This is a genomic window from Hyphomicrobium sp. 01T421 (assembly GCF_056398805.1).
Genome location: NZ_JBFTQC010000001.1, coordinates 1,380,030 through 1,437,700, shown reverse-complemented (window position 1 = coordinate 1,437,700; position 57,671 = coordinate 1,380,030). Strand labels below are relative to the sequence as shown.

Below are 57,671 nucleotides of genomic sequence, written 5' to 3'. Positions count from 1 at the left end.
GACGAATAGCGCTTCACGGGCGTATCGAGAAATTTTTCGATTTCCGCGAACGCGACGATCTCATCGAACTTGCGGCGGATCTCTGCGCGGGTCATTCCGAGTATGGCGCCGTTCAAATAGATGTTTTCGCGACCCGTTAACTCAGGATGAAAGCCGGTACCGACTTCGAGTAGGCTAGCAACTCGACCCTTGATCGCGACGTGGCCTGCACTCGGCTCTGTAATGCGCGACAAAATCTTAAGGAGCGTGGATTTTCCGGCCCCGTTTCGACCGATGATGCCGACGACGTCTCCGCGTTCGACCTCAAAGTTGATGCCTTTGAGCGCCCAGAATTCTTCAGTCGAATCTCCAGCCACGATGGCGCCGCCGCGAGCCATCTCCACTGTGGTGCGCGCCAGGTTTTTTGCTGCTCTCTCGATGACGTCGCGGAACGTCATTTGGCGTTCGCGCTCACTCTCATGGCCGATTACATACTTCTTGCCGAGTCCTACGGCGCTGATGACGACATCGCTATTCAATGGTGAACTGACTTCAGATGAGATCTGCGAAGGTCTTTTCCGTATGCCGGAAATACACGACACCGAGCCAAAGGAAGAAGGCTACAACAACCAGGCTCAAAAGAAAGCTTGGCAGATAGAGCATGCTCTCGCCGCCGAGAAGGCTCCAGCGGAAGCCATCAATCACACCGACGACCGGATTGAGGCCGTAGAGAAAGCGCCAGGACTCCGGCACCACCGCGCTCGAGAAGCCAACGGGCGAGACGTAAAGTCCGAATTGCGCGATGAATGGAATGATAAACCGGAAATCGCGATATTTCACGTTGAGAGACGCAATCAGAAGCGACGGTCCGAGGCTCGCAAGAACTGCGAGCACCACGAAGACGGGGAGAAACACGATCTGCCAACCGGGCAAGAAGCCGAACCAGACCATGATAGCGAGCAGAAGAACCAAGTTGACAGCAAAGTCGATCAAAGCCACCACCACCGACGCCGATGGGATAATGATGCGCGGAAAATAGACCTTACCGATAAGGCTGGCGTTGCCGACGAGGCTGTTGGAGGCGTCGTTCAGGATACTTGAAAAGAGAAACCACGGCAGCATGCCCGCAAAGACGAGTATGGGATATGGTGCCGTGCCGTCGCTCGGCAGCTTGGCGAGCTTTCCAAATATAACTGTGAAGACAACCATGGTCAGGAACGGGCGGACGACCGCCCAGGCAATGCCGATGACGGTCTGCTTATAGCGCACAGCGACGTCACGCCAGGCGAGGATGGCGAAGAGTTCACGATAGTGCCAGAGATCCGACCAGTAGTTACGCTCGGCGCGCCCGGCTTCGATAATGAGCACACGTTCGGGATCAGTTGACGAAAGTGCCAACAGCGGAATCTGCTCCACACAAGCTTTTTCAGAAACTTTGGAGAAGTTCATCGACGTGTCTTCTGAAATTTGAGACAGCGAAACGCTCATGTGAGGTTGCGCACGTTTTTGGGCCGAGATCTTCAAGCGAACTGCAGACGGCATCTATGAGTTGTGACGCATTTTCTGGATCGACCAATGCGCCGATGGCTCCATCCGCTAAAGCATCTATGCTTCCGTCACGGTTGCCAGCGATTACGGGGAGGCCACAGGCTGCTGCTTCGAGATATACGATGCCGAACCCCTCTCCTGTGCCCGGCATAACGAAACAGTCTGCCAGACGGAAATAATCTGGGAGGCTCTCAGCAGAAACGCGTCCCGCAAAATGCACGGCATCTGCGACTCCAGCGTTATGTGCAAGTGCTTCGAGGCGCTGCCGTTCGTCGCCGTCTCCCACCACGACGTACACGATTTCTGGAATCCGCTCTCTTATCTTTGGAAGTGCTGCAATTACGCGGTCATGTCCTTTCCGGTACGCCGATGCTTCGAGGCGCGATACCGTAAGAATAACCTTTCGCCCTCGAAGGTCGAGGCGATCTATTAGCCGGTACGGTTTCGCACCGGCCGCGAAAGCCGGCGCAAAAGTATTAGGCAGTACTCGCACACGTTCAGGGAGAACGTCGGCCCATTCAAGAAACCTATGCCGGGTATAGCGGCTAACCACCGTAATCAATCGAGCACTCTCAGAAGCTCCGCGCACCAAAGGCCCGAGAGGGTCCCAAGCATCGATACCATGCAGTTGCAGCCACATCGGTCTTTTAAGAATTTTAGAAGCCACCTCAGCGAGTGGACTCATGTAGATGTGGCCGCAGAACACAATATCGAACGGCCCTCGAGAAATTGCCTGAAATAGTGCGTTACTCGCGAACGCAAGCCGGCCAGCTTTCGGGCGCGTCTGGCTCACTTTTTTGGGAAGTTCATTGCTAGAGCATCCGCCGTGCCGGGGAAGCACCACAATATCGCTTACCTCGGATGACGCCGCCAACGCACCGAGCAGATCTTGGTTGTACCGAGCTATTCCACCGTAACCGCCGAACGCATCGGTGACGAGTGCAAGTATTCGAAGTCCCTCGCGGCGGCCCTTACTCATGCAGCGGCAAGCCCGTAAGCCCAACGGCGCGACCAATGGCAATGCGGCGTCGCCAGTGAAGGCACATTCCTATACTTGCCTGCACCAGGTCCTTGCTGCAACCAGGTCGCAATGGGTGTCGTGAACCCTGTATTAGGTCGCGCCGTGATCTCAGACGGCATTGGCGTGCTGGGGCTTCGCGCAAGACTTATTTTCGACCAGAGTTTGGGGCGCGCGAGAAAAAATGGCCCCACCGCCGCTAAGAGCGAGACGTCGACGAGAGGAACGCGCACTTCAAGTCCGTGCGCCATGCTCGCCCAATCGGTATCGCGCAGGAGCTGGTTTCGCATGTAAAGCGAGGCCTCGAGAGCCGCGACTTTCGCGAACGACGATTTCGGTCGTGGTGTCAGTTCCGTCTCGACCATCATCAATGGTCTAAGCCGCCTCAGCCCGCTGCGCACTGTCTCCGGATCGAGCACCTCTTCGAGTTCCCAAGGCATGAAGACCCCCCGGCGTAGAAGATAGGCTCCCGAATATGTTCCGGCATACTCCGCGAATCCCGCCGCCTTCGGACTATTGAAATACTTGTCGAGACCACTGGCGAAAAGCGCCTTTCGGATAGCACGCCCGAGCAACGGAATCCGCGAGGGGATCGCCATCCGACCGGCCCACACCGGAATTTCGCGAAACGATGGGTAGCCGCCGAACAGCTCATCGCCTCCGAGGCCGGACACCGCTACTTTCAGTCCAAGTTCTTTGGCGGCCTTCGAGACAAACCAAGTATTTATGCCATCGATGGACGGCTGATCCATCGCCGCGAGGATGCCCGGCAGGTCCGCTTGAAATTCTCTTTCGGCGACGACGCGCGTCGTATGCCGCGTGCCGTAGGTGCGCGCGACTTCTGCTGCGAGCGGCGCCTCGTCGTCAGCATGACCATTGAATTCCTCGAAGCTCAGCGTCACTGTCTGAATATCGCTTTGGCCGGCATCACGCATCAAGCCAACGAGCGCTCCGGAGTCGATGCCAGCGGAAAGAAATGCACCGACGGGCACGTCGGCGACGAGGTGATGCTTGACGCTATCGAGCAGAGCTTCGCGAATTTGTGCTTGGCCATCTATCGATCGCGGCACGCTGGCGTTTTGTTTTTCGGCCTCACGGTACACGGCAGCAATCGAATGGTAGCGCTTGGGTTCGTGTGCACCGATGCGGTCGACGACAATCGTGGTTCCAGCGGGCACTGCGCGCATAGCTCGATAGCTGGTGAAGGGTTCCGGAACGCTGCCCCAAAGATAGAACCCGACTTGACCCGCCGGGTCCGGATCGCGCGAAACTTTGCCACCCTCGAGTAGCGCCTTCACTTGCGACGCGAAGCGGAAGGTCCAGCCATCATCGGCATAGTAGAGCGGTTTAATCCCGTAGGGATCCCGGGCGAGAAATATATTCTTCTTCTCCGCATCCCAAATCGCGAAGGCGAACATTCCCCGAAGGTCGTGCACCATTGCATCGCCCTTCTCGGCGTAAAGATGCAGGAGAATTTCCGTATCCGAATTGCTTTGTAGTGTTCGGCCTTTGGCTTCCAGCTCTTGGCGCAATTCACGGTAATTGTAGATTTCTCCATTGAACGTCACGACCAACTTCCCGTCGGAGCTGATCATCGGCTGCGACGCCGCTTCACTCAGATCGATGATCGACAAGCGACGATGCCCGAAACCCACCCGTTCGTCATCAGACGTCCATTGGCCTTTCCCGTCGGGACCGCGTGCCGCCATAAAATCGCGCGATCGCGTAAGCTCGTCGCGATCAATCGGATTGGCCGCGTAATGGTAGGCAAAGATGCCGTTAATCCCGCACATACTATCGCCAGGAACCGGCCACCGGCCGCGCGAAGTGGCCACGCATCGGATCTAGCTGCTGGCGTTCGTGCCACGCCCACGCGGTCTTAACGATATCGCTGAGGCTGGCGATTCTGGGCATCCAAAGCAATTCTTCTCGGGCCCTCGTCGCATCGCTGATCAGCACTGGCGGATCTCCTGCACGGCGCGCACCAATTGCGACAGGTACGCGGCGACGGGTGACCCTTTCCACCGTATCGATCACCTGACGAACCGAAAATCCTCGTCCGTTTCCGAGATTGTAAGCGGACGATCCAGTGCTTCGCTCCAACGCTTGCAACGCTTTGACGTGCGCGTCGGCTAAATCCGAGACATGGATATAATCGCGGACGCACGTTCCATCGTCCGTGTCGTAATCGGAACCGAACAACGTCACGCTGCTTCGCTTGCCTGAACACGCGTCCAACGCAAGAGGGACGAGATGCGTTTCCGGATCATGCTCCTCGCCGATTTCGTTTTCGGTGTCAGCTCCCGCAGCATTGAAATAGCGCAGTGCTATGGAATTAATCCGGTGCGCCGTTCCAAAATCATGGAGCATGCGCTCGACCATCAACTTCGACGCCCCGTACGGATTGATGGGTCGCTGGGCTGTCTCTTCCGTGATCGGCAAGCTCTCTGGGACGCCATAGGTTGCACAGGTACTCGAGAACACTATGGAACGAATGCCGTGATCCTGCATCGCCTCGATGATATTCAGACTGCCGCAAACGTTGTTGCGGAAATATTTTCCAGGATCGGCAACGGACTCACCGACATAGGCGCACGCCGCGAAGTGCATCACTGCTGAAGGCCGGTATCGGTCGATGGCGGCGTCCAGCGACGCACGGTCGAGAATATCGCCGATGACCAGCGGCCCCCATTTTACGGCCCATTGATGTCCGTAGCTGAGGTTGTCGAAAGTGACCGGCGCATATCCCGCTCGCGCCAAGGCTTTGCATGCATGCGAACCGATGTATCCGGCACCGCCCGTTACGAGGACCGTGCGATCACCGGATTGCATGATCAAATTCCAAAGGGCGCAAGAACAGCTTTCGATTGAAGCGACAGGAGTTTCTCGAAATAGCCGATCGTCAGACGGAGGCCGTCGCGCAGCGGCACGATCGGCTTCCATCCAAGTTCGTCGTTGGCCAAACGGATGTTTGGTTGCCGCTGCCTCGGATCGTCCTGAGGAAGGGGCTGATAGACCAGCTTTGATTTCGAGCCCGTCATGTCGATGGCGAGTTCCGCGAGTTCCTTGATCGTGAATTCATTTGGATTGCCGAGATTGACGGGCCCCGTCAGTTCCTTCGGCGAGTTCATAAAGCGGATGAAGCCGTCGATGAGATCGTCCACGTAACAGAATGAGCGTGTCTGGGCGCCGTCACCGTAGATCGTGATCGGTTCACCTCTGAGTGCCTGAACGATGAAGTTCGAAACGACGCGCCCATCGCTCGGGTGCATGCGAGGACCATAGGTATTGAAAATCCGCGCGACCTTGATTTCCAGTTTGTGCTGCCGCCAATAATCGAAAAAGAGCGTTTCCGCGCACCGCTTGCCCTCATCGTAGCAAGAGCGGGGGCCGATCGGATTGACGTTGCCCCAATAATCTTCGGTCTGAGGATGCACCGACGGATCGCCATAAACTTCGGATGTCGAAGCTTGGAAAATTCGGCACTTCAGCCGCTTCGCGAGCCCAAGCATGTTGATTGCGCCGTGCACGCTCGTCTTGGTCGTTTGCACCGGGTCATGCTGGTAATGAACGGGCGATGCGGGACAGGCGAGATTGTAAATCTGGTCAACTTCAACATAGAGCGGAAACGTCACATCGTGACGCATCAATTCAAAGCGCGGATGACCAATGAGATGCTCGATATTTCCCTTTGTCCCGGTGAAAAAATTATCGAGACAGATCACTTCGTGGCCATCGTCCAGGAGGCGGTCGCAAAGGTGAGAGCCGAGAAATCCCGCTCCGCCGGTGACGAGAATCGTATTTCTTCGCATGCTACTTCATCACCATACAAAAAAGCCAAAAGCTACCGCACTCCGGGTGAAATGAACTCACCGGGCAACTCGTAACACAAATATTTACGCCAAGCGGCGGCAACAGATCGAACTACTAATTTTTATAAACGTCGGCTTGCTTCGTCATTGCGTCACTTTTTACTATGCGACGCGCGCGGTCCTCGCAGTCGCTGCGGAAACTTCATTGTAAAACTGTCTGTCGGTTTCCGCTGGGTTCGGGCAAAAACCGCTCCGCCGCAGGTCGCGCCATGCTCGAGCGATCGCGAGCGTATTCACCCGCTCGCCGAACATGATCATCCCGAACGTCTGCCACAATATTCTGATGTCGAGCTTGAGTGACGCGTTTTTGAGATACCACACATCGAGGGCCGCTTTGTCGGCGGCGGAAATGTCCCGGCCGCCTTCGACCTGCGCGCAGCCGGTCAACCCAGGCCGGATCATCAAGCGGGCAACGTATTCGGCGGGCTGGTCAGCCGGTAAGAGAGGGCGAGGACCAACGAACGACATCTCGCCAGCGAGTATATTGTAAAGTTGAGGCAGTTCATCCAAGCGGGTTCGCCGCAATATTCCGCCCCAAAACGTGATGCGGTCGGCCTCCGATAATTTCTGGCCATCGACAGAATGCTCGGCTCGCATGCTGCGGAATTTGTACATACAGAAGGGTATTCCGCCGACGCCTGGACGCTGCTGCCAAAAGACGACCGGAAAACCGACTTCAACGGCGACTACGGCCGCGACCACCGCCATGATCGGCGCGAGCAGTACGAGCAAGGCGGCAGCGACAGCAATATCGATAAGCCTTTTGAACCGCCAATAGGGCCGCTTCATCAGCGCGGATAGCCGTTCGTTGTCGATGGAGAACGCTGCTCGCCCATCGGGGATTACCCTGAGGCCCCGCGTGTTGCCGGTCGCCACTCGCTCAAATCCCAATCGCTCCCCTATGAAGTCAACGATGATGATCGTCGTCGCTTCCAGGTGCAGCAAGGCGTCCCTCACCTCTTGCGCGAGGGAATCAAACGCTTGGGTGATGACAATCCGGTTGATGGCTACGCCATGGACAGAAAGCCGCTGAATGACCGCCAGAACATCCTCTGGGTTGCCCAAAATTTGATGACGAAGAACCAGCCTGCCGAGGTGATGGTCGCGTGTCCCAAGTATTCCCGCAACTCGCACGCGGTCGTTTCCGAACTCGGCGACAGACCTCAGATAAAGCTCGGTCAGCCGGGACATGCCGATGACCAATACCGTTTCTGCGGCACCCGGGACGATCGGTTTTTGAAACTGCGTCGGGCGACCCCGGGCGACGTATCGCATGCGCATGAGCACACGAACTCCGACCAAGCCAAAAATCATCAGTACGCACTGCAATATCGGCAGCGCGCGCGCGATCCCATCCAACCGATTAATCGCAAAATCCACGGCCACCGCGCCGACCACAATCACGACCGAGGCGCTAACGATCCTCAAATAGTCCGGCAGAGCGGAGAAACGCCAAATCGACCGGTCTAACCCCAGCGACGGAATAACGATGATCGAAACGCAGAGAGTGCAGAGAATGTAAGCGAGCTCGGCGGCCTGCCGTTCTCTTGAAATATCGAAATTATCTCGCAAGATCAGAGCGAAGATCGTCGCCAAGACTATAAGAAAAAGGTCGCAGAATAGCTGAATGAGCCTACGCATTATCAAGTACCCCCCGCAACGCAAAATGAAATTTCAGATTCCCCTTCGCAAGCATTCCATCTGTAGGCTGTATATCAGCACGCGCATTACTTTATGGCAATGAGTTGCTTATAGATGTGCGCGGAATCGAAGGACGAACGCGAAATGTTGCGCTGCGGCTACAACGGCGGCGAGGTGTGTCGATGAACTGAACATCCGTCGCTCACGCTCGGCGCTCATTTGCTCCTGCAATCAGCCTATTTTTTCCCTGGTTTGTATGGGAATGGATTGCGCTGCCACTCGTCAGGCCAATTGATATCGGCGCCCCAGGTCTCACCCGCAGGAGTAGGACTTTTTTCCGGATAACGCTGTTCAAAACGAGCGCGCTTTATGCGGTCATCGTGCACGTCAGGACCTTGTTCGTTTTTGTCCACGCTGGCGAACGGCCTAACCAATAAGCCACATGAAAATGCGAATACCACCGCTATCGCGGTCGTTCGCAGTGCGTAATCGACAACAGCATGGGCGATCAAAAGCACCACAACGAAAAGTGCGGCCCTCTCCCAAAGAATGTCGGGGGCAGAAGCCTTTCCAATCGGCCGCCTCCAAAGCTCGAAGCATCGCCACACGATCCATGCGCCGAAAAGCACCATCATGAGCAAGCCCGGCAATCCTGCTTCGAGCGCCACCTCGAGGATATCGTTGTGCGCATGGTTCGCGTACGCCGCAAAGACGTCCGCAGGGCGCTCGAACATGCCGTAGACATCGACAAATGTTCCCATGCCCGACCCAAACGGCATAAAGGCTCGCGCAGCCTCAAAGGTATTTCGCGCAAACGGCAATCGCGCGTCATCGAGGGTATCGGTTCCGAAACGCTCGAGGATGCGCAGAAGGGCAAACTGCAGCGCGAAAATCATCGATACGACAACGGCCGCCACAAACACTTTGCCCGACTGCAGCCCCGTGCCACGGCGCGGATCAAAATTGGCCAGCGGCCAAGCAAGCAGCATAGCCGCCATCGTCAGACCTAGGCCAGCGCGGGATCGCGCCACGAGCTGTGCCGCGATCAAGATCACAAGCACGACAAATCCGGCGATCAGGGGCAGAAGGGCGGCGGGTTCAAACAGGCGCTTCCGGCCGTTGAACCCCGTATCGATAAGCCACGCGCTCGCGAAAACGGTAAGGCAATAAAGAAGGGCCGCGAGATGATTTCGGTTTGCGAAGAAGCCGACCGCCTCGCTGGGGTTCGTATACTCGAAAAATCGCAACGGACTGCTGGGTCCTTGAGCGACCTGAATCAGCCCAAGGCAGGCGCTCAGGAGGCCGACACTCAATAGGAGATAGCTCAGTTGCCGGCGCGCGATACCGCTCAAAGACACCGTGCCAAGGAACACTGCAAGCGGCGGCATTAGTGCGGCGAGGCTCAACCAGGTGCCCGTTGGATAAACGGTAATTGGCGCCCATTGTCCCTTATTCCCCGCCACCTCGAAGGCAGCCGCCACGTTGGCCCTCTCAGGGAGATGGGACCAAATTGCAGGAGGAAGCGGCGCCAGTTGCAGCAACGGCACGAGAATAATCGCGACACAGAACGCAAGTATTGCGTTGGTCTCTTTCGTCCTTTCAAGACCTAGGATCTTTGTCGATGCGAGGAGAGCCAAGGGTATCGAAACGAGCTGCAAAATGCTGTCGGACAGGAAACCAGCGCGCGTGCCGCCGCCCAGCAAGAGGCTGGCCGCAATCACGAACCCGCACAGCACGCCGACGACGCCCTGCCTCTTCAAGAGATCGAAAAAGGCATTGCGCAACGTCAGGGACTGGCGGGCTGATTCACGTGCACTATCACCCCTATTCCGCCACCCACGACGAGACTGCCGACGATCAATGCGTGATCCGGGTCTCGCGCCACTGTTTCGCATTTCACTTCAGGCGTGTCCTTCAGACTGCCGACAGCGCAGCCCCGGCTACAAGGATTGTCGGCGCCGATAATGAAAACGGAATGTGGCCCAACCTTTACCAGACATTGGCCGGCATATGTGATCTCCGCGCTGCTGGCCGGTCCAACCATGACGGTGTCCCCGGGACTTCCCTCGGTGCCCGCAACGGTTTTATGAAAGCCTTCGCCGCGATTGATCGAAACCGCGCCAGAAACGAAGGTTATTGTCGCGGTCGACGCCGCGGCATAGGAACTCAGCTGCCAAATGGCAGCAATCAACGCAAACAACATACGCATTACGCGAACCTCGTACGCAACACAGCCGAGATAACGTCTCATTACGCTAACACAAAGATCGTGGTTTATAAGGCCATATCGCTCGTGGGCGGATAAAAAAAATCCGTCACCGCGATAATATTGCCACGTTATTCCTTCCTCCTCATTGTACGGATCGTCCGTGATCGATCTTCATTGCCATCTGCTTCCATGCATAGACGACGGGCCGAGCGACCTTGCCATATCACTCGATATGGCACGCGCATTCGTGGCTGACGGCGTATCCGTTGTGGCGTGTACGCCGCATATCTTCCCCGGCATCTATCCGAATACCGGCCATGAGATACGCTACCGCGTCGAACTCTTACGAAACGCGCTAGATGCTCACGAAATCCCGCTCCGCCTGGTGCCTGGAGCGGACATTCATATGATGCCGAACTTCGTTTCGGGCTTGCGCACGGGTGAGCTCATTTCCCTCGACGACACGCGCTATGTGCTTGTCGAACCTCCACATCACGTCGCGCCGCCACGAATTGAGCAATTCTTCCGCGAACTGATCGCGGCGAACTATGTTCCTGTTCTCACTCACCCTGAACGCCTTTCGTGGATCAAGACTGGCTATCCCCTAATAGCCAAGCTCGTCGATGCGGGGGTCTGGCTGCAAATTACGGCTGGGTCTCTCACCGGAGATTTTGGCAGCCGCGCCAAGTACTGGGCAGAACGATTTCTCGATGAAGGCCTTGCAAAAATACTCGCGACCGACGCACACGATATGCTCCGACGACCTCCTATTTTGAGCAAAGGTTACGATGCTGCCGCACGCAGGATCGGCGCTGCGGAAGCGAAACGCTTGGTACTGACGAATCCAACTGCTATACTTTTCGAAGGGAAATGACGTCACATCGCAGCATCATTTTGGGCATCACGTCCGGCGGGGGCGGAAATTCATGTTTGTAGCGTCGTGTAGATCCACTGATCCGCTAAAGCCCGAAACGATCGGGCGCGCCGGACCTTTGTTCATCACTTTTGCTTTGACGGCCTTATTGTCGGGTTGTGGCGCGACGTTGCCGGACGGGCAGCTCACCCCCATCGAGACAAGTTCATCTTCTAACGCGCAGAAAGTCGGCCGCGTCGAAACCGCGTCGCTGCGCACGTCTCCTGATGACAAATTTGCCGTCACAAAAGCGGCGGACGTCATGACGTCTGGTTCGGTTGCGGGCGCGAGCGGGTACAAAATTGGTCCGCAAGACGTTTTGGATATTTCGGTCTTCAAGGTCCCAGAACTTTCCAAGAGCCTGCAGGTCGCGGATTCCGGCAACGTCAATTTGCCTTTGGTTGGCGAGATGCCTGCTGCAGGTCGAACACCTGAGGAACTCGAGGCGGACCTTACAAGGCGACTCGGGCGCAAATACCTGCAGTCTCCGCAGGTGACGGTTTACGTCAAAGAGTACAACAGCCAGCGGATTACCGTTGAAGGGGCGGTGAAGAAGCCCGGCGTATACCCATTTCGCGGGAAGGGTTCCTTGCTACAATACCTCGCGATGGCGGAGGGGCTCGACTCGCTCAGCTCCGATTCAACGGTTATCGTGTTTCGGCAGATTTCGGGAAAACGTGCCGCCGCGAAGTTCGATATCAGCGACATTCGAGCGGGCAAAGCGGACGATCCCGGCGTTCAATCAGGCGACGTGATCGTCGCCGGAACGTCCGCTACCAAAGAGACATTCAATACGATCATGAAGGTCTTGCCTCTTGCCGCCGTCTTCACTTTCCTTTGACTCGGGCGCGACGCCAATTCGGCGGCCAACAGGCTGTAGTTTGCGAATATGAGAGAAACTGGCGCGGATTCGGAGAACCCAAAATCGGTGCGCCTCGTGCCGGCGGCAGACGCCGCGCTCATTCCGCGCGATCCCTATGGCTCGATCGGCGACTATCCCGGTTACGGAAACCAGGATGCGGGCTTCGGCTCTTACGAGCTCGCGGAGCTCTGGCGCGTCATCAATAAGCGAAAGTGGATCATCCTTGCAATCGTGTCCGCTTCCGTTGCGATCGGCGCGGTACGTACCCTCATGGAGACCCCCCTTTATAATTCGACCATCCGGATTCAGATTGATCGAGCCGCATCTAAAGTCGTCGAAAGCGGCGATGTCTCTGCCGAAAACGGGGACTACGATTTTCTGCGGACGGAATATGAACGCTTGAACGGGCGAATGATGGCTGAGCGTGTCGCATCGGCCTTGAGGCTCGGTGATGACAGTGACTTTCTTCGGCCTCGTGCCGCCACAGTGCGCACGCTCGTAACTCATTTTCTTTCCCGGCCGGCAGCGCCGCCCCAGATTTCCAATAGGGGCGAGAACGAACGCGCCGCCGCCAGCGTCGTCCAAAGCAATCTTGCCGTGAGACCGGTGAACGGATCCCGAATGGTCGATCTCACCTACACCGATCCCGATCCTGTACGGGCCCAAAAAATAGCGACCGCTTATGCAGATGCGTACATCGCCTCAAATCTCGACAAGCGCTTCGAGGCCAATGCGTACGCCAAAACGTTCCTCGAGGACCAACTGAAGCAATTGAAGTTGCGCCTCGAAAACTCCGAGAGGGACCTTCTCGACTTTGCGCAAAAAGAACAGATCGTGGCTGTGAACGAGAAGTCGTCGACGGGAGAAGCCAATCTCTCGGCTGCAAACGCCGCTCTCGGCAGTCTCATTTCGGAGCGCATCAAGAACGAACAGCTTTGGAGACAAATCGAAGCGACGCCCACCGATGCTGCCAAGCTGCCTCAGGTTCCACAGTTGCTGTCCAACAGCGTTATCGATGGGCTTCGTGCGCAGCGCAACGCACTCGTGACCGAATATCAGGAAAAGCTCGAGACTTTTAAGCCCAGCTATCCGGCGATGATCCAGATCAATAACAAGATAAAGGAAGTCGATCGTCAGCTTGCGGGCGAAGTTGGAACGATCAAGAACACCCTCAAGGCCGCTTACCAATCTTCGCTCAGCCAAGAGAACGAAATGAAGTCTCGCATCGAGACGCTCAAGGTTGAACTCTTGGATCTCCAAAAGCGCAGCATTCAATATAATATTTTGAAGCGCGAGGTCGACACCAACAGAGGCCTCTACGACGGTCTGCTGCAACGTTACAAGGAGGTCGACGTCGCGGGCGGCGTCGGGGCCAACAACGTCTTCATTGTCGACAAGGCCGAAGTGCCCGGCGGGCCATTTTCGCCCAACCTGTCCCGCGCCCTCCTCATGGCATTCGCGCTCGGCCTCGGCGTTGCTGCCTCTGCCGCATTCGTGCTCGAGAAGCTCGACGACACGATCAGTACGCCGGAACAAATCGAAGGTATTTCGGGCATCGCGACAATTGGGATTATTCCGAAGCTCGGAAAGAAGGCGACGATCGAGTCCGAACTCGCGGACCCTCGCTCGGCGCTGTCGGAGGCCTACCGTTCGCTTTGCACCGCCGTACAGTTTTCTACCGAGAGCGGATTGCCGAAGACGCTGCTCGTCACGAGTTCGATGCCGGGCGAAGGGAAATCGACGACGTCACTTGCGATGGCCAAGCATTTCACGGCTCTTGGCCTCAAGGTGTTGCTTGTCGATGCCGATTTGCGGAATGCCTCGCTGCACATCAAGCTCGGGATGCAGGAAGGCATAGGACTTAGCGATTATCTGGCTGGAAACTGCTCGCCGCCCGAAGCCTTCCGGAAGACCGATTTCGCGAACCTCGCGTTCATGGCGTCCGGCAGCGTCTTCCCGCACGCCGGCGACTTGCTTGCCAGCCCTCGCCTCATGTCGCTTCTCTCCATTGGGCTTGAGGTATTCGATCTGATCGTCATCGACGGCCCTCCCGTCATGGGACTCGCGGACGCGCCAATTCTAGCGAATGCCACTGCCGGAACGATATTTGTGGTTGGCGCCGGTCAAGGCCGTAAGGCCGTCGTCCGCGGCGCAATTCGACGGCTGCGGATGTCTCGCGCAACAGTTATCGGCTCAGTCTTGACCAAATTCGACGCGCGGGCGTCGGGATACGGACGGGAATACGGGTCGAGCTATGGTGACGGCTACGGCGCGAGCCCGCGGCGCAACGCGCCTTCCTTCAACGCTTCCGACAAACGTCATCCTCAAATCGCAGCTCGACGAGAGAACATGTAATGCAGGACTTAACTGCATTGAGAGTTGCCATAGACATTCTGCAAGTACCGTCTCGCATGCACGCGACGAGGTCAAAGCCGTTACCCGACGGTGTCGGGCTTCTCCTCTCCGTTGCGGCCGGCGATGAAGAGGTGACGACGAATGCAGCTCGAACGACCGGGAGATCTCCAGAATTTCTGCTCGAAGCGGCGCTATTTTTTATCGAGCAAATTCTGCTGTCACCGGCTTCCGACAGCTATCGCATTCTGGGGTCGGACCGAACCGCGACTTCGATTGAGCTGAGGCGAAACATGGCCCTGCTGCTCAAAATCCTGCACCCCGATCATTATCAAAACGTTCAACGCTCGATTTTTGCGGGGCGCGTTACCGAGGCCTGGAACAATCTGAAGACCCTCGAGCGGCGCAACACTTACGATGCGGATCGCGACACGCACGCCGAAGAAGGACCTTCCCGATTGCCGGCGAACCAAACGGCACAATGGCTTCGGGCCTCCGCTCAGCATTCTCCAGCGAGTTCTCGCACCACGAGGAGACGCAGACCGCTACGGCACGCATTGTTAGATTTTCTGGCTCACTTCCGCGCCTAAACCCATTCAACGTCCTGCCAGCTGGATTGTCTGGTTCATCGAGAAGGCTTCCGGATGTTTGAATTCGAAGCGGCTTGAAACATCAAATGACCAGGCGCTTCCTTGTAGTTTCGATAGCGGTGGCGCTTGTTTGGCTGGTCGCCTCCAAAAGTCTTGTCGCCTATTTGGCTATCACGGCACCGGACAAGGCGCTGCGGATAAGCTCCAGCAATTCGACGGCGCTTCTGAATTTGGCCGACCAAGCTCTCGCTCCGAACGGCGCTGCCGATGTGACGAGCATCGAGCAAGCGGGCGTCCTTGGTGGCTTATCAAAAGCCGCCGCCGCTTCTTCGCGGGCCTCGGATCAACAAGTGACTGCCTGGGCGCAGACGGCGCTCGCGAACGAGCCGTTCAACGCTCGTGCCTATCGAATTCTGGGCGAAATTGCAGAGCGTTCGGGCGACCTTCCTACGGCGACCAAGCTGATGAGCGCGGCGGCCCGCCATTCTCTCCACGAAAGCAAGGCTGCCTACTGGCTGATGCTCAATGCCTTCGAACGGAGGGATTTCCGGACGGCCGCTTACTACGCGGACGTACTTCTGAGGACGCAAGAGCAAGCTGGCGATCACATCGTACCGCTTCTCGCAAAGATCGCCGAAGACAAAGACGGCACGAGCGAGGTCAAAGCGTTGCTGAGGAAGAACCCGCCTTGGCGCAGGCAATTCTTCGCGACGCTTCTCAATAGCGTCACGCACGCGCGCACGCCGCTTGATCTTCTGCTCAGCCTACAGGACAGCCCCAATCCGCCGACAACGGACGAGTTGCGAAGTTATCTCGATTTTCTAATCGACCATCAATTCTACGACCTCGCCTATAGCGCGTGGTTGCAGTTTCTCTCGGCAGATGACCTGCAACGGGTCGGCTTTCTGTTTAACGGGAGCTTTGAGAGCATGCCTTCAGGCTTGCCGTTCGATTGGGTTATCACGCCGGGGTATGGCGTGACGGTCGACATTGCCGAGAGACCTCCGCTGACCGAATTCGATACCGTGGCCGACCGGACATCCGAACAAAGAAACGAGCGCGCTCTGTTCATTGAGTTCGGTTATGGACGCGCGGAATTTCAGCCCGTGTGGCAACTCCTGATGCTCGCTCCCGGCGACTATAAGCTGAGCGGCCAGTACCAAGGACAACTGCAGGGACGCCGAGGTTTAATCTGGCGCGCCGATTGTGCGGATAACAGCTCTCAGATCGGCCAGAGCGATATGCTGCTGGGCATCGCTCCGGCATGGAAGAATTTTGAATTCGATTTCAAAGTCCCGAACACCGGATGTCGCGCGCAAAAACTTCAGCTCATCCTGGACGCGCGCTCGGCGTCGGAGCAGATGATTTCAGGATCAATCTGGTTCGATGACATTAAGATCGTGAGGAAGAAGCCGTGACCTCAGGGGCCGATCGCGCGAGCGTCCTGGAAATCGACTCGACCTGAGGCACTGCGGGTATTCGGAATGTTGTCGTTATTGCCGTTCGATCCGGCGGCGCAGGGCGATGGTCCGCCGTGGATCAAGAGCGCTGAACCGGACTCAACAGTGAAATGGCAGCCGTCGCCAAACAAGACCTGGGCTTGACCGTTTGGCCTGGCGAATATCGTATCGCCGATCTTAAGTTCGTCGTGTCCGGTAACCGGCGTGAAACCGGAGCCGTGATTGACGAATACTTCTCCCCGCGCGAACGTGATGTTTTCCGCCCTGAGCGATGACGCAAAAAAAAGCATTGCGGTGGATGCGCCGATCAACAGCGCCAAGTGACTCCGTGCCATTGCGACCCCGCGTATCGACCAAAGCGAATCAATTGATCAGAAGATAACATTCGCTAGTTGAGCGCAGTTGTCTGCACAATGACGATTGGCGCGTTGCCCACAGCGGCCGGCCATTCCTCCGCGTTGCCCACAGCCACTGCCTATTTGTCCACAGGCGCGCACTGTCATTGCACGGAAGACGCTGGTGCCGGCTGCCGAAAGATTTTGATTTAGGCCGCCTCACCGGACGCAAGATAATTCCGGTACGTGCTTTCCAGACCCTGTTCAAAACTGATCTGCGGCCGCCAGCCGAGGGCTTTGAGCTTAGACCCGTCCATCAGCTTTCGCGGCGTCCCATCCGGTTTGGACGCGTCTTGCACAATCTCGCCGTCGAAGCCGACGACCTTGCATATGACCTTCGCCAGGTCAGCGATTGAAATGTCTTCACCCGATCCAACGTTGATGTGTTCGTCTTCGGAATAGAATTTCAAAATGTGCACCAGCGCGCCGGCGCAATCGTCCACGTGTAGGAACTCGCGGCGCGGTTTGCCCGAACCCCAGATAACGAGAGACTTCGCGCCGGACATCTTCGCCTCGTGAGTCTTGCGTATGAGCGCCGGAATCACGTGGCTCGTATTGAGATCGTAATTGTCGCCCGGCCCATAAAGGTTGGTCGGCATTGCCGAAACGAAATCGCAACCGAACTGACGCCGATAGGCTTGACCGAGCTTGATGCCGGCGATCTTTGCGATCGCATACCACTCGTTCGTCGGCTCAAGTGAGCCTGTGAGAAGCGCCGCTTCGACGATCGGCTGATCAGCGAACTTCGGATAGATGCAAGACGATCCGAGAAAAAGCGCCCGTTGGACACCATGATCCGCGGCGCTCTTCGTCACGTTCGCTGCGATCATCAGGTTGTCATACAGAAAATCCGCGGGATAGGAGTCATTCGCCAAAATGCCTCCGACCTTAGCGGCGGCGAGCACGACGACCTCCGGGCGTTCGCGTTTGAAGAACGCGCTCACGCCAGATGAATCCCGGAGATCCAGTTCGCTTCGCGATGACGTAAGGATCTCGCAGTGCTCGTCCTGCAATCGCCGCGCGATTGCCGAGCCGACCATGCCGCGATGTCCGGCAAGGAAAACCCTTTTACCCTGGAGATCGTAGCGGTATGCGGATCCGATCGCAGGCAAGCTTTCGTCTATGACTGCCATGGTTTTCGGCCTGCTTCAGCTTGCGGTGCGATCTTTGCGCCAGGTTTCTCTGGCGACCGCTTTCATATCGCTCTCCACCATCTCGGAGACAAGCTGCTTGAAATCCGTCTTATGATGCCAGCCGAGCTTTTTGCGCGCCTTTGATGGATCACCCTGCAGCTCCTCCACTTCGGTCGGCCGGTAGTAACGCTGATCGATGCGCACAAGGTCTTTCCCGGATTTCTCGTCCACGCCGATTTCGTCTTTTCCAGAGCCTTGCCACTTGATCCGGCGGCCGACTTTTTCAAACGCCAGTTCGACGAACTCGCGAACGGAATGCATCTCACCCGTTGCGATGACGTAGTCGTCGGGTTCCGGCTGCTGCAAAATGAGCCACATCGCCTCAACGAAGTCCCGCGCGTGACCCCAATCGCGCTTGGCGTTCAAATTGCCGAGAAACAAGCGCTCTTGGAGCCCGTGTTCGATCCCAGCAATTGCTCGGGTAATTTTGCGTGTCACGAACGTTTCACCGCGCGTCGGCCCTTCGTGGTTGAACAATATGCCGTTGGATGCGTGGAAGCCATAGGCCTCGCGGTAGTTGACCGTGATCCAATAGCCGTAGAGCTTGGCCGCCGCGTATGGCGAACGCGGATAAAACGGCGTCGTTTCACGTTGGGGTTTCTCTTGGACCTTGCCGTAAAGTTCCGATGTCGACGCTTGGTAGAAGCGGACTTTGTCGCCAAGCCCCAAGATGCGAATGGCTTCGAGAATTCGCAGTGGGCCGAGCCCGTCGGAATTTGCGGTATACTCCGGCGTCTCAAAGCTCACCGCCACGTGGCTTTGCGCCGCGAGATTATAGATCTCCGTCGGACCAATCTCCTGGATGAGACGAATGAGGTTGGTCGCGTCGGTCAGATCCCCATAATGAAGAAAAAACCGCGTCTGTTCCTCGTGGGGGTCCAAATAGAGATCGTCAATTCGTTCAGTATTGAACGATGACGAGCGTCTCTTTACGCCGTGAACCGTGTAGCCCTTATCGAGAAGAAGCCGCGCGAGATAGGCGCCGTCTTGACCAGTCACCCCGGTAATCAGTGCACAACGTTCCGTCACTTTTGGATTCCCTCCCGCGGTCACTCAGATGACGCGGCGGCTTGCGCCGCAGCCCCCTCGGCATTCTTCTGATTTGACGTTTTCCCAGTCAATGGCGATGCGCTGCAACCACACCGCTGGAGGCATTAAGTCCCACACTTCACGGGAAAGAGGAATTAGAAAGCCCGAGTTGGCCACTCGGGACCTGTGATTTCACTGAATCTTATTCACGTCCAACAGCCCCAAAGCGTTGCGATGTTGCCATGACAACAAGAGAGCCTGCTCGGAGTGAGACGATGAGTTGCCCCCACTCGACCCAAAAACAAAGCTGCGGGAGCAAGCCCCCGCAGCAACTTTTCGTCTGAGGAACAACTTCGAACCCTGGGGCATACGCCCCCCCCAAAGCTAAGGCGTCGGAGGAAGCTGGAAGTAATAGTGCGATGAGAGAACGACAACGGCTGCCAGGATGAGCGTAAGGTAGGGAAGGAACCCAGCGCGCCGTTCACCCAGATCCTGGCTCTTGAGATCCAGGTCTTCCAGCATGTGGTTCGGGAATTTGCCGCCATCCTGAATGTAGTGCCGATAGAGGAACACCGGGATGATCAGCGCCGCAAATATCAGCCCATACCAAAGTGCATTCGGATTGCCCCACACCTTGGCGCCCGCACCCATGAGTGCAAGGTTGACGAAGCCGAGGAAAGCGCCGACCCCGACGAGCCAATTCGGGGCGCGGTAGGGACGCGGGATATTCGGGCTATCAATCCGGTGAATCCAGGTCGACTGCAAGTTCAGGAAGATGAACAGCATGTAGCCGACGTTCGAGATCGACAGGATCAAATAGTAGGCGGTGGCGTCCGAGGCGGCGAACGTCAGGAGGCCGAGATTGAACACCAAGTCCGTCCACATGGCCCGCGTCGGCGCGCCATGCTCATTGACGTGCCCGAGGTATTTTGGAAGCCAGCCATCGATGCCCCCCTGGTAGAGGGTACGTGAAGAACCGGCCATCGCCATCATGATCGCGAGGATCAAGGCGAGGATCATCATCATCTCGAGGAGATGGACGACGATCGCGTTGTTCCCGCCCACCATGTCGCCCATGGCCGCTGCGACGCCCGTTCCGTCGACAATGCCGGGTTGTGTCATGCCTTCAAGGCCGAGGTGCCCTTGGAATGAGGCGGCGACGAGCGAGTAGACGACAACGCAGAGGACGCCTGCGGCAATGATCGCCTTCTTCGTGTCGGAAGCGGGATTTTTGAATTCACGCGTATAGCAAACGGCCGTCTCGAATGCGTAGCTCGACCAGCCTGCAATGAACAGCGCGCCGAGGAACAACGTCCAGCCGGCATTGTCCCAGGCACCGTTTGGAGGAACCAGAGGCGTGAAGTTCGAATATTCGACGTTGCCGGTCAAGAACGGCACGATGCCAACGATCAGCATCGGCACGATGACCAGCAGTCCGATCCACATCTGGATGCGCGCCGTTCCGAGAATGCCGCGATGCTGAACAGCAAACGTGGCGAGCATCAAAGCGGCGCCAATGAAGAACGTTGCCCCGACCTCGATCTTCGCCAAGCCAAAGAACGAGAAATCCAAAAGCTTGAATGAGCGGATGAATGGCGTTGCGTCCGCGGTCAGCGCCGTGATTGCAATGTTTGCAGCATCTGCGCCTGACTTACCGGCAATCGCCGCTGCATGAGACGCGTCTTGCAACCACGCCAAGACTTGCGGAGACTCCGCCGTAAATGAAGGAAGCGGCGCGACCGCATTGAGAATGTATCCGGCGGCGACGGCGCAACCGAGCGACAGCACCGGCGTCCAGGCAAACCAATTGCACCAGACGGAAAGCGGCGCGATGAGTTTGCTGTAACGCAGCCATGCAGCGGCGCCGTAAACGGCAGCCCCGCCCGACTTGTTTGCAAACAGGCCGGCGATTTCGGCGTAGCTGTAGGATTGGATCAGTCCCATCAGAACCGAGATCATCCACACGAGGAAGGCAAGCTTTCCGGCCGTCGCTCCCATCCCACCGATCGAGATCAAAACCAGCGCTGGAACGCCGCTGGCGATCCAAAAAGCACCCTTCCAGTCGAGCGTTCGATGCAGACCATGGGAGTCGGCGCGCGCGGCGCCCACATCCACGTCCCGCGTTGGTGTCACCATGGTCATGCGAAGATCTCCCCTTCAGACTCTTTATGCGTGCTCTGTCAAAACATCGCGCGACATATTCACAAAGATGCATTATATGCAAGTATTTTGCATAGACTGCATCTTGAAATTTTCGATATTCTGTTTGTTTTGCAGTCGCGAAGAGCAACAAATAGGCACTTATTGGTCGTGCGTTGGCCGCCGCGGCGGTGTTTGCTTTCGAGCCGACCCGCTTTAATGGATAATTCGAGAACTCAGAAAAGAGCGACGAATGACAAAAGAAAAGGCTGGCCTCAAAGCGCGGCCCACAACGCGAAAGTCGTCCGCCGAGAAGGCTGCCGTCAACGAGCTCAACAATCGCCACGACTTGGCGCATGTTCCGCTGGAGCAACGGATTGGCGCCGTCATCAAGCGCCGAAGGCTCGACTCAAATCTCACACTCTCCGATCTCAGCACCGGCGCGGGACTCTCGAGCGCGATGCTCAGTCGAATTGAAAACGGCATGGCGACCGCAAGTCTCGACGCTCTCGAGCGGTTATGCGCGGCAGTCGGCATTGGGCTGTCGGATCTTTTCAAGGAAACAGAGACCAAGCAGGGCAGCGCGCAACTCGTGAAGCGCACTGAACAGATGGAAGTCGTTCGCGTCGGCACCAAGTTTGGCCACACATATCGCCTTCTCTCGTACGACCGGGGACCGCGAAAGCTGTTCGAGCCGTTCTTCATCGAGATGGACAAGAAGAGCGAGACTTACCCCCGCTTCGCCCACCCTGGCACCGAGTTCATCTACATGCTTCAGGGGCGAATGGAGTACCGCTTCGGCGAGCACACATATCTGATCGAGCCTGGCGATGCGTTCACTTTCTCCGGCGAGGTCGTGCACGGACCGGAGAAGCTTCTCGACGAGCGGATCAAGTTTCTCGCGATCATCTTTTACGGCGAATAAACCGTTCATCCTCGCCGGCGACGCCGCCCTGTCGTGGACCAGGGCGGCGTCACTCGTTCGCGGCCGAACGCGTCAGAAACCCGGAGATCCTGGGATCCAATTCGTGCCCGCCAGCGGCACTCTCGCCATAGCGGCAGCTTCCATGGTGAGAGCGACGAGGTCTTCCGGTTCGAGGTTGTGGAGATGGTTCTTGCCGCAGGCGCGCGCCAGCGTTTGTGCCTCCAGCGTCAGAACCTTCAGGTAGTTCGCCAGCCTGCGGCCGGCAGCGACAGGATCGAGCCTCTCCATCAACTCCGGCGTCTGCGTGGTGATGCCGGCCGGATCCTTGCCCTCGTGCCAATCGTCGTAGCAACCGGCCGTGGTGCCGAGCTTGTTGTATTCGGCTTCCCAGCGAGGATCGTTGTCGCCAAGGGCGACGAGCGCGGCGGTTCCGATCCCGACTGCGTCGGCTCCGAGTGCAAGGGCCTTCGCGACGTCGCCGCCGTTGCGGATTCCGCCGGATACGATGAGCTGCACCTTGCGATGCATGCCCAGGTCCTGAAGCGCCTGCACGGCAGGGCGAATAGCCGAGAGCAACGGAATGCCCACATGCTCGATGAAGACTTCCTGCGTCGCCGCAGTTCCGCCCTGCATGCCATCAAGGACGATCGCGTCGGCGCCCGACTTCACCGCCAGCTGGACATCGAAGTAAGGCCGGCTGGCGCCGATCTTCAGATAGATCGGCTTTTCCCAGTCCGTGATTTCGCGCAGCTCGTTGATTTTGACTTCCAGGTCGTCGGCGCCCGTCCAATCCGGATGGCGGCACGCGGAGCGCTGATCGATGCCCTTCGGCAGCTGACGCATTTGCGCGACCCGGTCTGAGATCTTCTGGCCAAGCAGCATGCCGCCGCCGCCGGGCTTGGCTCCCTGACCGATGACGATCTCGATAGCGTCCGCGCGACGCAGATCGTCGGGGTTCATGCCGTAACGCGACGGCAGATATTGATAGACGAGATATTTCGATTGGCCGCGCTCTTCCGGCGTCATGCCGCCATCGCCCGTCGTGGTCGACGTGCCCGCAAGACTGGCACCTCGGCCCAAAGCTTCTTTGGCATTAGCCGAGAGCGAGCCGAAGCTCATGCCCGAGATCGTAACCGGAATGGAAAGCTTGAGGGGCTTCTTTGCAAATCGCGAACCGATGACGACTTCGGTGCCGCATTTTTCGCGATACCCTTCGAGCGGGTAACGAGACATGGATGCGCCCAGCAACAGAAGATCGTCGAAGTTCGGCATCCGGCGTTTCGAGCCGCCTCCACGAATATCGTAGATGCCAGTCGCTGCCGCACGCCGGATTTCGGCCAGCGTCGCGTCGTCGAATGTCGCCGACTTACGAGGCGGCGTTCCGAGCCAGTTTCTCTGGTGCTCTGTCATTAGTACGCTCCGGCATTATCGATATTGAAGTTGTAGAGCTTCCGCGCCGAGCCATAGCGGCGGAATTCGGAGACATCGACCTTGTGGATTTCTCCTGCTGCCTTCAGCAGTTCGCCAAGCTCCGCCTTGTGTTCGTCGCGCATCTCTTTCTCGATGCAATCRGCGCCCAAGCTGGCGACTGGTCCGCGAACATAGATGTGCGCTTCGTAAATCGAATCGCCGAGCGCTTCGCCGGCTTCTCCGAATACGACCAACCGGCCATTCTGGCCCATGAACGCGGACAGATGGCCGATATCGCCTTTGACGATGATATCGATGCCCTTCATCGAAATTCCGCATCGCGCCGACGCGTTTCCTTCAACGAGCAGGAGCCCGCCTCTACCGGTCGCGCCGGCGCTCTGACTGGCATCGCCTTTGACGTGAATACGTCCGGACATCATGTTTTCACCGACGCCCTGCCCGGCGCTGCCGTCGATCACGATGTTGGCGAACTTGTTCATGCCGCCGCAGAAGTAGCCGACATTGCCGGCTACGTTCACTGTGATGGGCGCATCGATGCCGACCGCAATCGAATGCTCGCCGCCGGGATTGGCGATGGACCAAAGGGTCTCGTTGGTGTCCTTACCGAGCTTGTGCAGAGCAGCGTTCAGCTCGCGCACCGAGGTTTCTGCTAGATCGACGTTCGGCATCAAGCGTGCTCCCAGAAATAAACCGTTGCGGGTTTTGGCTCCCACACGCGCGCGGTCTTGATGCCGGGCAGGCATGTGAGAGTTTTGTATTCGGAACCGAATGCGACGTACTCGTCCGTTTCGGCCATGACAGCCGGCTTGCACGCGATCGGATCTCTGAGGACGCCGAAGCCCGTTTCCGTGCCGACGACGAAGGTGAAGAAACCGTCGAGATCGTCGAGGCTCGATTTCAGCGCTTCGCTGAGCGTCTGGCCGCTCTTCATCTGTCGCGTCAGATAGCCGGCTGCGACCTCGGTATCGTTCTCGGTGCGAATTTTGATACCTTCCCGCCGCAACTCGCGCCGGAGCGAAGCGTGATTGGACAGAGATCCGTTATGAACCAAGCACTGATCGGTGGCCGTCGAGAACGGATGCGCGCCGTTGGTCGTAACGGCAGACTCCGTCGCCATGCGCGTGTGGGAAATGCCGTGCGTACCGCTCATTTTTGCGATGTCGAATTCGCGGGCGACGTCGTCTGGAAAACCGACTTCCTTGTAAATCTCGAGCCGCTGACCTTCGCTCATGATCGTGACATCCGGCAGATTCTTTGCCAGCCACGCTTCGGCACGAGGAACGTCTTCCGTTTTCAGAGTGATGACTGCATGCGAGTGGCGCAGGCTGATCTGGCCGCCGCCCATCGCCTCTACCAGCAGCTTGGCGGCGCGCGCAATGTCGGCTTCCGCTGTACCGCCTGCGATCGTCAGTTTGGTTTGACCGGCCGCGCCGTGTCCATAGATGGCAAACCCAGCCGAGTCCGGGCCCCGGCTGCAAAGCGTCGAAGTCATCTTCGCGAGAAACTCGCCGAGCCTCGGCTCGAGTTTCGGATCCTTGATAAAAAGGCCCGCAATTCCACACATATCTTCGTCTCCAACTCAGCGTGGTTATTCAGAAGAAGCTCAAGTAGCGTTTCGTCTCCCAGTCGGAGACGTGGCGGTGGTAGTCGATCCATTCGTCGCGCTTGTGAGAGACGAACTCGTCGATGAAATCGGCTCCCAGCGCAGACCTGAAAAACTCGCTTTGCTCGAGAGCGGTAATTGCTTCGCCAAGCGACTGTGGCAGCACATCTATCTTGCGATCCGCAATCTCGCGCGGCGTCAGGGCATAGAAGTTGATGTTCTGTGGCGGTCCGGGATGAAGGTTGCGATCAATCCCGTCGAGACCGGCCGCAATCAACGCCGCCTGCGCAAGATACGGGTTCATGCCGGAATCGCCGACGCGCAGCTCGATGCGCCCGTAAGGAATGCGCACCATCGCCGTGCGATTGTTGTCGCCGTACGCAACGAAGACCGGCGCCCAGGTCGTGCCCGACGCCGTTCGTCCGACGACGAGGCGCTTGTATGAGTTGACCGACGGCGCGAGCAAGGCCGTGAGAGCCTTCGCGTGCGCCAGAATTCCCGCCGTGAATGAATAGGCGAGCTTCGAAAGGCCCATGCCGCTCGAGTCGGACTTGTCGTGGAATAGATTCCTTCCCTCGGCGTCGGCGAGCGAGCAATGAATGTGCATGCCGTTGCCGGTCATCGAGCTCTTGGGCTTCGGCATGAAAGAGCAGATGGCACCGAGCTCATGGGCAATTTCCGCGGCCGCCATCTTGAACAAGATGATATTGTCGGCGGACGTCATGGCGTCGTCGTATTTGAAGTTGATTTCGTATTGGCCGTTCGCGTCCTCGTGATCGATTTGATAGACATCGATCCCCAGCGCCTGCAGGCTTTCCGTTACGCGCTCGAGGAAAACGCGGACTCGGGAGAGCCCTCGATAATCGTACGCGGGCTTCTGCAGACAGTCGGTATCATCGAGCGGACAGACCGATCCATCGGCGGTTCGTTGCAATAGGCTGAACTCGGGTTCTATGCCGGTGTTGAGAACCCATCCGCGTTCGCTCAATCGCGCGGTCTGAGCCTTCAGAATGTTGCGCGTATCGATCGGATGCGGTTTGCCATCGACTGTCCCAGTGCCCATCACGCGCGCGTAGCCCGGAGCCCACGGCAAGAGCTTGAGCGTCGACAGATCTCCGACGAGCATGTATTCGGATTCATGCGGCTCGAGGCGGAGTCCGTGAACACCTCCTCCTGCAAATCCCACTCCGTCCGTCAGAATATCTTCCAAATGATCGACCGGAACGGATTTGCTCTTGGCGACACCGTGAATGTCGACAAACTGCGCAAGGACATAGCGGACATGATTTTGCGCGAGGAATTGCTTAGCTTTTTGAAGGTCGAGTTGATCTGGCGTGGCCTGCTGGCTAGGCGTCAGCCGCCAATTCCAGTGGTCGAGTGAGTTCATGGGGAACCTCGGACGTTTGGAGCCGCGCTTATGCGCTGTGCGTTTCTTCCCGGTCTCAGCGCATACAATCAACTTGCACGTAGTGCAACTTATTTGTACAACGATAAACATCAGATGCGTGAAACTTCGCGCAAAGATCAGGGCTGCCACACACCATGAATGACGAAATCCAAAGCTCCGGCGGCATACGCTCGTTGGATCTCGCCCGCACGAAGGCCACGACCGGCAGCCTCAAATTCAAGCCCTATTGGTGGGAAGCGGCACCGCGCCCGCCGGATGTGCGAAATCAATTTTTGCCGGCGCGCGCAGATGTCGTGATCGTCGGCTCGGGCTTTACGGGTCTCTCCGCGGCCTTGACGCTTCTCAAGCGGGGCCGCTCAGTCATCGTGTTGGATGCAGGCGTGCCAGGAATGGGCGCGAGCACCCGCAATGGCGGCCAAGTCGGAAGCGGCAACCAAAAATTTCGCGTCGCAAAACTCATCGCGCTGCGCGGCCGGCGGAAGGCGGAGGAGCTTCTGCGTGATGGCACGCGCATGCTCGACTATATCGAGCATCTGATCGCCAGCGAGAACATCGATTGCGCCTTCTCTCGTTGCGGCCGCTTTCGCGGTGCGATGCGGCCCGAGCACTACGAAGCCATGGCGCGCGACATGGAGGATCTCCGCGATATAGCGGGCGTCGAGAGTTTCATGGTGCCGAAATCCGAGCAGCACAGCGAGATCGGGTCCGATGTCTTCTTTGGCGGTTCCGTTCTTCCGAATGATGCCTCGTTACACCCCGCCCGCTACCACGCGGGATTGATGGAAAGGATCACGGCGCTCGGCGGCGAAATCATCGGCAACGCGGCGGTCAACGGCATCACGCACGATTACGACGGCTTCAAAATCCGCACCGCTATCGATGATATGACGTGCCGCGAAGTCATCGTCGCGACCAACGGCTATACCGGCAACATCGTTCCCGAACTCAACCGGCGGATCGTTCCGATCGGTTCTGCGATCATCGCCACGGAGGAAATTCCGGAAGCGCTCTTTTCGACCTTGATGCCGAAGCTTCGCGTCTACGGGAATACCAACCGCGTATTCTACTATTATCGCGCGGCGCCCGGAGAACGGCGGATTATTTGGGGAGGCCGTGTCGGCCGGCTCGCGTCAGACACATCTGCGGCCGCATACCGCCATTTGGCGAGAGACATGCTGCATGTGTTTCCCGCGCTTCGCGACACGCCCGTGACGCACGCGTGGACCGGCCAGATCGGATACACCTACGATGAAGTTCCGCACATCGGCCGCACGGCCGGCGGCGTTCACTTCGCGCTTGGATATTGCGGGACGGGCGTATCGCGCGCCACGTACTTCGGCCACAAGATCGCGCTCAAGCTTCTGCAAGATCCGGAGGGCAAGACTGCCTTCGACGATCTCGATTTCCCAAGCTTCCCCTTCCATCCGATTGCCAAGCGAGCCGTGCCGGTCGTCGAGACCTGGTACCGAATTCGCGACGCAGTGAACAAATAAACCTCGAAAGGAGCGACATGACGAAAACCGCCAACAAAAATCAGCGGCTCAACGTTTCATCCGGCGGCGCGTACGAATCCGTCTTCGGGTATTCGCGCGCGGTGCGAGTGGGTGACGACGTGCACGTTTCTGGAACGTGCGCGCCCGCCGGGAATGAGAAAAGCGACGTATACACGCAAACACGTGCGGCGCTCGCGATCATCGAAAAAGCGCTCGCCGATGCTGGAGCAACGACGAGCCAGGTCGTTCGAACGGTCGTCTACCTTCGGGATATCAACGACGCCGAAGACGTTGCTAGAGCCCACCTCGAAACGTTCGATGCGATTCGGCCGGCCAGCACGCTCGTGCAGGTAACGTCCATGATGCGGCCCTGGCAAAAGGTCGAGATCGAGGCCTACGCCAAGATCGTCTGAGCAGAGTGCGGAATTGCGTCCTATCCGGATGCGTTACGATGAGGCCCCAAGCGGATCGCGATAGTCCGGCTGGGGACCAAAGCCGGTATCGTCGCTCAGCTGAGTGCCAGAAGCGGAAATCGCAGGTGCGAATGCCGGCTCAACGAGGTGTTCTCGCGTTCGCGCCAAGCGTTCAGAAAAGATTGGTCGGAGCGAGAGGATTTGAACCTCCGACCCCCAGTCCCCCAGACTGGTGCGCTAACCAGGCTGCGCTACGCTCCGATTTGGAAATCTCGATGGCTCCAGCCTGAACTTCGCGTCAGGAGGGCCACCCGGTCGATCTGGCCGGTCGATCTCGGCGTTGGGTACCTGGAACACTCCCCCCCGTCAAGGAGGATGTACCGCGCGGCCGGTTATCTTGGCTAATCGGGCCCCTTATCACGTTGCACCGGGCGGCGATCGCCGTGAAACCTCGGCCCTCAACGGCGGTATTCGGGCAATCGCTTCAAGATGTCGATGATCGGGTTTTCGACCCAGGCACGGGTCACCAGATCGCGGTGGCGGACGTCGCCTCCCGGAACTACGGCAACGCCACCGGTTGCAAGGCGCTTATTTATCTCGGGGCTGACGTCGACGTCGTGGGCTGCGAGAATATTTTCGAACTGGGCGTTCTGGTTGCGCGTCGAGCCGAGATAGACGCTGACGAAGAAGGCCGACGGATCCGCCTCAATCCAATGCGCGAACTTGTCGAGATCGCCATAGAGTGAATCGAGAAGAACGACGCCTCGAACGCGCTTCTTCAAACCGCCGCGCTCGATCGCGGATGCCGCCGCCACGTATCCCCCGCTATAGGCGACGATCATGACCGGCATGCTCGCAAACGTGCGGAGCGATTTGCGATCGCCGTGCATACGCGCAAGCTGCTGTCCGGCCTCGCCGATGAAACGCCCGAAGACGCCGGGCTGCCAGAATTTGCCGGCGCTCGAATCCCTTGCATCGACTGCCAGCTGAGGCGCAACGAGAACGACATTCGCGTTCGATGCCGAAATCTGATCCGGAACTTTCTGGCGCTCGAGAACGTCGCGTTGGAGCGTTGCGCCGTGGCCGTGAAAGAAGACCATCATCAATGCGGGGCGGCGAATATCGAAGCCCTTGGGAATGTGCAACAGCACGCGATTGTCGTTGTAGGTCTCGTCTTCCCAATAGACGCGACCCGATCCCGTGCGATGGCCTTTGCGTCCGCCTTCATCGACATTCAGAAACGGTGCTGCGGAGCCCGGCATCGTTCCATGATACGGGAAGGGCGCGGTATCGAACGGCACAAGGCTCGTCTTTGCGGCCTTGGTCGGGCCGCTTCTCGATTTCACTTCGGTCTTGGAAGGCGCGACTGGATGCTTGCCCGTCTTGCTCGCTGCGCCAGCATCCGGAACATTCAGCGTCCAGGCGACGCTTGCGCCGAGAGCACGCGCGAGAAATTTCCGTCGCCCGTCGTTTATCGCCGTCGGCGCCATGCGCTCGACACTCCGTAGTCGTTCATTAGAATTGCGTTTACCCTCGCACAGAAGAGTCAGACACGATTCGCGCTTGAATTGACGTGTGGCTGTAAAGTCCAAAGTTGTTCAATTCGTGAGACACGCCCGCCCGAATGCCGAAGGGATGACGTTATGCTGCACTTGGCGAATCCACGCACAGGTTCTTCCGCGCAACGCGCTAGATGTATTTTGGCAACGCGGATTTAACATGTTCTGTCAGCAGTTGTTGCTGTGCATCCGAGTCAATACTGTCCACGAGTCGGCCACGGTTAAGCTCTTTCATGACATCTGCCGCCAGCATCCGCGCACCGTCTTCGATGGGTTCCGGTATCGATATCCGGACAGTCTCCACGGTCACCGCCACCGCTCTCGCCATTGCTGATATGATCGGCATCGGTGTTTTCACTAGCCTTGGCTTTCAGGTCGCGAGCATTCCCTCGGCATTCTCGGTGCTGTTGCTCTGGATCGTCGGAGGCGTTGCGGCGCTGTGTGGCGCCCTCGCCTACGCGGAACTGGCTGCGGCGTTTCCGCGGTCGGGCGGGGAATACAATTTCCTCTCGCGCATCTATCATCCGGCCTTGGGCTTTCTCGCAGGATGGATATCCGCGACAGTCGGGTTCTCGGCCCCAATCGCGCTCGCGGCGATGGCCTTCGGCGTCTACTTCAAAGCGATTTCGCCCGACATTCCGCCGCTTATTCTCGGGCTCGCCGTCGTCTGGATCGTGACCGCCGTGCATCTCAGCGGCATCAAGCACTCCAGCAAATTCCAGAACATCTCGACGCTGATCAAAGTCGCGCTCATCGTTGCGCTGATCATCGCGGGGCTCGCCTGCGGGACGCCACAGCCCATTTCCTTCGCCCCCTCGGCCGACGACTGGACCTATGTCGCGAGCGCGCCGTTCGCAGTCAGCCTCGTCTTCGTCATGTATGCCTACTCCGGCTGGAACGCTGCGACCTATATCGCCGGCGAAATTCGCGAGCCTTCCGTCAGTTTGCCGCGCTCGATCGTTGCCGCGACTTTGATCGTCATCGCAGGCTATGTCGCTCTCAATGCCGTGTTCCTCTACACGACGCCGATTTCGGCGATGGCCGGGCAGATCGACGTCGCGCTGGTCGCCGGCAAACACATTTTCGGCGAGTTTGGGGGCCGGATCGTCGGAGGGCTGATCTGCGTTGGCCTCATTTCTTCGATCAGCGCCATGACGTGGATCGGACCTCGTGTCACGATGGCGATGGGCAAAGATCATGCGCTGCTGGAGGCGCTTTCGCGCACGACGAGTGACGGCGTTCCCAAAACCGCTATTCTGTTGCAGCTCGGCATCGTCACTGTGCTGCTCATGACGCAGAGCTTTGAGGCTATTCTCGACACGATCCAGTTCAGCCTCACGCTTTGTTCTTTCCTGGCCGTGCTCGGCGTGATCGTGCTGCGCTGGACCGAACCCGATCTACCCCGCCCCTATCGGACCTGGGGTTATCCGGTGACGCCGTTCATCTTCCTCGGTGTGACCGCTTTCATGATGTACTACCTCGTTGTCGAGCGTCCTCTGCAGTCGCTGGCAGGTCTTGCCATCATGCTGACGGGTTTGGCCGTTTATGCCTTTGCGCAACGGCGTTCGTTGATTGATGCAAGACCTCAATAGGACCAAACATGGCTAGAATGCGCGTCTCCGTTGCGATCGCCGCCGTCATGGCTGTTGCATTCGCGATCCTTCCCTTCTCCGCGCAGGCCGAACCGAGCGCCAGTATCAACGATACGGCCCGCTTCATCGCCGGGATGCAGCCGTCGCCGGGGTCGCCCCTTACGGCGTACACGAACGAAGGGTATTGGAAGCAATACGCCCGCAGTTTCGACGAGGCTTGGGACGGACTCGAGCGGCGCCAGCTGTCGAAGATCCGCACCATGGTTGCGCGCGATTTCAATAACCCTCAGGCGGTGCTGTTCTATCTCTTCAGCGGGCCAGACTTTCTCTATGCGGACGCATTCTTTCCGTCGGCCGACACTTATGTGATGGCGGGGCTCGAGCCTCCGGGCCAGATCCCGGATCTGCGCAAGTTTTCTCGCGGCGAGATCGCAAGCTCGCTGCGCGAACTTCGGTCGTCGTTGAGCTCGGTACTGAGCTACAGCTTCTTCCAGACGAAATCCATGCGCGTCGATTTCAGCCGCGCCAAGCTCAATGGCACGCTGCCTGTGCTGATGACGTTCCTGGCGCGCTCCGGCAAGACGATCTACGACATCTCGCTGTTCGATCTGCAGAGCGACGGCACGCTGCATCCCGTTGAAGAGAACATCGCGAACCCCACTGGCCGTGGCGCGAAAATCGTATTCTCGGACGCCAATGTCGGCAAGAAACGCACGATCTACTACTTCAGCACGGACTTGTCCGACGGCGGCATCAAGAACAGCGGGTTTCTCACCTTCTGCGACAAGCTTGGGCATGGCGACAGCTTCTTGAAGAGCGCGTCGTACCTGATGCACTCGGATCATTTCTCGACGGTGCGCGACTTCCTGCTTTCGCACAGCGTTTCGCTGCTCGAGGATGACTCCGGCATCCCGATACGTTTCTTCGCGCAAGGCTGGCAGCTTCATCCGTACGGCCGTTACGTCGGCCCCATCAGCCTCTTCGGCGGCCAATATCAGGCGAAGCTAAAGGACGTTTTCGCAAAGGGGAACGCGAAGCCGATCGAGTTCAGCCTCGGCTACCGCTGGAGGCCGACGGAGTCGAACATCCTGCTCGCCGTCAAAGATCCGTCCGCGACGGCTTTCGAGATTGCTCCCGCGACAGGCAAGCAGAGCGCGTCGGATTCCGAGACCGGTTCGGTCACAAAGGCGAAGGCTGAGTCGAAGTCCGATACTCCCGCCCGGCAACGCTACCGGCACAACCGGGAGCAGAAGACGGTCAGCAATCCGTGGCCGAAGCTATTCGGCTACTCTCCCTGATCGCGGATCACGTTCCGGACACTGGCCATGATTTGCTTCTTATGAACCCGTCGAGGTTATCGGCTGGGAACGAGAGCACGTTTATTCTTTCAGGAAGACGTTGGGCTGCGACCGCCGCAACGTAGTGCCCTTCGACCACCAGGTCCCTGATCTCGAGATCAAATCCTGAGCCTTGCGCGCGGGCCGTGCGACTGCCTCCAACGACGCCCTGTTCCGTCAGCAATCGGCCAATACCCGACCCAAGAGCCTTGGCGGCAGCTTCAAGTCGGACCCACGCCACGATCACGTCGGTGTCACACGCCGGCGACAATGCCTGTCGGGCTCCCATTCGTTGGGCGGCGCTGACGATCCGCTGCCGTCGCTCATCGGACATACGGATGCGGCGTTCCTTTCGCTCGAGGTCGACGCCCACCTGCATGACCTTCGAGACGACAATGAGTGCGCCTTCGCCTGTGTGCGAGACGTTGAAGTGCGGAGCTCCGGCGAGGCTCGGGCGGCCGCCGTTCTCGATCTCGAAATTCAATCTCCGGATTGCTTCGCCGCCAGCGCGCTCAAGCACGATGCGAGTCGCAATGCGCGTGGCACGCCATAGCCGCGCTGCCTCGCGATCGGCCATGGCGCTCGCGCGCTCGTTGTCGGATGCGGAAAGCCGGGGCGTCGTCTCATCCTCGGCTTCGAGACACGCCACCGATTTGATGAGATCGACGAAGAAAACTTCGAGATCGTTCTGATTGTTCTGGGCCTCGATGCGGCCCTTGTGATGAGCGGGCATGTTTGTTTGCGCCGCGGCTCGAAGCTTATGAACGTCCTGCACGCGGCTTCTTCAGTTCGTCGGCGCCATCCGTTGCGTTGAGCGGCTGGCCGCGGAGAATGGCGCGCGCGATTTCGAGTTCGCGCATTGCAGTCAGAATCTGAACTTTGACAGGGACGACGGCTTCCTCGGGCCCTTTGCTTTCGGGTTGTGCGGCGGTGGCTGTCGCTCTCGCTACGGGCTTCCTTCCGCGCTTGCGGCTGGCCGGCTCGGCCGGAGCCGCCGCAGCCTGCGCTGCCGCAACCCGGTGAGCCGCGGCCTTGACTTGCTCGACACCGTGTTCGCGGAGGATCTTCTGGACGCCGCGTATCGTGTAGCCCTCAGCATGAAGCAGCGCGCGGATGCCCCGGAGCAGTTCCATGTCTTCGGGCCGGTAATAACGCCGGCCTCCGCCACGTTTCATCGGGCGGATTTGCGGGAACCGTCCTTCCCAAAAGCGTAGAACATGCTTCGGAATCTGCAGCTCATCAGCCACTTCACCGATCGTGCGAAACGCCTCCGCAGACTTGTTCATGGAATCGTGCCCTCGCGAGTACCGTAGCTACCGACGATTGAACGCCCAGTTCCGCCGCGATGCAATCGGATCTCTAGCGCTTCGCGTGACCCTTGTTGATACGGTCCTTCATGATGTTCGATGGACGGAACACCAAGACGCGCCGCGGCGTGATCGGAACTTCCTCGCCGGTTTTCGGATTGCGTCCAACGCGTTCGCCCTTTTGACGAATGCCAAAGGATCCGAAGGACGAGAGCTTAACCGCATCGCCTTCCGCCAAGCTTCCCGAAATCTCATCCAGCACACGCTCAACGAGATCCTGGCTCTCGTTGCGCGGCAACCCAACTTTTTCGACGACGGCTTCAGCAAGATCTGCTCGCGTCAACGTCTTGCCCGCCATCTCGTTCTCCCAGCCGAACAGTCGTTCTGACCGGATATGGTAGCGGCGGTTGGTCGCGGGGTCAACGGGAGGGGCGAACAAGCGACTGAAAAATCACGACTTTCTACGCTGCAGTGCACCAATTTGCTTACCAGCGTGCAAGTACGGCGCCCCATGTAAAGCCGCCACCCATCGCCTCCATCAGGATAAGACTGCCTTCCTTAACCCGGTGGGCCTCGAAGGCCTCATTAAGAGCCAATGGGATGGAGGCCGCCGACGTGTTGCCGTGCCTGTCGAGCGTCATCACGATTTTCTCGGGCGCGACGCCCAGCTTTTTCGCGATACCGTCGAGAATGCGCTTGTTGGCTTGGTGCGGAATGAAGAGATCGATTTCGTCGGCGGCGTAGCCGGTTTCGACGAGCGTTTCTTCGATGACGCCCGAAATCTTCTGGACGGCGTGCCGGAAAACTTCGCGCCCATTCATGCGGAGGTGACCAACGGTTTTCGTCGATCCGGGACCACCATCGACGTAGAGCAAATCCTCGAAGCGGCCGTCCGACCGAATTCTCGTCGCGAGAATGCCCCTGTCGTCGTTCGTGCCGTGCTGCGGCTGCGCCTCGAGCACCACTGCGCCGGCGCCGTCGCCGAACAGAACGCAGGTCGAACGATCCGACCAATCGAGAATGCGCGAGAACGTTTCGGCGCCGATAACGAGCGCGCGTTTCGATTGCCCGAGTTTCAGAAAGTTGTCGGCAACGGTCAAAGCGTAGACAAATCCCGAGCATACCGCCTGTACGTCGAAGGCGGCGCCCTTCGTGACGCCGAGCATCGACTGTATTCTAACCGCCGTTGCCGGGAAGGTGCGGTCGGGAGTTGCCGTTGCGCAGACGATGAGGTCGATGTCGACGGGATCGATCCCTGCCCGGACCAATGCCTGCTTGGCTGCGGCGGCGCCGAGGTCCGACGTCAGCTCATTTTCATCGGCGATGTGGCGGCAGACGATGCCGGATCGTTCTTGAATCCAGCTGTCGCTTGTATCGACGATTTTTGCGAGGTCGTCATTAGTCACGATACGCTTCGGCAAATGTGCGCCGACGCCGCGAATGACAGAACGAAGGACTGCCAAATCTATGCCTTTCCGAGTGGGCTGCCGGTCGCGCTATGCGGTTGCGATCCGCTGGGGGCGCCCGAAAGCCTATGATGAAAAACGTCGATATCCGCCGTGAGGCGCGCGATCAAACCTGAATCGGCCATCTCGTAAGCGAGATCCACCGCGCTCGCAAAGCCAAAGGCGTCCGTGCCGCCATGGCTCTTCACGGCAATGCCGTTGAGGCCGAGAAACGTGCCCCCGTTGACGCGCCTCGGGTCCATCTTTTCCTTCAGCACGCGGAACCCGCCTTGCGCCAGAAAGGCGCCGAGCTTGCTCAGTACGGAACTCGTCATGGCGGCGCGGAGATAGCTGCTGATCTGCTGTGCCGTGCCTTCCGCCGTTTTCAAAGCGATGTTGCCCGCAAAGCCTTCGACGACAATGACGTCGACCGCGCCGCGGCCGATCTGATCGCCTTCGACAAAGCCTTTGTATTCGAGCGGCAGGGCATCGATCGACTTCAGCAGCGCGTGCGCGGCCTTGACGTCCTCGTTGCCCTTCATCTCTTCGGTACCGACGTTCAAGAGGCCCACGGACGGCCGCTCGATATGGAACACGGCGCGCGCCATCGCGGCGCCCATCAGCGAAAAATCGGCCAGCTGGCCCGCAGTCGCGCCGATATTGGCGCCGACATCGAGCACGATGCATTCCGATTTGATGGTCGGCCAAATAGCGGCGATTGCGGGACGTTCAATCCCGGCGATCGGTCGAAGCACGAGCTTCGCGATGGCCATCAGGGCGCCGGTGTTTCCTGCCGAAACCGCGGCATCCGCCTCGCCCAATTTCACGGCTTCGAGCGGCAGCCACATGCTGGAGCCCTTGCCACGCCGCAGGGCCTGGCTCGGCTTCTCGTGCATCGCGATCACATGATCCGTGTGCACGATACGCGATTTTGCCTGCAGCGCGGGATGTCGCGCGATCGCTGCTTCGATGCGCGGCCGGTCGCCATAGAAGATGAAGTTCAGCGCAGGTTGGCGCTCCAGGGACAACGCCGCCCCGGGGACGACAACCTCCGGACCGTGATCGCCACCCATTGCGTCCAGTGCGATAGTCTTTGGACTCGCCATTCTTGATTGCCGTTGAAGCCGTATTGGCACTGAGGAGGTGCCAGACCCGGCATGGGTCTTATATTTCCCCGAAATCCGGCGCGACCATAGCCTTTTGGGGCCCGCCCACAAGGCGAAATCGCGCCTCGTGACAGAAGCACTCATATCCCCCGGTTTTGGCTTGACAATTTATCCACTTCGACCGTCTTCCGGCGCCGAGGCGGGGTCACTTCAATCGTCCGGCTTCAGCTTGGACAAAGCCGCGAAGGGGCTCACCTTGTCGGGGTCCTTGGCCTTCGGGTCCTCCCAATTGAACTCGGCGTCCGGACGGCGCGGATAGGGATTGAGCGAAGCAGACAGCGTCTCGTAGACGATCCGACCAACCGGAATAATGCCGTGCTCCAGCACCTCGATGTCGGTGCCTTCGAGGATCGAGGCTTCCTCGTCGCCATCCTTGACATCGACGGTCGGGAAGAACTCGACCTCGTAGGCTCCGTTCACCTTGCCGCTCACGGGCTCGAGCGACACAACGCACGCCTGCTCGACGCTCGCTGTGATGGTGCCTCGCAGCCGGTAGCCGTTACCGGCGATCGCATTGATGCGATAGTTCGTGGAAAGGCTCGCGACCTTCAGGATATCGAGAGCCTGCGCAATGGTCTGAAGCTCAGCGGGCGTCGCCGCGCGGTCGCGTTCCAATCCGCCGGCAGGAATGTCCGTCGCCTTTTCGATCCAATTCGGTTGGTCGGTCACGTGATCGATACCTTACGTTTTGATGTTGCGTTCGCGAGCAGCTGGCTCGCCATTCCTGCATTCACGAATTCACCGAATGCGTGGTCCGAGAGAGCGGATGAAGCGGCCTGCATGTAATGCGCAAGCCCGGCTGCGCCGTCTTCCCGCTCAACGGAATCCGCAAAGACAAAGCCGCGGAGGCTTTTGGTTAGTCGCGGAGCGCCTGGCTCAGCCAGATCCTGGGCCAGATCCTCAATCAGATCTTGGCGATAGACCGATGCGCGCTCGTAAAAGGCCGCCGCTGCCCGCTTAACCTTTTTCGGCACCGTTAGATCCCCAACCCCCATCTCGCGCATGCAGTCGTCCATATCAATGACGAATGTTTCTATCGTGCGCCGCGCTAGACCTTCGGCGGCGGCTCCTTGCCCCCGCAAGCCTTCGAGCGCGAGAAAAAGATGGAGCGCAACCAGCTCGAACCGGCCTTCAGGTGTGTCCGGGACACCGAGGGCGCCGTAAAAAGCCGGCTGCCGCGCCGCGGCCACGACGCTGCCATAAAGCTCTTCTGCTTTGCGGCTGGTTTCGGCCCGTTGCCTTAGCCATCGCAACATAATCGGATTCCTTGGTTAGCAGCACGAGCAGAGCAAATGTCTGGGGATCATGCCGTGCGGCCGCGGGGGCGCGCAGTTGCCGGCTTTTCACGCACAATCTAAACACACGTCGGCGATAGGGCGAAGAGATTCGCGCCAGATGAAAGTTCAAATGAAACAGCACGGCCATTCAAGTAGGCGACTCAAGGCGATCCTTCGCTCAGGCTTACTGGCATCAACCGTCATCCTGGCGGCGTGCGGAACTCCGGTTATCACCAAGCATGGCCAGCAGTTCCGGCCGACGGACTTGCAGGGCGTTCAGGCCGGAATGAGCCAGGACCAAGTGCGCACCGCGCTCGGCACCCCGGCGACCACCGCCGTCGTCGGCGACGGACGCGCCTTCTACTATATATCGAGCACCGACAGTCAGAAGTCGTTTTTCCTTCCGACCGAGACCGACCGGCAGGTTGTGGCGGTCTATTTCAACCAGGGCGGCACCGTCGACAGTATTGCGAACTACGGCCTGAAAGACGGAAAGATCTTCGATTTCGTCAGCCGCAAAACACCGGCCCCTGGCGGCAAAGACGAAGGCATCCTGAAGCAATTGTTCCGGAACCTCGGCAAGCAACAGCTCTTCGGCGGCGGCTAACCGGATATTTACTTTACCTGATCTCGCAATCGGATGATCCCGCCTATGGTCGCCTATCGTCGCCTATCGTTCTGGGCGCGGTGACTGCTATATTCTTTGCTCACAGCGGCGCTGCGCTTGCAACGGCACCGCGGAAGAAGCAGATCGGCCGTGGTTCGGGCGCCTCGTTCCATGGCCGGCCCTCAACGCAACAGCGCAGGGATAACACATGACCGAACACATCGAAGTTGGCTTCATGGCTTTCCTGGTTGACGGCAAAGACGGCGTCGGCGCCGTCCGCGAAGTCACCCCCACCTCGCTCGTCATCTACGTGGAGAACGCAGGCGAGTTCGTCATACCGCGCTCGGCCGTGAAGGATGTCCACTCGGAAAAGGTGCTTCTGAAGCCGTCGCTTCTCGACAAGCGCTTTCTCAAGGCCATCGGGCACGTGCACGACAGCGAAGACCCGAAGCTGGTCGGCTGATGTCCGCTTAAACGACGGCAAGAGAACGGATACACAAAAGGCCCCGAAGCGAACTCCGGGGCCTTCGTCATTTTCAAATCAAAGCGTGTTGCCGATTACCAGTGCGCGAGCACGGCGAGCAACAGCAGCGCCACGATGTTGGTGATCTTGATCGCCGGGTTGACGGCGGGGCCGGCCGTATCCTTGTAGGGATCGCCGACCGTGTCACCGGTCACGGACGCTTTATGGGCTTCCGAACCCTTCATGTGCTTGACGCCGTCCTTGTCGACGAAGCCGTCTTCGAAGCTCTTCTTCGCGTTGTCCCAGGCGCCGCCGCCCGACGTCATCGAGATGGCGACGAAGATGCCGGTCACGATGACGCCCAACAGCATGGCACCGACCGCGGAGAACGCCGCGCCCTTGCCTGCGATTGCGTTGATGACGACGAACAGCACGATTGGCGAGAGCACCGGCAGCAACGACGGTACGATCATTTCCTTGATCGCCGCACGCGTCAGCAAGTCGACGGCGCGTGCATAGTCGGGCTTCGACGTCCCCTTCATAATCCCGGGGTCCGCCTTGAACTGCCGGCGGACCTCTTCGACGATCGCGCCCGCTGCCCGGCCGACGGCCGTCATAGCAAGACCGCCGAACAGGAAGGGAATGAGACCGCCGAGCAGGAGACCCGCGACGACGTAGGGATTTTCGAGGCCGAAGTTTATCTGCACGTCCTTGAAGAACTGATAGCCCGTCGCCCCTGGGGCGTTGGCCTCCGAGATGAAGTGCTGCAGGTCGTAGTTGTAGGCGGCGAAGAGCACGAGCGCGCCGAGACCGGCCGAGCCGATCGCATAGCCTTTCGTGACGGCCTTCGTGGTGTTGCCGACGGCGTCGAGTGCGTCGGTGGAACGGCGCACTTCCTTCGGCAAACCGGCCATCTCGGCGATGCCGCCCGCGTTGTCCGTCACCGGCCCGAAAGCGTCGAGCGCCACGATCATGCCGGCGAGACCGAGCATCGTCGTCGTCGCGATCGCCGTGCCGAACAGGCCGCCGAGCTTGTAGGTCGCGATGATGGCGGCCACGATTGCGAGCGTCGGCAGCGCGCAGGCTTCGAGGGAGACCGCGAGGCCCTGGATGACGTTCGTGCCGTGCCCGGTGACGGACGCCTGGCTGATCGACCGAACCGGGCGATAACCGATGCCCGTATAGTATTCGGTGATCCAGACGATGAGGCCTGTCAGACCCAAGCCGACGAGACCGCAGAGGAACAGGTTCCAGCCGGAGATCGTCTGACCGGCAGCGGTGCCGACGTCTCCGAAGCCACCGAGCACATATTCGGTCGCTGCCCAGAGCCCGATGATCGACAAAACTGCCGAGGCAATCACGCCGCGATAGAGGGCACCCATGATTGAGCCATTGGTGCCGAGCTTCACGAAGTAGGTACCGATGATCGAGGTCACGATGCAGGCCGCGCAAATAGCGAGCGGGTAAAGCATCAGCACCGCGAGGTTCTGCTGGCCAGCAAAGAAGATGGCAGCCAAAACCATCGTGGCGACGACGGTCACGGCGTAGGTCTCGAAGAGATCCGCCGCCATGCCGGCGCAGTCACCCACGTTGTCACCGACGTTGTCGGCAATGGTTGCGGGATTGCGCGGGTCGTCTTCGGGAATACCGGCTTCAACCTTGCCGACGAGATCGCCGCCGACGTCAGCGCCTTTCGTAAAGATGCCGCCGCCGAGACGGGCGAAGATCGAAATGAGCGATGCGCCGAAGCCCAGCGAGACGAGCGCGTCGACGACATCGCGGCTACCCGGCTCCTTGCCGAGACCGGCGGTCAGGAACGCGTAGTACACGGCGACGCCGAGCAGTGCCAAGCCGGCGACCAACATGCCGGTAATCGCACCGGCCTTGAAAGCGATGTCGAGGCCCTTGGCGAGCGACACGGTCGCCGCCTGAGCGGTTCGAACGTTGGCCCGCACCGACACGTTCATGCCGATGAAGCCCGCAAGGCCCGACAGGACCGCGCCAATCAAAAATCCAAATGCCTGAAGCGGCCCGAGAAGCAGCCACGCCAATACGAAGATGACCACGCCGACGATGCCAATCGTGCGGTACTGTCTGTTGAGATAGGCTTGCGCACCTTCGCGCACGGCTGCTGCGATTTCCTGCATCCGGGCGTTGCCCTGGTCGGCGCCCATCACAGCCCTGGACGTTACGAATGCGTAGAGGATCGACAACGCCCCGCAGGCGATGATCCCCCAAAGTATATTGCTCATTGAGTGGTCCCTTTTAGCACGCTTCCATCGAGGCCCGTTGATCGGACCTGTATTCCAGGTGCTTTCAGGCGCCGCCGAAACAGCTATCCCGCCCCCGGCATTTCTCGCTCTCTCACATTGCGTTGTCGGCTGAGAGTCGGGGCGGACCATGCCAAAAGTGTCGCAGTGTTGCAACTCGGGCAGTTGGAGAATACGCGTAAAAAAAAAGCGACCCGGCGGACGAACCGCGCGGATCGCTCAAAAGCCGCCTTCCGGCCTCGGGCTATCGGGCGTTAGCGGCGATGATGGCCTCCGTGCCCACGGTGGCCCCAGCCGCGATGATGGCCCCAACCCCGGTGGCCATGATGGCGCCAGCCACGATGACCCCAGCCGCGATGGTGCCAGCGGCGATGCCCCCAGCCGTAGCGATAGTACGGACGACCATAATAGGAGTCGCCGTAGTAGTAGCGATGTCGAGGATAGTAGCCGTAATAGTAAGGCCAGCCGATGCCGTAGTAGAGCCCGCCGCCCCACCCGCGGCGATGACCCCACCCGCGATGGCCCCAACCGCCGTGCCAGCCGCGGTGCCCCCATCCACCATGGCCACCATGCCAACCATGGCCACCATGCCAACGGGCCTCAGTCACGAGGCCCGCAGATTTCTCCACTTGCATTGCAGTCAGACCGGCTGCCGCGTTAGCGGAAGCTGGGAGTGTTCCCGCGAAAAGGAGTCCGGCGAGAACGGACATCGAGATTACGAGCTTTCGCATTGGTCTCTCCACAGGGGCATTCGCCCTCGGACGTTTTTTTCCGGGCGCGAGCCCGGCGCACTTTAACGCACGTCATCGCGAAACGGGTCCCCTGACGTGTGATGTACATCAGTGTACCTTCTTCGCATCAGTGAGCTTGATTCCGGTCGCAGCTGAACGACTATCACTCTCGCCCATCACCCCGGAGTGTCCCTATCCGGTGACCAGGCGAGTTGCTGTCAGCCGGAATTCGCCATGATAGGTAAGCGGACAAGTTCGACCATCACCGGAGTCCAGCGTGACCATCGAAGAGAGCTTTCGTAGCGCGGCGGGCCAAGAGCTTATTGGAAGAGTTGCCGACGCATTCTCTGTCGACGAGCAAAGCGCCCGCAGTGCAGTCCATGCGCTCAGTGATGAATTAGCGGCGCGCATCCAACGCGCGATGCTATCGCGCGGCGGAGTTGCGGACGTGATCTCTCTCGTGACGGCGCCGGGAGCGTCCCGGGCGCTATCAAATCCCGACAGCCTCTCCTCGCCTGAGATCACTGCGAACGGCGATCAGATCCTCGCTGTGCTGATCGGCAACAAGCATGTGAGCCGCAAAATTGCGGCGCGAGCGGCATCCAGAAGCGGCATCGATGCTGCGACCGTTCAAAAGATGCTGCCCGTCGTTGCGACTTTGTTGATCGGCGAACTGCAAAGACAATCGGCTCCGGCGATCGCCAAGGTCGCGAGCCGCATTCCGGCGTTTTCGGGCGCTGGCGGCAGTCCGTTGCCGATGCCGGGCGATACGTTTCCGCCAACTGGGCGAGACGATTATTCGACGCCCGACGATCGGCCGGCGATCGGCGCGCCGGCCCGTCCGGCCGGCATTCCAAAAGGGCCCATCGACCCCGGCAATCCTTTGCCCATCCCTGGCGACAACATCCCCGGCGTCGGACGCAGAAACCGCTATCCGGGGCCAGCGTCCGAGCCGGAGGACAATCCCTACAGCCGGCTTCCCGATATTGTCCGCCGTGGCGGTGAGCAGGTTCCGGGACCGGACGGCGGCTCACTGGAAAACGTCATCCGGTCGATCCTCGGAAATCTCCTCGGCTCGAACAGCGGCGTCGTCGGCACGATGATAAAGCTGTTCCTGATCCGCTGGATCGCTTCGATCGTGCGCCGGGTGCTGTCGCAAGTGCTGATCCGCCGCTAGCGGTGTGACCGGGTTCGCTCGCTTGAGCCCAAAGAAAAAGGCCGGCTCGAAAGCGCGGCCTTCTCAGATTCCAAAGACAACAAGCCGTAAGCGGCAGGTCTCGTTAGCGGCAGGGTCGTTTTAGCGGCAGGGTCTGGCGCTGATATCGCAGCTCCACGAGCCGCCGATGCCGGCTTGCGAGCATTTCGCGCTCTTCTCCACTGCACGGCTCCAACGCGCCCAGTCCGAGCCATATTCGAAATCGGTGAAATCGGCCCAGGACTTAATTCCGGCAGCAAGAGCCGACTTCTTCGACGACAGCCCCGCACTCGATCCATAATGATAATGGTCGACGAAGCAGGTGCGGCCACCCTCGCGCCGCTGTTCGTGAATTCCTGCTACACCCGTATCGTCAGCGAGCGCAGGGGCGGCGCAGGCAAAGAGCGCGGCCACGGCGAGTGCCGGCCTCATCCATCCGAAGCGAATCATTTTTTACCGTCTCCGAAGACAATCGAGGGCCAGATCCCCCCATCGCGTATTTCGCAGATTCAGCGATGCTCTCGTTAGCTTTTCGAACGGCGGTGAAAGAATTTCCACGTGCGAGGCAATCGGGGCACAGATTGTTGCCGAAGCGCAAAGTCTTCAATTGCGCTTCGGCAAATGCGAGCCTTCCTGCACTTTGGACGTCGGCGTCCTACTTGACCGCGACGACCGAGATCTCGACGAGCATTCTCGGATCGATGACCTTGGCTTCGACGCACGCGCGGGCGGGTGCGCCCTTGCCATCAAGCCAAACGCCCCATGCTTTGTTCATTCCATCGCGGTGGCGGATATCGTTGAGCCAGACGGTTGCCTGGACGACTTTCGACTTGTCGGTACCGGCGAGCGCCAGCAGGCGATCGATCTCGGTCAGCACTTCGGCGGTCTGACCTTCGACGTCCTTGGAAAGGTCTGTCGGGATAACCCCTGCGGTAAATACGAAGCCGTTCGCCTCCGTGACCTTCGAATAGACGGGTGATGTTTCATAGCGGGTGACGGTCACTTGAGGTCTCCATTCCGGTTTTGCTATTTCGCGTTCTGCGGCCGCCTCATAGCAGGTGACCGGGCGCGCCTGAAGCCTCAAAGAAGCGGTGGGTCCTCGTGCCGCTCACCATCGACGACAAGACCCTTGAGGGCGGCCGTTCCGTCGGCGGCAACCGCTACGACCGCCTCGATCTTGTGGGAGCGGACCTTGTCTTCCAAAGCGCGGCCGGTGCCCTCCGGAACGAAGTAGTTTTCAATGCCGTAGCGCACTTGGATGGTCATTTCCGGGTCGTTGCCGGCATTCCAGACGTACTTTACGCGGCCCTTGAGGACGATCTCATCCGGTGCAACCTCAGATGGATATCGACTGCCGACGTGCATCACCGTCCAATCGCTTCCGGGCGCCCCCTTCAGGGTGACGTAAGCTGTCGAACCTCGCGAGACGCCGTTGAAATCCGGATCTGTTTCGGTCGATGACTTCTTGAGCGTATTGATGTCGTAGCCAAGCGTCACGTAATCGCCGCGGAATATGTCGCGCGGATCGAGCGGCTTCACCGCGAGCGTAATTTCGCGTCCCGTCTTCAGAAGCCGGTCACGCGCGTAGACCATGTCGAAGAGCGCCGCCGACTGGGCCAACGCCACTGCGCCCAGCAGCGGCCAGATCAATGTCCGCTTGGTGATCATACGAGACCTCCTGCTCCGCTCGCGGCTCGTTGCGCCAATCGCAAAGCCGCGTAGGCCAGAAGCGAGACGATGATCGCTGCGACCAAGAAGAACAGAGACGTTCCGAGGATGGTGCCCACCGTGACGCTGTAGAGCGCGAGTATCTCGGCCGAGAAGCTCAAATAGCCAACCCAAAGCGCGCCCCGGTTCCCCGTCGATAAGGCGTAGGCGATGGCTCCGAGGATCAAAACGAGCGACATCGCGGCGAGGACGATGAGCGTACCCATCCGCGGGACATCCAAAAATTGCAGTGCAAACAGGCCCGAGAATGCGACGGCTAGGGCGTACGTAAAAAGCGGAGCCGCGATATGATCGTTGGCGGCATCAAGGTCCGGCTGCAGTTTTTCCGCCGCGATCGCGGCGACGGCGGCGAGAATTCCGATCATGGCGACGAGACCATGCTGGTGCCCTCCGTCCAATTGATATCCGAGCGAGACCACGAACCCCGACAATGCCAGGGCCGAGAGATGCAGGCCGGGGCGCCAGCGCTGCCAGATGAAGGCGGCTGTGACGAGCGCCCAGCCAATAAGAAACGGCCAGTGGACATCGCTGCGTTCCGAGGTTTCCAGGAACGACCAAACGCAGACGAGGATCATCGCGAAAGCGAGCGCCGGGTTCGACCGCAGCACTGCTCCGGCAAGGAGCGTCCCGACCCACCACATCAGGACGCCGTCCGATGGATTGCCGCCGATGTTGTACATCTGGCTGATCAGCATGATGCTGGCGCCGAACATTCCGCAAGCGAACAGCACCGCCGCATCGGCGAGCAGTGTTTGACCGCGCGTTGCGAGCCAGCCGGCCGCTCCGTAACCCGACCAAACGCAGGCGAGCAGCAGGGCAAGGCGGCCCAATCGCGGCATGTCTTCCCAGTGCGCGGCGACGAATGAAATCGCGGCGAACCCGAACAGGATGCTCGCGAGAATTCCGAGCGCCGGCGCAAGGCCGAATTCGCGTCCGCTGCTGTCGACGTCGGCGGCAATCGCTGCCCGCCCTTCGGCGCTGACCCAGCCGTTCGATTGCCAGCGCTCGAGGTCGCGCTTGATGCGTCTTTTATAGGGGGACCACATGTCGCGGCTTCACCGCCTGAATCGTTGCTTTTTCTATCATGATGGCAGACCACGACGGCGGGGCCTTGGCTAGACCGAGGCAATGGTGTGATGCCGGTAAACTCCACCCTCTCCGGCCATTTATCCTCATTTCTCCCCTCCGAATTTGTCACAGCCGGCCGGGTCCCACCGGTTCTTGACGGCTGGCCGCTTCTCGATCACTCTAGTTGCGAATGATTGTCATTTGCGAAAAGTGATCCATGGACGCTCGTACGGAAATTGCTTCTCCTCCAACTGAGACTGCCGAGCAGGCTGGCGGAAGCTGGCGGAAGCCCATTTCGGAACGTTCTCTGAGCGACGTTTTCCGCACCGTGAAGGTCGCGGGGCATGCGAGTTCATGGCGGCGTCTCGCTGCGTTTTTCGGCCCCGGCTATCTGGTGGCTGTCGGCTACATGGACCCGGGCAACTGGGCGACGTCGATCGCGGGAGGATCGAAATTCGGCTACGCGCTGCTGTTCGTCGCGCTTCTCTCGAACATCATGGCGATCATCCTGCAATCGCTGTGCGCGCGCCTCGCCATCGGATCGGGGCGCGATCTCGCGCAGGCGTGCCGTGATGGTTATCCTCAATGGGCTTCCTTGCCGTTATGGCTCCTCGCTGAACTTGCGATCATCGCGACCGACGTTGCCGAAGTGATCGGCACGGCCATCGGCCTCAATCTTCTCTTCGGCATCCCGCTCGAGATCGGCGTTCTGCTGACCGCGCTCGACGTGTTCGTCGTTCTGCTTTTGCAGCGGGCGGGCTTCAGGTACCTCGAAGCCTTCATCATCACGATGCTCATCGTCATCGCGATTTGCTTCGGCGTTCAGATCGCGCTTGCGGACCCGGAATGGGGCGCCGTCATTCGTGGCTTCGCGCCGACGACGGAGCTCGTGCGAAATCCCGAAATGCTCTATCTGGCGCTCGGGATCATCGGTGCGACCGTGATGCCGCATAATCTCTATCTGCATTCGGCAATCGTGCAGACGCGCGCGTTCGGCACATCGAGCGACGAGAAGCGCGAGGCGCTGAAATTCGCGACGATCGACTCGACGGTCGCACTGTGCTTGGCGCTGCTCGTCAATGCGTCGATACTCATCCTCGCCGCCGCCACGTTCTACAAATCCGGAAACACCGACGTCGTGGAACTCGGCCAAGCGCAATCGTTACTGCATCCGCTTCTCGGGTCGGCCATCGCGCCGACGCTTTTCGGCATCGCGCTCTTGTGCTGCGGCTTGAACTCGACCGTTACGGCGACGCTCGCGGGCCAGACCGTTATGGAGGGCTTCCTGCAAATCGGGCTGGCGCCTTGGCTGCGGCGGCTCATCACGCGTTCCGTCGCGCTCATACCGGCGGCCGGCGTAACCCTTCTCTATGGTGAAGCGGAAACGGCCAAACTGTTGATCCTGTCGCAAGTGGTGCTTAGCTTGCAGCTTCCTTTCGCGATCGTGCCGCTCGTGCAGTTCACGGCGAGCCGCAAGAAGCTCGGCGATCTCGTGTCGCCCCGCTGGCTGACCGTCGTGGCAGCCGTCGTCGCGCTCACCATCATCGCGCTGAACGTGAAGCTGACGTGGGACTATTTCACGGGCTAGCGACGGCGGCTGCGAACGGCCTCTACTTCTGCGCGACCGGAAGGCTCCCGAGGTCTTCGATGTACCATTTCTCGACCTCGACGACTGCCGGGTTCACGCCGTTGGCGTAGATCCAGCTATCGATGGCCCAGCGCTGGCCGTTCGTATTTTCCTTCAGCACCGCGGTCCAATGCGTCCAGCCGGAGACGCCTTTCCAGAGCTGATCTTTCGAGAACGGCGTGCCGACGGTGTGATATTTGAGAAGACCATTGTTCTCCATGACGAGCATATAGCTCGTCGTGTTCGTCGATTCATCGACGCAGTCCATTTGGCTCGGATCGCCCGACGCCGCGAAGTCCATGCCGGCGCGGTCCGTCGACGTGCCGATCGCGGCGCCGACGCGCGTTTCGATCCAGCCGATCGAATAGGCGACCGCGCGGCGCTCTTCCTCCGCCGTATCGGCTTTCTTGATTTTCTTGAAAATTGCTCGAAGCTCGTCGATGTCGGCGTCGGTGAAGCGGAACTTCGTCATCATCTTGCACGTGTAGGCGTGACAGACGGTAACCGTGTTCTTGTTGGGCGGATCGACCTGGAAATCCTGATAATGGCCTTCGACAGGGCCCAAACGGTCATGCGTACATCCCGCGATCGCTAGCGAAAGCAGCGCAGACCACACAACACGTTGCAAGCCCATGCCGCCCCGCTTAAGTAACTGCGACAGGCCGCTCTGGTGCTTCCTGCGCAACGTCGCTTAGCACTCGGCCGATTCGCTTCAAAATGACTCAATGGAACTTCGTTCCTCCGCTGTGGAGCCGCTGTGCATATCGCTAAATCATCCTCCGTCCACGTCATTGGTGCAGGGCTCGCAGGCTCAGAAGCAGCACATCAGATCGCGGCTTCGGGTACGCCCGTCGTGCTGCACGAGATGCGGCCGGTGCGCTCGACTGAAGCTCACAAGACTGACGGCTTTGCCGAACTCGTCTGCTCGAATTCATTTCGTTCCGACGATTGGGAGAACAACGCGGTCGGCCTTCTGCATGAGGAACTTCGCCGCGCCGGGTCGCTCATCATGGCGGCTGCCGATGAGCACAAGCTCCCCGCGGGCGGCGCTCTCGCCGTCGATCGCGATGCGTTCTCGGCGGAAGTGACTGCACGGATTTCCGCAAACCCACTGATCACGATCGTGCGCGGCGAACTCGACGGCCTCCCACCTGATGATTGGAGCAACGTGATCGTCGCCACGGGACCGCTGACGTCTCCGGCGTTGAGCGGTGCGCTCGCGACGCTGACCGGAGAAGATTCCCTCGCGTTCTTCGACGCGATTGCGCCCGTCATTCATCGCGATTCAATTGATACGTCGATCGCATGGTTTCAGTCGCGTTACGACAAAGCCGGTCCTGCCGGAACGGGCGCGGACTATCTCAACTGTCCGATGTCGAAAGACGAATATGAGGCGTTCGTCGATGCGCTTCTCGCCGGCGAGAAGACATCCTTCAAGGAATGGGAAGCGTCCACGCCCTACTTCGATGGTTGCCTGCCGGTCGAGGTGATGGCGGAGCGCGGCCGCGAAACGCTTCGATTTGGGCCGATGAAGCCGGTTGGCCTCGATGATCCGCGTACGGGACGTTGGCCGTATGCGGTCGTTCAGCTTCGCCAGGACAACGCGCTCGGGACCCTGTGGAACATGGTCGGCTTCCAGACGAAGCTGAAGCATGCCGAACAGGTGCGCATTTTCCGGATGATCCCGGGTTTAGAGAACGCGGAATTCGCGCGTCTTGGCGGCCTCCATCGCAACACGTATCTCAATTCGCCGAAACTCTTGGATCGCTCCCTGCGGCTCAAGGCAATGCCGCGGCTGCGTTTCGCGGGACAGATTACGGGCGTCGAAGGCTATATCGAGAGCGCCGCCATCGGCTTGCTCGCCGGGCGTTTCGCTGCAGCGGATGCGATGGGTCTCACCTCTGATGCGCCGCCTGCCACGACAGCACTCGGCGCCCTGCTCGATCACATAACGGGCGGCCATCTCGTCAGCGACGACACCGAGCGCGGCTCGGCTCGCTCATTCCAGCCGATGAACATCAACTACGGTCTGCTTCCGGATCTCGATGCCAATCCGACCCACGATCAGAGCGGCAAGAAGCTCAAAGGCCCGGAGCGCGGGCGCGAAAAGAAGCGGGCGATGTCACGTCGCGCAATTGCCGATCTCGCCGGTTGGCTCGGCGAGACCACGCCCGTGAAGCAATCAGCTTAAGACGGCTGGCTAGGGCGTCGCGTTCGTCGTTCCACCGGAAGCCGGAGCGAAACGTTGCGGCGTGAACTGCTCCTGAGCAGGAGGTGGTGACGCTGGCGGCGGCGCTGGTTCTGTCGACGTCTGCGTCTGCTGTGGTTCCCGGTTGAGCGGGCGGATTTCTATAGGTGTCGCTGAAGGCTCGACAGGTGGAGATGGCGACGGAACGACGGCCGTCTCGGTCGGAGGTGGTCCGACCACCGCTTCCGGCGGCTGCTCATCGGAAGGTACACCGGACGTAACTCCGACCGTCGCGCCGGACTCCGTCCCGTCGTCATTCGTCATCGGCGTAACCGCGGCCGGCACGGCGGCGGCGGGGGAAGCGTTCGCTGCGGGCAATGCACCGGTTGCACCTTTTTCGCCAGCCGACTTTGAAAGCACCGAATTGATGTCTGGAATTTGCGCATTGGGCTCGTCGGCTACGGGTGCCGGCACATCCTCAGCAGAAGGCACCGTGTAGCCCGTGGGATCGGCGTCGGGGCCCGCACCATATTTAGCCAGAACCGACCGTGCCTTATCGACGACGGCATCGGCGATGGCCGCTTGGCCTTCCGCCGTCGGATGGAACGCGCCGGAGTACGTCGACGCCAAGATGAGCTGGAACGGCGCAAAGGGCTCGATGCGCAGAACCTTCGTCAACAACCCGGCCTCGACGTGGAAGTTGCCCGTCATGAAGGCATCGTTCGGCGTTCTGAACCATCGCTGACGCGCTGCGTAGGCCCGATAATCGGCGGGGTTATAAGGCGTCCATATTCCATCGATCTTGCGCGGAAGCCGGAGATCATCGACCTCGCTCACGCCTTCGACGCTCAGGCCCGCGCATATTCCGCGTCCGATGAAGGCACGCCTGTGCGTTTCAACGAACGTCCAGCCGAATTCGTAAGAGGTATCGCGCATCAGACGATGCAGCTTGTCGGCGAACCAAGTGCCGAGCTTCAGCTTGGTCCGGTCCAACTGAAAGTCGGGCACGACTTCCATGCCGGAGTTGCCGTCGCCGCACATCTGGCTGCCGTCGCCTTCGAGGGCGAGACCCGGATAGGCGACGAGCAAAATGCGATCGCTTTCCTGCCAGGGCACGTAGAGGATGCTGTGAATGGCGCGGTTCAGCGACTTATAGCGTGCGCCCAACGTCGCAAGTTCGGCGGAGGCTTCGGCCTCGCCGTGGACCTGACCCAACCAGCCGCCAAGTTCACGCAACAGGGATACATTCGAGAGTACCGCATTCGCCAGAAGCCGCGAGAAGCCGATGTCGTTACCGCCAATGGAGAGCAGCACGAGGTCGATCTTGCGTGCATCATCCTGCGGACACTTACGAAGGACGATGTTTTGCAGCTGGGGTATTTGGCCATTCATGTGAAAGGCCTCGGGCAGATCGAGCGGCTGCGTTTTATTGTTTCCGCATTGCGCTTCGGCGACTGCCGAGATTTGTGAAAGGCGCGGCGGGTTCGGAACCCATTCGTTGCCTTTGTACCGGAGAAAAAGTCCGTCGGTGATCTCGGCGCCTGCGCATGAGACGCCGACATATGTGACGGCGCGGTGCGGGTCTTCGACGGCGAGTTGCAATGCTGCGCGCAATTGTTCGGAATAGAGCGAACGATGGCAGGCCTGATCGAGCCAGCGCGCATTCTCCTTGATGAAGGTTTTATCGCCGAGATCCCGCCACGGCCCGATGCGCGCGGGATATCCGGTGAGACCGCTGTAGAGTCCGATGGTGCTGTAGTCGGACGTCCGCTCGCGCGAAAAACGGACGGCCCGGTCGGGGTTGCCCTCGCCCGACGCAAAGCTGTCTCCCATTCCCGCGATCAGGACGTCGCGAACCTTGATCAGGGACTTGGAAACTTCCCGGCCGCCGATTTGGACGGTGACCATCGCTCCGCCCGGATAGGGCACGACGAAGCGCGCCGACTCGCTGCACGGTTGCGTGATCGCGTCGCCGCGCGGATTCTTGGAATCGCCGCGCGGCGCGGTGAGCCACGTGCACGTTAGCGTCGACGCATCGTCCACGCCCGTGACCTCAACGATGACGGCGTGGTTCGAGGGGTTGATGTAGTCATCGTAGGCGTCGCACTTGAAGCGGTTGTTGTTCCAGCACGTCTTGCGGAACATGGATGCGGCCCATCCGTCGCGGTCGCCGCTCTGGAGCGCGTGCTCTGCGGATAATACCGGCGTCGCCCGTTGCGTCGGCCCGAGCGCCCGATACGTTGCGCGGTGCGCTTCAGTATCGTGAGGGTCGATGAAGAAGCGGAACGGGTTTTCGAGCTTCCAGGTGATGACAGGCGAAGCGGCCTCAGCGCGGTTCGGCGCGATCAAGCTCATCGCGACGAAGGCAAGCGAAAGGAACAGCGCCCCCGTGCGTGACCAGGCTTTGCGGCTGGCTCGCGGAACAACCTCCGCCGCGCGCAAACGTACGCCTTTCAGCCCCCGTTTTGAATTTGATGTCATCTGCCCTCTTCGCCTGGTCGTCAGACGCGACCTGACCAATGCGCGCGTGCAATACGCCACAATCGAGCGATAGGCGCGATTTCCAATATGTCGCGCGCCGGCTCGTGCCGAGGGTTCTGCAAAGCGCGAAAATAGGGCTCCACGAGGGCAAGCGGCAACAAAGGCGTTGTGAAGGTTGCCGGTTTGCCCCTGAGATGACGCCGCAGCTCGGCAAGAGCGCTGCGTCCTTCACTCGCGAGCCACGCCGTTTGCGGGCGCCAATCTTCCGCTTCGTCCGCCGCAAACGGGTTCGGAGACCTCGCCTTCGGCAGCAGCGCGCGCCCTCGCATCAGAGCATATGGCAGCTCGATGCCGATGCGGGCGAAGCCCGATGCCCGGGCTGCCGCGTCGATGATGGGCTCGTCCAATTCGAGACCCAGGATGGCGCCTGCGAATGCGAACGGCGTGCCGTCGATGATGCGCAATGTTTTGCCGAGTTCCGCGTCATCGGCCGGCGGCTCGCCATAGAGAGCGTGTGCGTGGGCTGCGAGATAATCTTCGATGACGCCGAGAGAGAGCGCGCGGCGCCGGATGACTTCTGCAAAAGCATCGAGCGTCGGGTTGCCGGAGCGGCCGCTTTCGCCTCGGCTCAAAAATGCGTCCCGCCACCATGCAACTCGGATTTCGCCGAGAGCCGCCTCGCTGACTTGGCGCGATATCCGCTCGATTTCGCCGGTGAATGCCGCGAGCGCGATGAGATCCGCGCGCGCCTCGACGGGCGCGAAGAGCGCGGCGTAGTAGCGATCCGGCGCTGAGGCGCGAGCGGCCAATCGTACCGCATCGTAATCGATCGCTCGCGTGTCGGAGTTGCTCACACGTCACTCGTGGATTGAAGTCGGTTCCTCGCAGACGGTCACGGCACCGCGATCAGCGCCGCTGCGATCGTTCGCTTTTCTGCAATCAGGATGTTGTACGTGCGCGCCGCGGCTCCTGTCGACATCGGTTCGAGGCCGATGCCGGCTTTCGCGAATGCGGAATAGACTTCGGGTGACGGCCAGAGTTGCTTCTCGCCTGTGCCGAGCAGAACCGTGATCGGTGGATCGAGGCGGCTCAGAAGAAAGTCGATGTCCTTGGCATCGAGTTCTTCGGAGTTGGTTGCGCCCCACGCGTAGACGCCGCTCGGCAGACAGATGATCGAGCCGCGATGGCTCATCTCCGCGAAACGGAAGCCGCCGTTGCCGTAGGCCGTGATCGCCGTTTCATAGGGATAGCGGGCGACCTCGGGCGTCATTACGGCGGCGTTCCTACTTCGCGCCGGGCATCACGCCTTGGCGCGGCTCGTCTTGGTGGCGGCAACGGCTTTCGCCGCCGTATCGCTCCAATCGCGCTTGACGCCGAGGTAGCCCAGCAGCGGGGCTGCGATGAAGACCGACGAGTAGGTGCCGATCACAACACCCAAGAGCATCGCGAGGTTGAAGCTGCGGATGACTTCGCCGCCGAAAATATAGAGCGAGACGAGAACAGCGATCGCCGTCACGCCGGTCAAGATCGTGCGCGACAGCGTCTCGTTGATCGACAAGTTCAGGAGCTGGTTGAGTTCCATTTTCTTGAACTTGCGCAAGTTCTCGCGAATTCGGTCCGACACGACGACGGTGTCGTTGACCGAATATCCGAGAATGGTCAGCAACGCGGCGACGGTCGAGAGATCGAATTCAAGCTGGAAAAAAGCGAAGATGCCGGCGGTCAACAGGACGTCGTGACTCAACGCCACGACGGCGCCCAAAGCAAACTGCCATTCGAAGCGGAACCAGACATAGGCCACGATCGCCAAAATACCGGCGGCGACAGCAATAAAGCCGGTCATGCGCAATTCGCTCGACACGGCAGGGCCGACCACCTCGACGCGACGCTGAACATAGTCAGCGCTGGTCGCATCAATCACCTTCTGAACGGCGGGTTGCTGAGCGGTTTCGCCGCCGGGCTGCTCCTCGAGCCGCACGAGCACGTCGTTCGGCGTGCCGAACTCCTGAATCTGGACGTTGCCGAACCCCAGACCGTTGAGCTTTTCGCGCAGCGCCGAGATGTCCGCATTGCCGCTCTTCGTCTGCAGTTCGATCAGCGAGCCGCCCTTGAAGTCGACGCCGTAGTTCAGACCGTAGGTCATGCAGAGGACGATGGATCCCAGCATCGCGATAATGGATGCAGCGAGCGCCGGCCCTTTGAACTTCATGAAGGGCAAGTTCAAGTCGTGCGGGAAGAAGTCGAACCCCTTGAAGACCGGAATGTATTTCATCAACACGGAAGTGGTCTCCTAGACCGGCACGGTTTGGATACGGCCCTTCGGCTGAGCCTTGAGCCAGAACGAGATGAGCAGCCTGACGACCGTCACGGATGCGAAGATCGACGTCAGAATGCCGATCGTCAGCGTCACGGCGAAGCCGCGGATCGGACCGGAGCCCAGCCAGAACATGATGAGCGCGCAGGCCAGCGTCGTCAGCTGACTGTCGGCGATCGTTATGAATGCGCGCTGGAACCCTTGGTCGATGGCGGAAATGGCCGTTTTGCCCGCCCGCAATTCTTCACGAATGCGCTCGTAGATCAGCACGTTCGCGTCGACGGCCATCGCGACACCCAGGACCAAGCCCGCGATGCCCGGCAGCGTCAATGTCGTGCCGATGAGCGTCATGAGGGCGAGCGTCAAGATCAAGTGAACGATGAGGCCGACGCACGCGAAGATCCCGAACGTGCCATAAGCGAGGATTGTCAGCATGACGACCGCGATGCCGCCGATGATGCCGGCGCGCTTGCCGTCGGCAATCGAGTCGGCGCCGAGTGACGGACCGACTGTTCGCTCTTCGACGATCGTCAGCTTCGTCGGCAGCGAGCCGGACCGCAGCTGGACGGCAAGCCTGTTTGAGCTGTCGACGTCGAAGCTGCCGGAAATCTGGCCGGAACCTCCGAGGATCGGTTCACGGATAACCGGCGCCGAAAGCACCTTGTTATCGAGCACGATCGCAAAAGGCTTGCCGACGTTATCTTTGGTGAAGTTGCCGAACTTGCGCGCGCCACTTTGATTGAAGCGGAAGTTGATCACCGCCTCGCTCGTGCGGCTGTCAAAGCCCGGCTGCGCGTCGGCGAGGTCGTCGCCCTGCACGACCGGCTGCTCACGCAGCAGGTACTCCGACGGTCCCTCGCTCTTGTCGCCCGGATAGATCTTGTAACCCGCGGGAATGCTCGTCTGCTTGGCCTCTTCGGCACTGAGCGAGGGATGCACTTCGTGGAACGTCAGCTTGGCGGTTTCGCCGATGAGCGCCTTCAGCTCCTTGGTGTCTTTCAGGCCAGGGAACTGGATCAGGATGCGGTCGGTGCCCTGGCGCACGATCGTCGATTCCGACGTGCCCAAATTATTGACGCGGCGGTTGATCGTTTCGATGGAGGCGGCCGCAGCATTGGAAATACGCGCGCGGAGACCCGCCTCAGTCGGCTTCACGATCACCGTGCCGGGGTCCGTTCCGGCCGAGACATCAACGTCATAGCCGCCGGTGCCGAGCACGGCGCTGCCGAGGGCCTGCCTGACCTTATCCAGTTGCTTTATCGCCGCGTCGCGCTCTTCGGGCTTTGCGAGCTTGACGACAAGTTGCGAGCCCTGGACGCCGATCCCGGTGAACCCGATTTTCGCATCGCGGAGAATCTTGCGCGATTCATCGCGCAGGTTGTTCATCCAATCCTTCTTGATCTCGTCCTGGTCCATGGCGAGCAGAAGATGCGCGCCGCCCTGGAGGTCGAGACCCAGAGGCAGCTGTTTCTTCGGCATGAACGACGGCCACGACGCAACCGTCTCCTTCGAGAAGAAGTTCGGCATCGCGACCACGAAACCTGTGAGGCAGGTCAGCAGGATCAGAATGATTTTCGTGCGTGTGAATTGCAGCATCGGAATAGGGTCTCAGGCGTTAGGAGATGCGCGGATCAAAACTTGCGCATCTGGCGCAGCTACGTTCTCGCACGCGGGCGACGGTCAATCACGTTGCGTCTTTGACAGGTTCGCCCTTGGTGCGCACTTCCAAAAGGGTGCCCTTCACGATGCGGACCTTCAGATTGTCGGCAAGCTCGACCTCGATTTCGTCGCTCGTGTCGGAAGCCTTCGTGACCTTCCCAAGCATGCCTCCGGCCGTGACGACCGTGTCGCCGCGGCGGACGGCGTTCAAGCGCTCCCGGAGCTGCTTCGCGCGCTGCGATTGCGGACGGATCAGCAGGAAATAGAAGATCGCCAGCATCGCCAGCATCGGAATCAGAAGGCCGCCCAGTGGGTCCATCGGGCTGGCGGCGGCGGTCTGCGCGAAGGCGGAAGTTGTAAACATTGAGAAGGATAGTCCTCTGGATGCGATTGAAATAAGCACTACCGCCCCGGATCCCAATGGGCCGGAGGGATGAGCCCCTCAAATTCGGGCGGACTATAGTGGTCCGAAGCCCTTTTGCAACCTCGCATAGGGTTGTGAAAGACCGTTGGCACTGACTTCCGCAGCGATTAAACACGCTTTTCCCGGCTTATAACCGGCCGGGCTTTTAGCCCCCTGGAAAATCATTAATGACAGACGCTGATGCCTATCGCCCGCTGCTGGAGCGGATCGCAGACGCTCTCGAGCGCTTGAGCCCTTCCCAGCTCCGGACCGCCGACTTCACCGCAGCCGATGCGTTCGTGTGGCAAGCCGATACGGCGGCCTTCGAGCCGGTTCACGAGGTCAGCCGCGTCCCGTTGGCCCTTCTCAAGGGCATCGACAGAACCGCGGGCATTCTGCTCGACAACACGCGGCGGTTCGCCGCCGGACTTGCCGCCAATAATGCGCTTCTCTGGGGCGCCCGCGGCATGGGCAAGTCGAGCCTCGTGAAAGCTGCGCACGCCGACGCACTCGGCACGAACGGCGGCCTGAAGCTCATCGAGATCCACCGCGAGGATATCGGCTCGCTGCCCAAGTGCCTCGCCATGCTCAAAGCCGCACCGTTTCGATTCATCGTCTTCTGCGACGACCTTTCCTTCGATCATGACGATACGAGCTACAAATCGCTCAAGGCCGTTCTCGACGGCGGGATCGAGGGCCGCCCGAAGAACGTGATCTTTTACGCGACATCCAACCGCCGTCACCTCATGCCGCGCGACATGATCGACAACGAGCGGGCGAC

At 59.5% G+C, this 57,671-nt stretch carries 54 protein-coding genes and 1 tRNA gene (2 of these 55 cut by a window edge); 16 read left to right on the top strand and 39 right to left on the bottom strand.

The features are described from left to right. The 9 genes from AC1DK3_RS06460 to AC1DK3_RS06420 all read right to left on the bottom strand — a co-directional run. Positions 1–518: the 5' portion of an ABC transporter ATP-binding protein gene (locus AC1DK3_RS06460; RefSeq protein WP_477191436.1), read on the bottom strand. 748 nt of this gene lie to the left of the window's left edge; the window shows 518 of its 1,266 coding nt (coding positions 1–518); the start codon lies at positions 516–518; its stop codon lies beyond the left edge, outside the window. Positions 519–531: 13 nt separating this feature from the next. Then, positions 532–1,428, bottom strand: a complete 897-nt coding sequence (locus AC1DK3_RS06455) for an ABC transporter permease (RefSeq protein ID WP_477191435.1) — start codon at positions 1,426–1,428, stop codon at positions 532–534. Further along, on the bottom strand, positions 1,406–2,506 hold the full coding sequence (locus tag AC1DK3_RS06450) for a glycosyltransferase family 4 protein (protein ID WP_477191434.1): 1,101 nt from the start codon (positions 2,504–2,506) through the stop codon (positions 1,406–1,408). The genes AC1DK3_RS06455 and AC1DK3_RS06450 overlap by 23 nt, the downstream gene beginning before the upstream one ends. Beyond that, on the bottom strand, positions 2,503–4,338 hold the full coding sequence (gene asnB / locus AC1DK3_RS06445; RefSeq protein ID WP_477191433.1) for an asparagine synthase (glutamine-hydrolyzing): 1,836 nt from the start codon (positions 4,336–4,338) through the stop codon (positions 2,503–2,505). The genes AC1DK3_RS06450 and asnB overlap by 4 nt, the downstream gene beginning before the upstream one ends. A gap of 1 nt (position 4,339) precedes the next feature. Then, entirely contained in the window at positions 4,340–5,377 is a 1,038-nt protein-coding gene (galE, locus tag AC1DK3_RS06440; protein WP_477191432.1) for a UDP-glucose 4-epimerase GalE, read from the bottom strand. Between the two features lie 2 nt (positions 5,378–5,379). Next, a complete protein-coding gene (locus AC1DK3_RS06435; protein WP_477191431.1) occupies positions 5,380–6,357 on the bottom strand; it encodes a UDP-glucuronic acid decarboxylase family protein in 978 nt (325 codons plus the stop codon). A 162-nt stretch (positions 6,358–6,519) separates the two neighbouring features. Further along, a complete protein-coding gene (locus AC1DK3_RS06430) occupies positions 6,520–8,058 on the bottom strand; it encodes a sugar transferase (protein ID WP_477191430.1) in 1,539 nt (512 codons plus the stop codon). A gap of 236 nt (positions 8,059–8,294) precedes the next feature. Then, complete coding sequence (locus AC1DK3_RS06425; RefSeq protein ID WP_477191429.1) at positions 8,295–9,842, bottom strand: O-antigen ligase family protein; 1,548 nt, start codon at positions 9,840–9,842, stop codon at positions 8,295–8,297. Between the two features lie 2 nt (positions 9,843–9,844). Next, a complete protein-coding gene (locus AC1DK3_RS06420; RefSeq protein WP_477191428.1) occupies positions 9,845–10,267 on the bottom strand; it encodes a FecR family protein in 423 nt (140 codons plus the stop codon). Between the two features lie 160 nt (positions 10,268–10,427). Between AC1DK3_RS06420 and AC1DK3_RS06415 the strand changes: the two genes are divergently transcribed. From AC1DK3_RS06415 to AC1DK3_RS06395, 5 genes are all read left to right on the top strand, one after another. After that, entirely contained in the window at positions 10,428–11,141 is a 714-nt protein-coding gene (locus tag AC1DK3_RS06415; RefSeq protein WP_477191427.1) for a tyrosine-protein phosphatase, read from the top strand. Between the two features lie 148 nt (positions 11,142–11,289). Further along, a complete protein-coding gene (locus tag AC1DK3_RS06410) occupies positions 11,290–12,021 on the top strand; it encodes a polysaccharide biosynthesis/export family protein (RefSeq protein ID WP_477191426.1) in 732 nt (243 codons plus the stop codon). Positions 12,022–12,108: 87 nt separating this feature from the next. Further along, positions 12,109–14,397 carry a GumC family protein gene (locus AC1DK3_RS06405; protein WP_477191425.1) on the top strand — a complete coding sequence of 763 codons (2,289 nt, stop codon included), beginning with the start codon at positions 12,109–12,111 and terminating at the stop codon, positions 14,395–14,397. Further along, a complete protein-coding gene (locus AC1DK3_RS06400) occupies positions 14,397–14,984 on the top strand; it encodes a J domain-containing protein (protein ID WP_477191424.1) in 588 nt (195 codons plus the stop codon). The genes AC1DK3_RS06405 and AC1DK3_RS06400 overlap by 1 nt, the downstream gene beginning before the upstream one ends. An 86-nt stretch (positions 14,985–15,070) precedes the next feature. Next, entirely contained in the window at positions 15,071–16,402 is a 1,332-nt protein-coding gene (locus AC1DK3_RS06395) for a tetratricopeptide repeat protein (protein WP_477191423.1), read from the top strand. A gap of 2 nt (positions 16,403–16,404) precedes the next feature. Here the strand turns inward: AC1DK3_RS06395 and AC1DK3_RS06390 are convergent, their stop codons facing one another. The 4 genes from AC1DK3_RS06390 to AC1DK3_RS06375 form a co-directional block, all read right to left on the bottom strand. Beyond that, positions 16,405–16,779: a FecR family protein gene (locus tag AC1DK3_RS06390; RefSeq protein WP_477191422.1), complete on the bottom strand. Its 375-nt coding sequence runs from the start codon at positions 16,777–16,779 to the stop codon at positions 16,405–16,407. A gap of 209 nt (positions 16,780–16,988) precedes the next feature. Beyond that, the gene (gene fcl / locus AC1DK3_RS06385) at positions 16,989–17,972 is read right to left on the bottom strand and encodes a GDP-L-fucose synthase (protein WP_477191421.1); all 984 of its coding nucleotides are present in this window, start codon (positions 17,970–17,972) and stop codon (positions 16,989–16,991) included. A gap of 15 nt (positions 17,973–17,987) precedes the next feature. Further along, complete coding sequence (gene gmd / locus AC1DK3_RS06380; RefSeq protein WP_477191420.1) at positions 17,988–19,061, bottom strand: GDP-mannose 4,6-dehydratase; 1,074 nt, start codon at positions 19,059–19,061, stop codon at positions 17,988–17,990. A 384-nt stretch (positions 19,062–19,445) separates the two neighbouring features. Then, positions 19,446–21,197, bottom strand: a complete 1,752-nt coding sequence (locus AC1DK3_RS06375; protein ID WP_477192882.1) for an APC family permease — start codon at positions 21,195–21,197, stop codon at positions 19,446–19,448. A gap of 256 nt (positions 21,198–21,453) precedes the next feature. On the opposite strand from AC1DK3_RS06375, the gene AC1DK3_RS06370 reads away from it, so the two are divergent. Beyond that, positions 21,454–22,125, top strand: coding sequence for a helix-turn-helix domain-containing protein (locus AC1DK3_RS06370; RefSeq protein ID WP_477191419.1), 672 nt, complete (start codon positions 21,454–21,456; stop codon positions 22,123–22,125). Between the two features lie 72 nt (positions 22,126–22,197). Here AC1DK3_RS06370 and AC1DK3_RS06365 read toward each other — a convergent pair whose 3' ends face one another. Genes AC1DK3_RS06365 through glnT form a run of 4 tightly spaced genes read right to left on the bottom strand, consistent with a single transcriptional unit; the run spans position 22,198 to position 26,546 of the window. Then, positions 22,198–23,535: an FMN-binding glutamate synthase family protein gene (locus tag AC1DK3_RS06365; protein WP_477191418.1), complete on the bottom strand. Its 1,338-nt coding sequence runs from the start codon at positions 23,533–23,535 to the stop codon at positions 22,198–22,200. After that, positions 23,535–24,224, bottom strand: a complete 690-nt coding sequence (locus AC1DK3_RS06360; protein WP_477191417.1) for a protein glxC — start codon at positions 24,222–24,224, stop codon at positions 23,535–23,537. Before AC1DK3_RS06360 ends, AC1DK3_RS06365 begins: the two co-directional genes overlap by 1 nt. Next, entirely contained in the window at positions 24,224–25,120 is an 897-nt protein-coding gene (locus tag AC1DK3_RS06355; RefSeq protein WP_477191416.1) for a class II glutamine amidotransferase, read from the bottom strand. Before AC1DK3_RS06355 ends, AC1DK3_RS06360 begins: the two co-directional genes overlap by 1 nt. A 28-nt stretch (positions 25,121–25,148) precedes the next feature. After that, entirely contained in the window at positions 25,149–26,546 is a 1,398-nt protein-coding gene (gene glnT / locus AC1DK3_RS06350; protein ID WP_477191415.1) for a type III glutamate--ammonia ligase, read from the bottom strand. A 155-nt stretch (positions 26,547–26,701) separates the two neighbouring features. Between glnT and AC1DK3_RS06345 the strand changes: the two genes are divergently transcribed. Next, complete coding sequence (locus AC1DK3_RS06345) at positions 26,702–28,060, top strand: NAD(P)/FAD-dependent oxidoreductase (RefSeq protein ID WP_477191414.1); 1,359 nt, start codon at positions 26,702–26,704, stop codon at positions 28,058–28,060. Between the two features lie 17 nt (positions 28,061–28,077). Beyond that, positions 28,078–28,473, top strand: a complete 396-nt coding sequence (locus AC1DK3_RS06340; protein WP_291162679.1) for a RidA family protein — start codon at positions 28,078–28,080, stop codon at positions 28,471–28,473. 183 nt (positions 28,474–28,656) lie between these two features. On the opposite strand, the gene AC1DK3_RS06335 is transcribed toward AC1DK3_RS06340, so the two are convergent. Both AC1DK3_RS06335 and AC1DK3_RS06330 read right to left on the bottom strand, forming a co-directional pair. Beyond that, positions 28,657–28,734 (bottom strand) — tRNA-Pro (locus AC1DK3_RS06335). Positions 28,735–28,931: 197 nt separating this feature from the next. Then, positions 28,932–29,963: an alpha/beta hydrolase gene (locus AC1DK3_RS06330; protein WP_477191413.1), complete on the bottom strand. Its 1,032-nt coding sequence runs from the start codon at positions 29,961–29,963 to the stop codon at positions 28,932–28,934. A gap of 302 nt (positions 29,964–30,265) precedes the next feature. Here AC1DK3_RS06330 and AC1DK3_RS06325 point away from each other — a divergent pair, with 302 nt between their 5' ends. Both AC1DK3_RS06325 and AC1DK3_RS06320 read left to right on the top strand, forming a co-directional pair. After that, on the top strand, positions 30,266–31,624 hold the full coding sequence (locus AC1DK3_RS06325) for an APC family permease (RefSeq protein WP_477191412.1): 1,359 nt from the start codon (positions 30,266–30,268) through the stop codon (positions 31,622–31,624). An 8-nt stretch (positions 31,625–31,632) separates the two neighbouring features. Continuing rightward, complete coding sequence (locus AC1DK3_RS06320; RefSeq protein WP_477191411.1) at positions 31,633–32,922, top strand: hypothetical protein; 1,290 nt, start codon at positions 31,633–31,635, stop codon at positions 32,920–32,922. 7 nt (positions 32,923–32,929) lie between these two features. Here the strand turns inward: AC1DK3_RS06320 and AC1DK3_RS06315 are convergent, their stop codons facing one another. The 7 genes from AC1DK3_RS06315 to AC1DK3_RS06285 all read right to left on the bottom strand — a co-directional run bounded on the left by AC1DK3_RS06315 (position 32,930) and on the right by AC1DK3_RS06285 (position 38,135). After that, positions 32,930–33,736 (bottom strand): 4'-phosphopantetheinyl transferase family protein, encoded by an 807-nt coding sequence (locus tag AC1DK3_RS06315; RefSeq protein ID WP_477191410.1) that lies wholly within the window; start codon positions 33,734–33,736, stop codon positions 32,930–32,932. Then, positions 33,720–34,247 carry a MerR family transcriptional regulator gene (locus AC1DK3_RS06310; protein WP_477191409.1) on the bottom strand — a complete coding sequence of 176 codons (528 nt, stop codon included), beginning with the start codon at positions 34,245–34,247 and terminating at the stop codon, positions 33,720–33,722. Before AC1DK3_RS06310 ends, AC1DK3_RS06315 begins: the two co-directional genes overlap by 17 nt. A gap of 73 nt (positions 34,248–34,320) precedes the next feature. Continuing rightward, positions 34,321–34,626, bottom strand: a complete 306-nt coding sequence (locus tag AC1DK3_RS06305) for an integration host factor subunit alpha (protein WP_092868132.1) — start codon at positions 34,624–34,626, stop codon at positions 34,321–34,323. Between the two features lie 127 nt (positions 34,627–34,753). Then, positions 34,754–35,731: a beta-ketoacyl-ACP synthase III gene (locus AC1DK3_RS06300; RefSeq protein WP_477191408.1), complete on the bottom strand. Its 978-nt coding sequence runs from the start codon at positions 35,729–35,731 to the stop codon at positions 34,754–34,756. 2 nt (positions 35,732–35,733) lie between these two features. Further along, the gene (plsX, locus tag AC1DK3_RS06295) at positions 35,734–36,819 is read right to left on the bottom strand and encodes a phosphate acyltransferase PlsX (protein WP_477191407.1); all 1,086 of its coding nucleotides are present in this window, start codon (positions 36,817–36,819) and stop codon (positions 35,734–35,736) included. A 210-nt stretch (positions 36,820–37,029) separates the two neighbouring features. Further along, on the bottom strand, positions 37,030–37,548 hold the full coding sequence (locus AC1DK3_RS06290; protein ID WP_477191406.1) for a YceD family protein: 519 nt from the start codon (positions 37,546–37,548) through the stop codon (positions 37,030–37,032). Beyond that, entirely contained in the window at positions 37,545–38,135 is a 591-nt protein-coding gene (locus tag AC1DK3_RS06285) for a ubiquinol-cytochrome C chaperone family protein (protein ID WP_477191405.1), read from the bottom strand. The genes AC1DK3_RS06290 and AC1DK3_RS06285 overlap by 4 nt, the downstream gene beginning before the upstream one ends. Before the next feature lie 139 nt (positions 38,136–38,274). Here AC1DK3_RS06285 and AC1DK3_RS06280 point away from each other — a divergent pair, with 139 nt between their 5' ends. Then, positions 38,275–38,763: an outer membrane protein assembly factor BamE gene (locus tag AC1DK3_RS06280; protein ID WP_477191404.1), complete on the top strand. Its 489-nt coding sequence runs from the start codon at positions 38,275–38,277 to the stop codon at positions 38,761–38,763. A 208-nt stretch (positions 38,764–38,971) separates the two neighbouring features. Next, positions 38,972–39,226, top strand: coding sequence for a hypothetical protein (locus tag AC1DK3_RS06275; RefSeq protein WP_477191403.1), 255 nt, complete (start codon positions 38,972–38,974; stop codon positions 39,224–39,226). A gap of 95 nt (positions 39,227–39,321) precedes the next feature. Here AC1DK3_RS06275 and AC1DK3_RS06270 read toward each other — a convergent pair whose 3' ends face one another. Then, positions 39,322–41,478, bottom strand: a complete 2,157-nt coding sequence (locus AC1DK3_RS06270) for a sodium-translocating pyrophosphatase (RefSeq protein WP_477191402.1) — start codon at positions 41,476–41,478, stop codon at positions 39,322–39,324. 272 nt (positions 41,479–41,750) lie between these two features. Beyond that, the gene (locus tag AC1DK3_RS06265) at positions 41,751–42,227 is read right to left on the bottom strand and encodes a VrrB protein (RefSeq protein WP_477191401.1); all 477 of its coding nucleotides are present in this window, start codon (positions 42,225–42,227) and stop codon (positions 41,751–41,753) included. Positions 42,228–42,504: 277 nt separating this feature from the next. On the opposite strand from AC1DK3_RS06265, the gene AC1DK3_RS06260 reads away from it, so the two are divergent. After that, positions 42,505–43,404, top strand: coding sequence for a DUF937 domain-containing protein (locus AC1DK3_RS06260; protein ID WP_477191400.1), 900 nt, complete (start codon positions 42,505–42,507; stop codon positions 43,402–43,404). 120 nt (positions 43,405–43,524) lie between these two features. Here the strand turns inward: AC1DK3_RS06260 and AC1DK3_RS06255 are convergent, their stop codons facing one another. The 4 genes from AC1DK3_RS06255 to AC1DK3_RS06240 all read right to left on the bottom strand — a co-directional run bounded on the left by AC1DK3_RS06255 (position 43,525) and on the right by AC1DK3_RS06240 (position 46,196). Continuing rightward, complete coding sequence (locus AC1DK3_RS06255; protein WP_477191399.1) at positions 43,525–43,872, bottom strand: hypothetical protein; 348 nt, start codon at positions 43,870–43,872, stop codon at positions 43,525–43,527. A gap of 205 nt (positions 43,873–44,077) precedes the next feature. Then, positions 44,078–44,425: a RidA family protein gene (locus AC1DK3_RS06250; RefSeq protein ID WP_291162147.1), complete on the bottom strand. Its 348-nt coding sequence runs from the start codon at positions 44,423–44,425 to the stop codon at positions 44,078–44,080. 77 nt (positions 44,426–44,502) lie between these two features. After that, positions 44,503–45,090 carry a GDYXXLXY domain-containing protein gene (locus AC1DK3_RS06245; RefSeq protein ID WP_477191398.1) on the bottom strand — a complete coding sequence of 196 codons (588 nt, stop codon included), beginning with the start codon at positions 45,088–45,090 and terminating at the stop codon, positions 44,503–44,505. Further along, the gene (locus AC1DK3_RS06240; protein ID WP_477191397.1) at positions 45,087–46,196 is read right to left on the bottom strand and encodes a DUF2157 domain-containing protein; all 1,110 of its coding nucleotides are present in this window, start codon (positions 46,194–46,196) and stop codon (positions 45,087–45,089) included. The genes AC1DK3_RS06245 and AC1DK3_RS06240 overlap by 4 nt, the downstream gene beginning before the upstream one ends. Before the next feature lie 239 nt (positions 46,197–46,435). On the opposite strand from AC1DK3_RS06240, the gene AC1DK3_RS06235 reads away from it, so the two are divergent. Next, complete coding sequence (locus AC1DK3_RS06235; RefSeq protein WP_477191396.1) at positions 46,436–47,806, top strand: Nramp family divalent metal transporter; 1,371 nt, start codon at positions 46,436–46,438, stop codon at positions 47,804–47,806. Positions 47,807–47,828: 22 nt separating this feature from the next. Here the strand turns inward: AC1DK3_RS06235 and AC1DK3_RS06230 are convergent, their stop codons facing one another. Next, positions 47,829–48,479: a hypothetical protein gene (locus tag AC1DK3_RS06230; protein WP_477191395.1), complete on the bottom strand. Its 651-nt coding sequence runs from the start codon at positions 48,477–48,479 to the stop codon at positions 47,829–47,831. Between the two features lie 123 nt (positions 48,480–48,602). Here AC1DK3_RS06230 and trmFO point away from each other — a divergent pair, with 123 nt between their 5' ends. Then, positions 48,603–50,036, top strand: a complete 1,434-nt coding sequence (gene trmFO, locus AC1DK3_RS06225; RefSeq protein ID WP_477191394.1) for a methylenetetrahydrofolate--tRNA-(uracil(54)-C(5))-methyltransferase (FADH(2)-oxidizing) TrmFO — start codon at positions 48,603–48,605, stop codon at positions 50,034–50,036. 9 nt (positions 50,037–50,045) lie between these two features. Here the strand turns inward: trmFO and AC1DK3_RS06220 are convergent, their stop codons facing one another. The 6 genes from AC1DK3_RS06220 to yajC all read right to left on the bottom strand — a co-directional run bounded on the left by AC1DK3_RS06220 (position 50,046) and on the right by yajC (position 56,851). After that, entirely contained in the window at positions 50,046–52,514 is a 2,469-nt protein-coding gene (locus AC1DK3_RS06220; RefSeq protein WP_477191393.1) for an SGNH/GDSL hydrolase family protein, read from the bottom strand. 20 nt (positions 52,515–52,534) lie between these two features. Beyond that, entirely contained in the window at positions 52,535–53,368 is an 834-nt protein-coding gene (locus AC1DK3_RS06215) for a squalene/phytoene synthase family protein (protein WP_477191392.1), read from the bottom strand. Positions 53,369–53,406: 38 nt separating this feature from the next. After that, entirely contained in the window at positions 53,407–53,784 is a 378-nt protein-coding gene (locus AC1DK3_RS06210) for an Mth938-like domain-containing protein (protein WP_477191391.1), read from the bottom strand. Positions 53,785–53,814: 30 nt separating this feature from the next. Further along, a complete protein-coding gene (gene secF, locus AC1DK3_RS06205; protein ID WP_477191390.1) occupies positions 53,815–54,786 on the bottom strand; it encodes a protein translocase subunit SecF in 972 nt (323 codons plus the stop codon). Between the two features lie 18 nt (positions 54,787–54,804). After that, on the bottom strand, positions 54,805–56,424 hold the full coding sequence (gene secD / locus AC1DK3_RS06200) for a protein translocase subunit SecD (protein WP_477191389.1): 1,620 nt from the start codon (positions 56,422–56,424) through the stop codon (positions 54,805–54,807). 88 nt (positions 56,425–56,512) lie between these two features. Then, positions 56,513–56,851, bottom strand: a complete 339-nt coding sequence (yajC, locus tag AC1DK3_RS06195) for a preprotein translocase subunit YajC (protein WP_045835795.1) — start codon at positions 56,849–56,851, stop codon at positions 56,513–56,515. A gap of 227 nt (positions 56,852–57,078) precedes the next feature. On the opposite strand from yajC, the gene AC1DK3_RS06190 reads away from it, so the two are divergent. Beyond that, positions 57,079–57,671: the 5' portion of an ATP-binding protein gene (locus AC1DK3_RS06190; RefSeq protein ID WP_477191388.1), read on the top strand. It continues 271 nt past the right edge of the window; 593 of the gene's 864 nt are visible here — the first part of the coding sequence; it begins with the start codon at positions 57,079–57,081; the stop codon falls past the right edge of the window.

Bases quoted from the DNA above. Each gene is read 5' to 3' on its own strand.
- AC1DK3_RS06355 (WP_477191416.1), bottom strand. From the start codon at position 25,120: ATGTGTGGAATTGCGGGCCTTTTTATCAAGGATCCGAAACTCGAGCCG.
- AC1DK3_RS06240 (WP_477191397.1), bottom strand. From the start codon at position 46,196: ATGTGGTCCCCCTATAAAAGACGCATCAAGCGCGACCTCGAGCGCTGG.
- AC1DK3_RS06245 (WP_477191398.1), bottom strand. From the start codon at position 45,090: ATGATCACCAAGCGGACATTGATCTGGCCGCTGCTGGGCGCAGTGGCG.
- AC1DK3_RS06420 (WP_477191428.1), bottom strand. From the start codon at position 10,267: ATGCGTATGTTGTTTGCGTTGATTGCTGCCATTTGGCAGCTGAGTTCC.
- AC1DK3_RS06255 (WP_477191399.1), bottom strand. From the start codon at position 43,872: ATGATTCGCTTCGGATGGATGAGGCCGGCACTCGCCGTGGCCGCGCTC.
- AC1DK3_RS06345 (WP_477191414.1), top strand. From the start codon at position 26,702: ATGAATGACGAAATCCAAAGCTCCGGCGGCATACGCTCGTTGGATCTC.
- AC1DK3_RS06390 (WP_477191422.1), bottom strand. From the start codon at position 16,779: ATGGCACGGAGTCACTTGGCGCTGTTGATCGGCGCATCCACCGCAATG.
- AC1DK3_RS06435 (WP_477191431.1), bottom strand. From the start codon at position 6,357: ATGCGAAGAAATACGATTCTCGTCACCGGCGGAGCGGGATTTCTCGGC.
- AC1DK3_RS06450 (WP_477191434.1), bottom strand. From the start codon at position 2,506: ATGAGTAAGGGCCGCCGCGAGGGACTTCGAATACTTGCACTCGTCACC.
- yajC (WP_045835795.1), bottom strand. From the start codon at position 56,851: ATGTTTACAACTTCCGCCTTCGCGCAGACCGCCGCCGCCAGCCCGATG.
- AC1DK3_RS06325 (WP_477191412.1), top strand. From the start codon at position 30,266: ATGACATCTGCCGCCAGCATCCGCGCACCGTCTTCGATGGGTTCCGGT.
- fcl (WP_477191421.1), bottom strand. From the start codon at position 17,972: ATGGCAGTCATAGACGAAAGCTTGCCTGCGATCGGATCCGCATACCGC.
- AC1DK3_RS06400 (WP_477191424.1), top strand. From the start codon at position 14,397: ATGCAGGACTTAACTGCATTGAGAGTTGCCATAGACATTCTGCAAGTA.
- AC1DK3_RS06210 (WP_477191391.1), bottom strand. From the start codon at position 53,784: ATGACGCCCGAGGTCGCCCGCTATCCCTATGAAACGGCGATCACGGCC.
- AC1DK3_RS06270 (WP_477191402.1), bottom strand. From the start codon at position 41,478: ATGAGCAATATACTTTGGGGGATCATCGCCTGCGGGGCGTTGTCGATC.
- secD (WP_477191389.1), bottom strand. From the start codon at position 56,424: ATGCTGCAATTCACACGCACGAAAATCATTCTGATCCTGCTGACCTGC.
- asnB (WP_477191433.1), bottom strand. From the start codon at position 4,338: ATGTGCGGGATTAACGGCATCTTTGCCTACCATTACGCGGCCAATCCG.
- glnT (WP_477191415.1), bottom strand. From the start codon at position 26,546: ATGAACTCACTCGACCACTGGAATTGGCGGCTGACGCCTAGCCAGCAG.
- AC1DK3_RS06330 (WP_477191413.1), bottom strand. From the start codon at position 29,963: ATGGCGCCGACGGCGATAAACGACGGGCGACGGAAATTTCTCGCGCGT.
- AC1DK3_RS06395 (WP_477191423.1), top strand. From the start codon at position 15,071: ATGACCAGGCGCTTCCTTGTAGTTTCGATAGCGGTGGCGCTTGTTTGG.
- AC1DK3_RS06220 (WP_477191393.1), bottom strand. From the start codon at position 52,514: ATGACATCAAATTCAAAACGGGGGCTGAAAGGCGTACGTTTGCGCGCG.
- AC1DK3_RS06275 (WP_477191403.1), top strand. From the start codon at position 38,972: ATGACCGAACACATCGAAGTTGGCTTCATGGCTTTCCTGGTTGACGGC.
- AC1DK3_RS06340 (WP_291162679.1), top strand. From the start codon at position 28,078: ATGACGAAAACCGCCAACAAAAATCAGCGGCTCAACGTTTCATCCGGC.
- AC1DK3_RS06370 (WP_477191419.1), top strand. From the start codon at position 21,454: ATGACAAAAGAAAAGGCTGGCCTCAAAGCGCGGCCCACAACGCGAAAG.
- AC1DK3_RS06265 (WP_477191401.1), bottom strand. From the start codon at position 42,227: ATGCGAAAGCTCGTAATCTCGATGTCCGTTCTCGCCGGACTCCTTTTC.
- AC1DK3_RS06235 (WP_477191396.1), top strand. From the start codon at position 46,436: ATGGACGCTCGTACGGAAATTGCTTCTCCTCCAACTGAGACTGCCGAG.
- AC1DK3_RS06305 (WP_092868132.1), bottom strand. From the start codon at position 34,626: ATGGCGGGCAAGACGTTGACGCGAGCAGATCTTGCTGAAGCCGTCGTC.
- secF (WP_477191390.1), bottom strand. From the start codon at position 54,786: ATGAAATACATTCCGGTCTTCAAGGGGTTCGACTTCTTCCCGCACGAC.
- AC1DK3_RS06375 (WP_477192882.1), bottom strand. From the start codon at position 21,197: ATGGTGACACCAACGCGGGACGTGGATGTGGGCGCCGCGCGCGCCGAC.
- AC1DK3_RS06280 (WP_477191404.1), top strand. From the start codon at position 38,275: ATGAAAGTTCAAATGAAACAGCACGGCCATTCAAGTAGGCGACTCAAG.
- AC1DK3_RS06320 (WP_477191411.1), top strand. From the start codon at position 31,633: ATGGCTAGAATGCGCGTCTCCGTTGCGATCGCCGCCGTCATGGCTGTT.
- AC1DK3_RS06310 (WP_477191409.1), bottom strand. From the start codon at position 34,247: ATGAACAAGTCTGCGGAGGCGTTTCGCACGATCGGTGAAGTGGCTGAT.
- galE (WP_477191432.1), bottom strand. From the start codon at position 5,377: ATGCAATCCGGTGATCGCACGGTCCTCGTAACGGGCGGTGCCGGATAC.
- AC1DK3_RS06230 (WP_477191395.1), bottom strand. From the start codon at position 48,479: ATGGGCTTGCAACGTGTTGTGTGGTCTGCGCTGCTTTCGCTAGCGATC.
- AC1DK3_RS06430 (WP_477191430.1), bottom strand. From the start codon at position 8,058: ATGCGTAGGCTCATTCAGCTATTCTGCGACCTTTTTCTTATAGTCTTG.
- AC1DK3_RS06455 (WP_477191435.1), bottom strand. From the start codon at position 1,428: ATGAACTTCTCCAAAGTTTCTGAAAAAGCTTGTGTGGAGCAGATTCCG.
- plsX (WP_477191407.1), bottom strand. From the start codon at position 36,819: ATGGCGAGTCCAAAGACTATCGCACTGGACGCAATGGGTGGCGATCAC.
- AC1DK3_RS06365 (WP_477191418.1), bottom strand. From the start codon at position 23,535: ATGACAGAGCACCAGAGAAACTGGCTCGGAACGCCGCCTCGTAAGTCG.
- AC1DK3_RS06285 (WP_477191405.1), bottom strand. From the start codon at position 38,135: ATGTTGCGATGGCTAAGGCAACGGGCCGAAACCAGCCGCAAAGCAGAA.